General features: G+C 71.3%; 56 protein-coding genes and 2 riboswitches (1 of these 58 only partly in view). Of the genes, 28 read left to right on the top strand and 28 right to left on the bottom strand.

Going from position 1 to position 55,990, the window contains the following annotated elements; genetic code table 11:
- The first annotated feature begins 412 nt into the window (after positions 1-412).
- Together ABD793_RS28740 and ABD793_RS28745 are read left to right on the top strand one after the other, a co-directional pair.
- Positions 413-1,741 (top strand): TfuA-like protein, encoded by a 1,329-nt coding sequence (locus tag ABD793_RS28740; RefSeq protein WP_344865568.1) that lies wholly within the window; start codon positions 413-415, stop codon positions 1,739-1,741.
- Entirely contained in the window at positions 1,738-2,886 is a 1,149-nt protein-coding gene (locus ABD793_RS28745; RefSeq protein ID WP_344865570.1) for a YcaO-like family protein, read from the top strand. The genes ABD793_RS28740 and ABD793_RS28745 overlap by 4 nt, the downstream gene beginning before the upstream one ends.
- A gap of 6 nt (positions 2,887-2,892) precedes the next feature.
- Here the strand turns inward: ABD793_RS28745 and ABD793_RS28750 are convergent, their stop codons facing one another.
- From ABD793_RS28750 to ABD793_RS28760, 3 genes are all read right to left on the bottom strand, one after another.
- Positions 2,893-6,132 carry an AfsR/SARP family transcriptional regulator gene (locus ABD793_RS28750; RefSeq protein WP_344865572.1) on the bottom strand — a complete coding sequence of 1,080 codons (3,240 nt, stop codon included), beginning with the start codon at positions 6,130-6,132 and terminating at the stop codon, positions 2,893-2,895.
- 40 nt (positions 6,133-6,172) lie between these two features.
- A complete protein-coding gene (locus ABD793_RS28755) occupies positions 6,173-7,213 on the bottom strand; it encodes an amidohydrolase family protein (RefSeq protein ID WP_344865574.1) in 1,041 nt (346 codons plus the stop codon).
- 320 nt (positions 7,214-7,533) lie between these two features.
- Positions 7,534-8,136, bottom strand: a complete 603-nt coding sequence (locus tag ABD793_RS28760; RefSeq protein WP_344865576.1) for a TetR/AcrR family transcriptional regulator — start codon at positions 8,134-8,136, stop codon at positions 7,534-7,536.
- Between the two features lie 158 nt (positions 8,137-8,294).
- Here ABD793_RS28760 and ABD793_RS28765 point away from each other — a divergent pair, with 158 nt between their 5' ends.
- On the top strand, positions 8,295-9,008 hold the full coding sequence (locus ABD793_RS28765) for an SDR family NAD(P)-dependent oxidoreductase (protein ID WP_344865578.1): 714 nt from the start codon (positions 8,295-8,297) through the stop codon (positions 9,006-9,008).
- Positions 9,009-9,163: 155 nt separating this feature from the next.
- Positions 9,164-9,757 carry a TetR/AcrR family transcriptional regulator gene (locus ABD793_RS28770; RefSeq protein WP_344865580.1) on the top strand — a complete coding sequence of 198 codons (594 nt, stop codon included), beginning with the start codon at positions 9,164-9,166 and terminating at the stop codon, positions 9,755-9,757.
- Positions 9,758-9,915: 158 nt separating this feature from the next.
- Here ABD793_RS28770 and ABD793_RS28775 read toward each other — a convergent pair whose 3' ends face one another.
- From ABD793_RS28775 to ABD793_RS28785, 3 genes are read right to left on the bottom strand one after another with little or no spacing between them, the layout of a single operon-like run.
- Positions 9,916-10,653 carry an SDR family oxidoreductase gene (locus ABD793_RS28775; protein WP_344865582.1) on the bottom strand — a complete coding sequence of 246 codons (738 nt, stop codon included), beginning with the start codon at positions 10,651-10,653 and terminating at the stop codon, positions 9,916-9,918.
- Entirely contained in the window at positions 10,650-11,093 is a 444-nt protein-coding gene (locus ABD793_RS28780) for a MaoC/PaaZ C-terminal domain-containing protein (RefSeq protein ID WP_344865584.1), read from the bottom strand. The genes ABD793_RS28775 and ABD793_RS28780 overlap by 4 nt, the downstream gene beginning before the upstream one ends.
- Positions 11,090-11,554: an FAS1-like dehydratase domain-containing protein gene (locus tag ABD793_RS28785; RefSeq protein WP_344865586.1), complete on the bottom strand. Its 465-nt coding sequence runs from the start codon at positions 11,552-11,554 to the stop codon at positions 11,090-11,092. Before ABD793_RS28785 ends, ABD793_RS28780 begins: the two co-directional genes overlap by 4 nt.
- A 110-nt stretch (positions 11,555-11,664) precedes the next feature.
- Between ABD793_RS28785 and ABD793_RS28790 the strand changes: the two genes are divergently transcribed.
- Positions 11,665-12,093: an SRPBCC family protein gene (locus ABD793_RS28790; protein WP_344865588.1), complete on the top strand. Its 429-nt coding sequence runs from the start codon at positions 11,665-11,667 to the stop codon at positions 12,091-12,093.
- A gap of 61 nt (positions 12,094-12,154) precedes the next feature.
- On the opposite strand, the gene ABD793_RS28795 is transcribed toward ABD793_RS28790, so the two are convergent.
- A complete protein-coding gene (locus ABD793_RS28795) occupies positions 12,155-12,493 on the bottom strand; it encodes an ArsR/SmtB family transcription factor (protein ID WP_344865590.1) in 339 nt (112 codons plus the stop codon).
- 59 nt (positions 12,494-12,552) lie between these two features.
- On the opposite strand from ABD793_RS28795, the gene ABD793_RS28800 reads away from it, so the two are divergent.
- Both ABD793_RS28800 and ABD793_RS28805 read left to right on the top strand, forming a co-directional pair.
- A complete protein-coding gene (locus tag ABD793_RS28800) occupies positions 12,553-13,749 on the top strand; it encodes an MFS transporter (protein WP_344865592.1) in 1,197 nt (398 codons plus the stop codon).
- 312 nt (positions 13,750-14,061) lie between these two features.
- Positions 14,062-14,748, top strand: coding sequence for a helix-turn-helix transcriptional regulator (locus tag ABD793_RS28805; RefSeq protein WP_344865594.1), 687 nt, complete (start codon positions 14,062-14,064; stop codon positions 14,746-14,748).
- A gap of 249 nt (positions 14,749-14,997) precedes the next feature.
- On the opposite strand, the gene ABD793_RS28810 is transcribed toward ABD793_RS28805, so the two are convergent.
- From ABD793_RS28810 to ABD793_RS28820, 3 genes are read right to left on the bottom strand one after another with little or no spacing between them, the layout of a single operon-like run.
- Positions 14,998-16,200 carry an LLM class flavin-dependent oxidoreductase gene (locus ABD793_RS28810; protein ID WP_344865596.1) on the bottom strand — a complete coding sequence of 401 codons (1,203 nt, stop codon included), beginning with the start codon at positions 16,198-16,200 and terminating at the stop codon, positions 14,998-15,000.
- A gap of 29 nt (positions 16,201-16,229) precedes the next feature.
- Positions 16,230-17,105 carry an arylamine N-acetyltransferase family protein gene (locus tag ABD793_RS28815; RefSeq protein WP_344865598.1) on the bottom strand — a complete coding sequence of 292 codons (876 nt, stop codon included), beginning with the start codon at positions 17,103-17,105 and terminating at the stop codon, positions 16,230-16,232.
- Positions 17,106-17,141: 36 nt separating this feature from the next.
- Positions 17,142-18,347 carry an FAD-dependent oxidoreductase gene (locus ABD793_RS28820; RefSeq protein WP_344865599.1) on the bottom strand — a complete coding sequence of 402 codons (1,206 nt, stop codon included), beginning with the start codon at positions 18,345-18,347 and terminating at the stop codon, positions 17,142-17,144.
- Between the two features lie 310 nt (positions 18,348-18,657).
- Here ABD793_RS28820 and ABD793_RS28825 point away from each other — a divergent pair, with 310 nt between their 5' ends.
- Genes ABD793_RS28825 through fabG form a run of 6 tightly spaced genes read left to right on the top strand, consistent with a single transcriptional unit; the run spans position 18,658 to position 23,452 of the window.
- Positions 18,658-19,683 (top strand): 3-oxoacyl-ACP synthase III family protein, encoded by a 1,026-nt coding sequence (locus ABD793_RS28825; protein WP_344865601.1) that lies wholly within the window; start codon positions 18,658-18,660, stop codon positions 19,681-19,683.
- A gap of 12 nt (positions 19,684-19,695) precedes the next feature.
- Positions 19,696-20,670 (top strand): zinc-binding dehydrogenase, encoded by a 975-nt coding sequence (locus tag ABD793_RS28830; protein ID WP_344865603.1) that lies wholly within the window; start codon positions 19,696-19,698, stop codon positions 20,668-20,670.
- Positions 20,667-21,188 carry a flavin reductase family protein gene (locus tag ABD793_RS28835; protein ID WP_344865605.1) on the top strand — a complete coding sequence of 174 codons (522 nt, stop codon included), beginning with the start codon at positions 20,667-20,669 and terminating at the stop codon, positions 21,186-21,188. Before ABD793_RS28830 ends, ABD793_RS28835 begins: the two co-directional genes overlap by 4 nt.
- On the top strand, positions 21,185-22,219 hold the full coding sequence (locus ABD793_RS28840; RefSeq protein WP_344865607.1) for a 3-oxoacyl-ACP synthase III family protein: 1,035 nt from the start codon (positions 21,185-21,187) through the stop codon (positions 22,217-22,219). The genes ABD793_RS28835 and ABD793_RS28840 overlap by 4 nt, the downstream gene beginning before the upstream one ends.
- A 43-nt stretch (positions 22,220-22,262) precedes the next feature.
- Positions 22,263-22,751, top strand: a complete 489-nt coding sequence (locus tag ABD793_RS28845; RefSeq protein WP_344865609.1) for a TIGR03618 family F420-dependent PPOX class oxidoreductase — start codon at positions 22,263-22,265, stop codon at positions 22,749-22,751.
- Entirely contained in the window at positions 22,748-23,452 is a 705-nt protein-coding gene (gene fabG, locus ABD793_RS28850; RefSeq protein ID WP_344865611.1) for a 3-oxoacyl-ACP reductase FabG, read from the top strand. The genes ABD793_RS28845 and fabG overlap by 4 nt, the downstream gene beginning before the upstream one ends.
- Before the next feature lie 143 nt (positions 23,453-23,595).
- Here the strand turns inward: fabG and ABD793_RS28855 are convergent, their stop codons facing one another.
- On the bottom strand, positions 23,596-23,739 hold the full coding sequence (locus ABD793_RS28855) for a hypothetical protein (RefSeq protein WP_344865613.1): 144 nt from the start codon (positions 23,737-23,739) through the stop codon (positions 23,596-23,598).
- On the opposite strand from ABD793_RS28855, the gene ABD793_RS28860 reads away from it, so the two are divergent.
- Genes ABD793_RS28860 through ABD793_RS28895 form a run of 8 tightly spaced genes read left to right on the top strand, consistent with a single transcriptional unit; the run spans position 23,738 to position 30,078 of the window.
- On the top strand, positions 23,738-24,559 hold the full coding sequence (locus ABD793_RS28860; protein ID WP_344865615.1) for a 2-amino-3,7-dideoxy-D-threo-hept-6-ulosonate synthase: 822 nt from the start codon (positions 23,738-23,740) through the stop codon (positions 24,557-24,559). The two genes, ABD793_RS28855 and ABD793_RS28860, sit on opposite strands and share 2 nt — an antisense overlap.
- Positions 24,556-25,674: a 3-dehydroquinate synthase II family protein gene (locus ABD793_RS28865; RefSeq protein ID WP_344865617.1), complete on the top strand. Its 1,119-nt coding sequence runs from the start codon at positions 24,556-24,558 to the stop codon at positions 25,672-25,674. The genes ABD793_RS28860 and ABD793_RS28865 overlap by 4 nt, the downstream gene beginning before the upstream one ends.
- A 13-nt stretch (positions 25,675-25,687) precedes the next feature.
- Positions 25,688-27,073 (top strand): class I adenylate-forming enzyme family protein, encoded by a 1,386-nt coding sequence (locus tag ABD793_RS28870; RefSeq protein ID WP_344865619.1) that lies wholly within the window; start codon positions 25,688-25,690, stop codon positions 27,071-27,073.
- Positions 27,074-27,096: 23 nt separating this feature from the next.
- Complete coding sequence (locus ABD793_RS28875; protein ID WP_344865621.1) at positions 27,097-27,366, top strand: acyl carrier protein; 270 nt, start codon at positions 27,097-27,099, stop codon at positions 27,364-27,366.
- Positions 27,363-27,626 (top strand): hypothetical protein, encoded by a 264-nt coding sequence (locus tag ABD793_RS28880; protein WP_344865623.1) that lies wholly within the window; start codon positions 27,363-27,365, stop codon positions 27,624-27,626. Before ABD793_RS28875 ends, ABD793_RS28880 begins: the two co-directional genes overlap by 4 nt.
- Positions 27,616-28,812, top strand: coding sequence for a beta-ketoacyl-[acyl-carrier-protein] synthase family protein (locus tag ABD793_RS28885; protein ID WP_344865625.1), 1,197 nt, complete (start codon positions 27,616-27,618; stop codon positions 28,810-28,812). Before ABD793_RS28880 ends, ABD793_RS28885 begins: the two co-directional genes overlap by 11 nt.
- A gap of 25 nt (positions 28,813-28,837) precedes the next feature.
- Positions 28,838-29,629 (top strand): beta-ketoacyl-[acyl-carrier-protein] synthase family protein, encoded by a 792-nt coding sequence (locus ABD793_RS28890; RefSeq protein ID WP_344865627.1) that lies wholly within the window; start codon positions 28,838-28,840, stop codon positions 29,627-29,629.
- Positions 29,626-30,078, top strand: coding sequence for a PaaI family thioesterase (locus ABD793_RS28895; RefSeq protein ID WP_344865629.1), 453 nt, complete (start codon positions 29,626-29,628; stop codon positions 30,076-30,078). The genes ABD793_RS28890 and ABD793_RS28895 overlap by 4 nt, the downstream gene beginning before the upstream one ends.
- A gap of 78 nt (positions 30,079-30,156) precedes the next feature.
- Here ABD793_RS28895 and ABD793_RS28900 read toward each other — a convergent pair whose 3' ends face one another.
- From ABD793_RS28900 to ABD793_RS28955, 12 genes are all read right to left on the bottom strand, one after another.
- Positions 30,157-31,740: a dipeptide ABC transporter ATP-binding protein gene (locus ABD793_RS28900; protein ID WP_344865631.1), complete on the bottom strand. Its 1,584-nt coding sequence runs from the start codon at positions 31,738-31,740 to the stop codon at positions 30,157-30,159.
- A complete protein-coding gene (locus ABD793_RS28905) occupies positions 31,737-32,540 on the bottom strand; it encodes an ABC transporter permease (protein WP_344865633.1) in 804 nt (267 codons plus the stop codon). The genes ABD793_RS28900 and ABD793_RS28905 overlap by 4 nt, the downstream gene beginning before the upstream one ends.
- Positions 32,537-33,475: an ABC transporter permease gene (locus tag ABD793_RS28910; RefSeq protein ID WP_344865635.1), complete on the bottom strand. Its 939-nt coding sequence runs from the start codon at positions 33,473-33,475 to the stop codon at positions 32,537-32,539. The genes ABD793_RS28905 and ABD793_RS28910 overlap by 4 nt, the downstream gene beginning before the upstream one ends.
- Positions 33,472-35,115, bottom strand: a complete 1,644-nt coding sequence (locus tag ABD793_RS28915) for an ABC transporter substrate-binding protein (RefSeq protein WP_344865637.1) — start codon at positions 35,113-35,115, stop codon at positions 33,472-33,474. The genes ABD793_RS28910 and ABD793_RS28915 overlap by 4 nt, the downstream gene beginning before the upstream one ends.
- Positions 35,116-35,473: 358 nt before the next feature.
- Positions 35,474-36,802 carry a hypothetical protein gene (locus ABD793_RS28920; protein ID WP_344865640.1) on the bottom strand — a complete coding sequence of 443 codons (1,329 nt, stop codon included), beginning with the start codon at positions 36,800-36,802 and terminating at the stop codon, positions 35,474-35,476.
- Positions 36,799-37,239 carry a hypothetical protein gene (locus tag ABD793_RS28925; RefSeq protein ID WP_344865642.1) on the bottom strand — a complete coding sequence of 147 codons (441 nt, stop codon included), beginning with the start codon at positions 37,237-37,239 and terminating at the stop codon, positions 36,799-36,801. Before ABD793_RS28925 ends, ABD793_RS28920 begins: the two co-directional genes overlap by 4 nt.
- Before the next feature lie 3 nt (positions 37,240-37,242).
- A complete protein-coding gene (gene eno / locus ABD793_RS28930) occupies positions 37,243-38,535 on the bottom strand; it encodes a phosphopyruvate hydratase (RefSeq protein ID WP_344865644.1) in 1,293 nt (430 codons plus the stop codon).
- Positions 38,532-39,035 (bottom strand): hypothetical protein, encoded by a 504-nt coding sequence (locus ABD793_RS28935; RefSeq protein WP_344865645.1) that lies wholly within the window; start codon positions 39,033-39,035, stop codon positions 38,532-38,534. The genes eno and ABD793_RS28935 overlap by 4 nt, the downstream gene beginning before the upstream one ends.
- Positions 39,032-40,270 carry a DUF58 domain-containing protein gene (locus ABD793_RS28940; protein WP_344865647.1) on the bottom strand — a complete coding sequence of 413 codons (1,239 nt, stop codon included), beginning with the start codon at positions 40,268-40,270 and terminating at the stop codon, positions 39,032-39,034. The genes ABD793_RS28935 and ABD793_RS28940 overlap by 4 nt, the downstream gene beginning before the upstream one ends.
- The gene (locus ABD793_RS28945; RefSeq protein ID WP_344865649.1) at positions 40,267-41,232 is read right to left on the bottom strand and encodes an AAA family ATPase; all 966 of its coding nucleotides are present in this window, start codon (positions 41,230-41,232) and stop codon (positions 40,267-40,269) included. The genes ABD793_RS28940 and ABD793_RS28945 overlap by 4 nt, the downstream gene beginning before the upstream one ends.
- Positions 41,229-41,657: a hypothetical protein gene (locus ABD793_RS28950; RefSeq protein WP_344865651.1), complete on the bottom strand. Its 429-nt coding sequence runs from the start codon at positions 41,655-41,657 to the stop codon at positions 41,229-41,231. Before ABD793_RS28950 ends, ABD793_RS28945 begins: the two co-directional genes overlap by 4 nt.
- Positions 41,654-42,523, bottom strand: coding sequence for a DUF4129 domain-containing protein (locus ABD793_RS28955; protein ID WP_344865653.1), 870 nt, complete (start codon positions 42,521-42,523; stop codon positions 41,654-41,656). The genes ABD793_RS28950 and ABD793_RS28955 overlap by 4 nt, the downstream gene beginning before the upstream one ends.
- Before the next feature lie 136 nt (positions 42,524-42,659).
- A riboswitch (Fluoride riboswitch) is annotated at positions 42,660-42,721 on the top strand.
- A 28-nt stretch (positions 42,722-42,749) separates the two neighbouring features.
- Here ABD793_RS28955 and ABD793_RS28960 point away from each other — a divergent pair.
- The 7 genes from ABD793_RS28960 to wzt all read left to right on the top strand — a co-directional run bounded on the left by ABD793_RS28960 (position 42,750) and on the right by wzt (position 49,512).
- On the top strand, positions 42,750-44,276 hold the full coding sequence (locus ABD793_RS28960) for a MutS-related protein (protein WP_344865655.1): 1,527 nt from the start codon (positions 42,750-42,752) through the stop codon (positions 44,274-44,276).
- Positions 44,273-45,769, top strand: a complete 1,497-nt coding sequence (locus ABD793_RS28965; protein WP_344865657.1) for a MutS-related protein — start codon at positions 44,273-44,275, stop codon at positions 45,767-45,769. Before ABD793_RS28960 ends, ABD793_RS28965 begins: the two co-directional genes overlap by 4 nt.
- A gap of 49 nt (positions 45,770-45,818) precedes the next feature.
- A riboswitch (Fluoride riboswitch) is annotated at positions 45,819-45,882 on the top strand.
- A gap of 58 nt (positions 45,883-45,940) precedes the next feature.
- Positions 45,941-46,411 (top strand): NUDIX hydrolase, encoded by a 471-nt coding sequence (locus tag ABD793_RS28970; RefSeq protein ID WP_344865659.1) that lies wholly within the window; start codon positions 45,941-45,943, stop codon positions 46,409-46,411.
- Positions 46,408-48,096 (top strand): dynamin family protein, encoded by a 1,689-nt coding sequence (locus ABD793_RS28975; RefSeq protein WP_344865661.1) that lies wholly within the window; start codon positions 46,408-46,410, stop codon positions 48,094-48,096. The genes ABD793_RS28970 and ABD793_RS28975 overlap by 4 nt, the downstream gene beginning before the upstream one ends.
- A gap of 6 nt (positions 48,097-48,102) precedes the next feature.
- Complete coding sequence (locus tag ABD793_RS28980; RefSeq protein ID WP_344865663.1) at positions 48,103-48,567, top strand: phosphatase PAP2 family protein; 465 nt, start codon at positions 48,103-48,105, stop codon at positions 48,565-48,567.
- Complete coding sequence (locus tag ABD793_RS42825; protein WP_425548789.1) at positions 48,564-48,683, top strand: phosphatase PAP2 family protein; 120 nt, start codon at positions 48,564-48,566, stop codon at positions 48,681-48,683. The genes ABD793_RS28980 and ABD793_RS42825 overlap by 4 nt, the downstream gene beginning before the upstream one ends.
- Positions 48,670-49,512 carry a galactan export ABC transporter ATP-binding subunit Wzt/RfbE gene (gene wzt / locus ABD793_RS28985; protein ID WP_344865665.1) on the top strand — a complete coding sequence of 281 codons (843 nt, stop codon included), beginning with the start codon at positions 48,670-48,672 and terminating at the stop codon, positions 49,510-49,512. Before ABD793_RS42825 ends, wzt begins: the two co-directional genes overlap by 14 nt.
- 62 nt (positions 49,513-49,574) lie before the next feature.
- Here the strand turns inward: wzt and ABD793_RS28990 are convergent, their stop codons facing one another.
- From ABD793_RS28990 to ABD793_RS29010, 5 genes are all read right to left on the bottom strand, one after another.
- Complete coding sequence (locus ABD793_RS28990) at positions 49,575-49,937, bottom strand: fluoride efflux transporter CrcB (protein WP_344865667.1); 363 nt, start codon at positions 49,935-49,937, stop codon at positions 49,575-49,577.
- 405 nt (positions 49,938-50,342) lie between these two features.
- Positions 50,343-52,382, bottom strand: coding sequence for a proton-conducting transporter transmembrane domain-containing protein (locus ABD793_RS28995; protein ID WP_344865669.1), 2,040 nt, complete (start codon positions 52,380-52,382; stop codon positions 50,343-50,345).
- A complete protein-coding gene (locus ABD793_RS29000) occupies positions 52,379-53,152 on the bottom strand; it encodes an NADH-quinone oxidoreductase subunit B family protein (protein WP_344865671.1) in 774 nt (257 codons plus the stop codon). The genes ABD793_RS28995 and ABD793_RS29000 overlap by 4 nt, the downstream gene beginning before the upstream one ends.
- The gene (locus ABD793_RS29005) at positions 53,153-54,613 is read right to left on the bottom strand and encodes a hydrogenase large subunit (RefSeq protein ID WP_344865673.1); all 1,461 of its coding nucleotides are present in this window, start codon (positions 54,611-54,613) and stop codon (positions 53,153-53,155) included.
- Positions 54,610-55,990, bottom strand: partial view of a proton-conducting transporter transmembrane domain-containing protein gene (locus ABD793_RS29010; protein ID WP_344865675.1) — the 3' portion only. The gene runs 89 nt beyond the window's last position; 1,381 of the gene's 1,470 nt are visible here — the last part of the coding sequence; its start codon lies off the right edge, out of view; the stop codon is at positions 54,610-54,612. Before ABD793_RS29010 ends, ABD793_RS29005 begins: the two co-directional genes overlap by 4 nt.

Below are 55,990 nucleotides of genomic sequence, written 5' to 3' on the forward strand. Positions count from 1 at the left end.
ACGATCGGCAGGCAGGTTACCGGGAACGGCCCACCGGCCGACGCGGTGCCGGCCGGAGGGTGAACATCGCGTGCGGTCCGCCGGGCGCCGGATGCCCGGGTTGTGCCGTGCGAACCGCCGAGGCCAACGGCCGGGCACGGCCGGGGTGACCGGCGAGCCGTGTGCGTGCCTCCGGCAATCCGGCAAGATGCCTCCGGGCGCGCACCGGCTGTAGTACCCTGACGCTCGGTGATCATGATCGCGTGCGCGACGAGGAGGGGTACCGATGGACGAGGTGATCGAGCAGATCAACGCCGCTCGGCACGAGGTGGCGGCAGCCGGGTTGTTCGACCCGTGGTCGGAGGTCGTCGTCATCCTCGGGGGCCGGGACTTCAACTGACCGACGGGGCCTGAGGCCGGAAACGGGTACGCCATGCCGGTACACGTCTTCCTCGGCCCCACCTTGGCGAGTTCGGTGGCGGTGCAGGCGTTGCCGGAGGCGGTGCTGCACCCGCCGGTTGCGCACGGCGATCTGCTGCGCCTGGGATGTGCCGCCGGGGACGTGGTGGTGCTGGTCGACGGCTACTACCACCACAGCGCTTCGGTGCGGCACAAGGAGATCCTCGCATTGCTGCAGGCCGGGGTGCGGGTGGTGGGCTGTGCCAGCATGGGTGCGATCCGTGCCGCCGAGTTGCACCGGTACGGGATGACCGGCCGTGGCGCGGTCTTCGAGATGTACCGGGACGGGGTGCTCGACGCCGACGACGAAGTCGCCGTCATGCACGGCGAGGCGCCGGAGTATCGCAAGCTGACCGTTTCGCTGGTCGCCGTCCGGTACGCGGCCGAAGCGGCTCGGCGGGCCGGGGTGCTGTCCGATGCGGCGGCGCGGGCGGTGGTGGATCTCGCGCGGAGTCACCATTACACGGAACGTACTTGGGAAGCCTTGCACAGCGGTGCGGGCGACGATGTCGCACGGCTGCGGGCTTTCCTGGCCGACGACGAGCGCACCGCGGACGTCAAGGCGGCCGATGCGCTGGACGTGCTCACCGAAATCGCCAGGGGCGAGCTGCCGGGCACCGGTGCTCCCGGCGAGTGGGCGGACAACGACGACTGGCGCAACCGGTTCATCACCGAGTGGCAGACGGAGTTCTCGGTCGAACCGGTCGAGGGTACCGAGGTGTCCCTCGGTGCCACGATCCGTTACCAGCAGATCCACCTCGGCGACTTCCCGTCCCGGTGGCGGCGCTACGTGCTGGGGCACCTCGCCGGGCCCGGTCCGGAAGACGACCTGCCCGGCCGTGCACTGCGCGTGGCCGCACAGCACGGGCTGACCCCGGAATCGCTGACGGCCGAGCAGACCGGGCACTGGCTCACCCCGGCGGAGGCGGCCGGGCTGCCGCGCGCCGAGGCGCTGCTCCGCATCCTGGCCCGGTCCTACCAGCCGCAGTGCCCGCTGAGCGACCTCGCGCGTGCCGAACCCGGCGTCGGCACCGATCCCGCCGCCCGGCGTGCGGTGGCCGAGGCGGAGGTCGTCAACACCGAGGTCGCGTCGTGGGCCAGCGGGCAGGACGTCGGCCAGCTCAAACCCGCCGTGCTGCGCGAGCACCTCGCGTCGGTGTGGCGGACCGGCCCCGGCGACGAACCCGCGCTGCTGGCGGCGGCGCGGGACCGGGGATTCGCTTCACTGGCGGACGCGGTCGAAGCCGCGCGGCCGTTCTTCCTGCGCAGCCGGTTCCTGACGGCCGAGAGCGGGCGGCGATGACCCCGCCGCCGGGAGCCAAGGTCTTCTTCACCGGAACCCACCGGGTCCGCCGTCCGGCGGAGACCTGGGCCGCGATCGAGCCGTTGCTGCCCCGCTACGGCATCACCCGGATCGCCGACGTCACCGGGCTCGACGTGCTGGGGGTGCCGGTGATGATGGCGGTGCGCCCGTTGGCCCGCAGCCTCACCGTCTCGCAGGGCAAGGGCCAGACACCGCTGCTGGCCCGGATTTCCGCGGCGATGGAGTCGCTCGAACTGTGGCATGCGGAGAACGTGCCGAGATCCTTCGTCCACCGGGCGACGCCTGCCCGCGACCTCGGCCTGCCGTACCGGATCGCCGGGATCGTGTCCCACGCCGGCTCGCTGGTCACCGAACAGACTCCGCTGGACTGGGTGGACACACTCGACACCGGCAGCGGGGAGCCGGTCCCGGTGCCGTGGCCGGTGGTGCACCTGCCCGAACCGGTGCGGCCGTGGACGCCGCCCGGATTCCTGTGGAGCAGCAACGGTCTTGCTGCGGGCAACAGCCGGGCGGAAGCCGGGCTGCACGCGATCTACGAGATCATCGAACGCGATGCGCTCAGCCGGATCCCCCGCGGCGCGCGGTGGCACTACATCGATCCCGGCTCGCTCGACGACGACGTGTGCGCACCGCTGATCGACCGGGTGCGGGCGGCGGGTGCGACAGTGCGGATCACCACCGTCGACAGCAGGTTCGGCGTGCCGTGCTTCGCGGCCAGGGTGTGGAGCCAGGACTTCCCGATCGCCTGCGGCGGGTGGGGCACCCATCTCGACCCGCACGTCGCGCTGTCCCGGGCACTGACCGAGGCGGTGCAGAGCAGGCTCACCGGGATCGCGGGCAGCCGCGACGACCTGCCTGCGGTGTACCAGCGGGTGCGATTGTCCACAGAGGACCTCGTACCGGAGGAGGCCGCGACGCTGTCCTGGGCCGAGATCGAGCCGCCGGGGCCGGGTGCCTTCGACGACGTCGACGCGGAGCTGGCCTGGCTGTCCGGCCGGGTCCGGGAGGTCACCGGCACCGGGCCGCTGCTCGCGGATCTCAGCACGGCCGAGGAGTTCGCCGTGGTGAAGGTGACGATCCCGCAGACCCTGTTCGACGCGGAGTACCTGCACACCGGGCAGTGAACGCCGTCAGGCCGGATCGAGCGGGACGCGTGCGACCACTCCGGGCAGCACCGGTTCCGTCTCCGCGGTGACCGCATCGACCACGGCGGCGGCCTGCTGCTCCAGCCGTCCGGCGGCGGCGGAATCGCCCGCGGCGCGATGTGCCGCAGCCGCGGCCCGCTGCGCACGAGCCCGGTCCAGCCGGTAGCCGTATTCCTCCGCGAGCGCCTCCGCGTGACCGGCATGCGTGATCGCTTCCTGCGGATTCCCTTGTGCCAGCAGGGCAACGGACAACGCCGCATGCGCCCGGCCGCGATCCCGGGGCAGGGCTTCGGTCAGCCCCTGCGTCAAGAGCGTGGCGGCCTCGGCCGGTGCCCCGGACCGGAGGTGGCCGGCCGCCTGGCCACGGTCGATCGCCGCGACCCAGTAATCCGCCCCGCCCCGCCGGGCGAGGGTGCGGGCCTGCGCGAAATGCCCTGCGGCCGTGTCGAGGTCGTTCTCGGACAGGGCCGCGTCGCCGAGCACGACGTGGGAGCCGGTGACCAGCCAGGCCGTCTCGGCCGCCTGCGCCCAGGCCAAGGTGCGGGTGCCGAGGTCCCTGGCGACGCCGGGGCGGCCTGCCTCCACGCAGGTTTCCGCGATGTTACGCACGATTTCGGTGATACCAGGGGAGAACCGGAGCTCTGCCCAGCCCTCGAGCGCCTCGCCGAAGGTGCCCAACGCGGAGCCGAGCCGGCCCGCCCACAGGTCGCGGAAGGCGAACGCACCGGCGCACCGGATGCGCAGGTGGTGCAGCTCCTGGCGAAGGGACAGTTCCCTGGCCTGGTCCAGATTCGCGGACGCCTCGGCAACGCGGCCGAGGTGGATCTGCGTCATCCCCAGGTCGAAGAGCGTGGTGCCGCGGCCTGCCAGGTCCCCGCCGAGCCGCAGCGACTGTTCGAAGTGCGCCATCGACTCGTCGAGCCTGCCCAGCTCGCCGTAGATCGAGCCGAGCCCGGTGTGCGCCCTGGCTTCGCCGACCGGGTCGCCGGATTCCCGGAACAGCCGGGCCGCCGCCAGCATGTGCGTTTCGGCTTCGCGGTAATGGGCGTGGTGGAATTGCATACGGCTCATACTGCGGTGGATGGCGGCCTGCCCGGGCCGGTCGCCGCTGCGTTCGGCGGCGGCGAGCGCGGCGGTGAACGCGGATTGCCAGAGCGAGTCCTGCCGTCCCCGCTGCAGGTAGGGGAGCAGGGCGTAGGCCAGTTCCCAGACCGGTATCCCGGCCACCGGTGCGCACACGAGGGCGACCAGGTTCTCCGCCTCGGTCTCCAGCCAGTCCAGCGCGGCGGCGGAATCCGGCCAGTGCGCCTGTTCCGGGGAGCCGAGCAGATGCGCGTCGGGGTAGAGCAGCCGGCAGGCGGTGTAGGTCCGCTGCCGGTACCAGGCGAACAGCCGGGCCAGCGCCGCCTCGTGGTCCCCGGCCGGGTCCAGTTCGCGGGCCCGCTCCGCGGCGAATTCCTTGATGAGGTCGTGGAAGTGGAACCGGCCCGGCGCACCGGTGCCGATCAGGTTCGTGGCGGCCAGCCGGTCGAGCATCCGCCGCGCCTCGGCGGGGTCCTTGTCCGCCACCGCCGCCGCGGTGCGATCGTCGAAGTCCGGCCCCGGGATGCTGCTGAGCGTACGGAAGAACTGGGACAGGGCGGGCTTCACCGTGCTGTAGGACAGGTCGAACGCGAGCCGCACGGCGGCCTGGTCGTCGCCCTCGATCTCCATCGCGTCGAGCTTGGCGCCGGGACGGAGGCGTTCGACGTACTCGGCGATGGACCGGCTCGCCGAGACGGCCAGATTGGTCGACGCGATCCGCAGCCCGAGCGGCAGATAACCGCACGCCGCGGCGAAGGCGCCGGCCGCCGCGGGTTCCGCGGCGACGCGTTCGGCACCGACGATGTTGCCCACCATCGACCGGGCTTCCTGCGCCGATACGACACCGACCGGCAGCCGCCGGGTGCCGTCCAGCGCGACGAGGCCGCGGAGGTCGTCGCGGCTGGTGATCAGCACCGCGCAGGACGGGTCCGAGGGCAGCAGCGGCCGGACGTGCTCCGGGCTGGCCGCGTTGTCCAGCACCATCAGCACCCGGCGGCCGCTGAGCAGCGAACGCAGCAGGGCGCTCTGCTCGTCGATCTCGTGCGGAATGTGCTCCGGGACGACGCCGAGCGCACGCAGGAACCGGGCCAGCGCGTCCGTCGCGGCCAGCGGCGGGCTGGTGGCATAGCCGCGCAGGTTGACGTGCAGCACCCCGTCCGGGAACTCGCCACGCAGCTCGTGCCCGGCGTGCACGGCCAGTGCCGTCTTGCCCACGCCGGGTGCTCCGGCGAGCAGCACGATCGGGACGGCCAGCCGGTTGCCACCCGGGGTGATGACCAGCTCGCGGATCCGGGCCAGCAGGCCGGTCCGGCCGACGAAGTCGACGACGTCGGCGGGCAGCTGGAACGGCGCGGTCCAGGCCGCGGCCGGTGCGGGCACGCCGAGGTCGCCGTCGCTGAGCAGGATCTGCTGGTGCAGCCGGCGCAGCGCCTCGCCGGGGTCGATCCCAAGCTCGTCGCGCAGCAGCGCGGTGACCTTGCGGTACACGCCGAGCGCGTCGGCCTGCCTGCCCGACCGGTGCAGCGCGAGCATCAGCTGGGCCCAGAAGCGTTCGCGGAGCCGGTTCTCCTCGGTGAGCGTGTGGAGCTCACCGATCAGCTCGGCGTGCCGTCCCAGCTCCAGCTCGACGTCCATCAGCCGTTCCCAGGCCTGCAGCCGTTCCTCGGCCAGCCGGGTGGCGTCCTGTGCCTGGATCACCTCGGACTGCACATCGGCAAGCGGCACTCCCCGCCAGATCGCCAGTGCGGCCCGGAGTTCACGGGCCTCGGCCGCGGGGTCGGCGGCCGAACGGGCCCGCTCCGCGGTGGCGATCCGGGCGTGGAACCGGCCGAGGTCGACCATGTCCGGGGTGGCCGCGAGGAGGTAACCGGGCGGCTGCGTGCGGATCAGGCCACCGGCCTCGCCCAGCACGTTGCGCAACCGCATCACGTAGGCCTGTGCGGCGTTGCGGGCGCCCTTCGGCGGCTCGCCGTTCCACAGCCGGTCGATCAGTTCCTCGACCGACACCACCTGGTTCGCCCGCAGCAGCAGGCTCGCGAGCGCGATCCGGGTCTTGGCCGAGCCCAACGGGGCCGGGGTGCCTGCCACCACGGCGGACAGCGGCCCGAGGACGCCGAATTCGGGAGCCTCGACTCCGGTCAAGTACGCACCTCCCACTCTCGAGCCGGTCGCGCCGGTGCGGTCAGCGGACCACCCTGCCACCGAGGATGATCCTCTTCGGATCGGCGAGCACGCCAGGGGAGGAGGTCGGGTCTGCCTCATAGACCACCAGGTCTGCCGGCGCTCCGTCGGCCAGCCCCGGCTCCCCCAGCCACGCACGCGCGGTCCAGGACGCCGCACCGACCGCGCTCTCCGGCGGCAGCCCCGCCTTGCGCAGCCAGTCGATTTCCGTGGTGATGTTGCCGTAGGGCGCGCAATCGGTCCCGGCGAGCACGGTGACTCCCGCATCGTGGGCAGCCCGCACCACGGCGGGCATGCCGTCCCAGCCGTCGAGCAGCCAGTCGCGCAGCGTGCTCGGCTCCCGCTCGAGTGCCCTGGCGGCGATGCTCGCGAACGTGGTGAACGTGGGGACCAGCGCGGTGCCCTGGGCGGCCATCCGCTCGAGCAGCGTCAGGTCGAAGTGCATGCCGTGCTCGATGCTGTCCGCGTCGGCGAGCACCGCGTTGCGGCCGCCCTCGGCGGTCTGGCAGTGCACTGCCACCCGGCCACCGGCGTCGTGCACGGCCGCCACCGCGGCACTGAGCACCCCGAGTGAGCACGAGGCCTCACCGGGTTCCCAGTCACCGATGATCTTGCACCAGCCGGACGACGCCCCGGTCTCCTCGACCGCCGCCTCGATCAGCTCGTGCTCGCCGATTTCCCGCCCGTAGCCGGGGTAGAAGCAGCCGTTCGGGGCGAGCCACCGGCCCGCCGAGCGGATCCGCGGCAGGGTGGGGTCGGCCTCGGCCCACGCCGGGATCCGGACCGTCGAGCCCGGCACCCGCACCAGCAGCACCCCGGCGTCGCGGTGCGCTTCGAGGTGGCGGCGCAGCTTTTCGTCCGCGAACGGGTCGGACGGCCCCTCCGAACCGGGATGGGTGTGCATGTCGACCAGACCCGGCAGGATCCAGCCGCCGTCCGAGATCAGCTCGGTGCAGGTGTCCTCGCGCAGCCGGTCGCCGTCCACCACGAAGGTCCGGACCTCGCCGTCGGGCAGGGTGGTCCCGCGGACCCCGAAAACCACCGCCGACCACCTCGCGACTCTCTGCCGTGCCATGCCCTACCCGATCGGACCCTACCGGAGGATTCTGCTGCTCGGGGGCGGTTGACGGGCCGGGAAACCGGCTGTCATCGAGCTGTCATCGGCCCTCGGTAGACCTGGGGTGTACCGCTCGCGAGGTGTTCGGCCTCCGCCTGAAGCGGGCACGGCGCGTCTTTGGGGGTCACGCCGTATCCGCGGGTCGCCCCGGTCGGCGAAGCTGCGTCAGCGCGGACGCAGCGGCGGGTGAGGATGGGGCCGGCGGCGGTCGTCCTCACCCCGCCGCCGGTGCTCGACGGCCGTGCTCAAGGCCGGGCCGGGGCCGGCTGGGGGAGCGGGGTGGCGCCCTCCGGGCGCAATCCGTCGAAAATGATCGCCAGGTACCGCTTCCACAGCTCCGGCGCGGGATTCGCCAGGTTTTCGACCACGTGGACGGGCGCGCACATCAGCAGGAAGACGTCCGTTGCGGTGACGTCGGACCGGATCGTGCCCGCGGCGTGCGCCCGGTCGACCAGCGCGCCGATTCCCGCGTACAGCTCGTCCCGCACTTCGGTCACCCGTGAATCGCCTTCGCTGACCGACTGCAGGAACGTCAGGTCGTGTTGCCGGCGCTGGTCCGCGGCCACGGTCAGGAACTCGAGCAGTGCGGCCCCCGGATCCCCGGCGTCCGTCAGCCGCCGGGCGACGTCTGCGAGCGTGGCGAGGTGCCCGCAGACGATGGACGCGATCAGCTCCTCCTTGGAGGCGAAGTGCCGGAACACCGTGCCCTTCGCGATCCCTGCCCGGCGGGCGATATCCGCGATCGAGGCGGAAAGACCCCGTTCGGCGAACTCCTCCTCGGCCGCGGCCAGGAGCAGCTCACGGTTGCGGGCCGCGTCCGCGCGCAGCGGGCGAAGTGAGGACGACACCACGACAGGTTACCAAGTTGACCGGGCGGTCACCATATTGCTACCTTCGCAGGAGCAACATGACCGTCCGGTCATGTTGTCTGGACTGCGGTCCCGGCAAGGAAGCCGGGCTCCCGTCGGGTCCGACCCCAACCGGAACACTCCATTGTGGAGGATTCATGAAGCTGCACGGTGCCACCGCTCTCGTCACCGGTACGAACCGGGGAGCCGGCCACCACTTCGCCGTCGAACTGCTGCGACGCGGGGCGAAGGTCTACGCCACCGCACGTCGTCCCGAGCTCGTCGACGTCCCCGGCGCGGAAGTGGTGCGGCTGGACATCACCGACCCGTCGTCGGTCGACGCGGCCGCGAAGCTGGCCGGCGATGTCGACGTCCTGATCAACAACGCCGCGTCCACCGCGGGCGGGAACCTCGTGACCGGCGACCTGGACGCGATCCGGCAGGTGATGGACTCGAACTACTACGGCACCCTTGCGATGATCCGGGCGTTCGCCCCGGTCCTCGCGCGCAACGGCGGCGGAGCCATCCTCAACGTCCTGTCCGCGGCCGCCTGGGCCACTGTCGAGGGCAACACCGCTTACGCCGCGGCGAAATCCGCGGAATGGGGGCTGACCAACGGCGTGCGGGTCGAACTCGCCGGACAGGGCACCCTCGTCGCCGGACTTGTGCCCGGACTGATCGGCACCCGGACGCTGCTCGACTTCGCGGAAAGCGCCGGCATCAAACTCCCCGAAGACGACGTCCTCGATCCGGCCGACCTCGTGAACCTGGCCCTCGACGGGCTCGAAGCCGGCGACATCGAGATCCTGGACCGTCTTGGCGCCGACACGAAAGCAATCCTCGCCGGTCCGCCGCGCGCGCTCGACCTCTAGGACGGTCTGGCGCCACGACCCGCGGCCTCCCGGCCGGCGCAGCCCCGTCGAGTACCACGGAACGGAAACCTCGGACCTGCCGTGGCGGATCGCCGAGGGCCGCCCGGTCTTCCCCGGGCAGCTCGGCTGACAGTGTCAGGTTGTAGGGTGGTCGCATGGTCAGCCGTGCGGAATCTGCCGCTGCGACGCGGCGTGCGCTGCTGGATGCGGCCGCCGAGTTGCTGGACGGCGGTGGTCCGGAAGCGGTGACCTTGCGCGCGGTCGGGGCCCGTGCGGGGGTCAGCCGTGGCGCGCCGTACGGACACTTCCCGGACAAGGACAGCCTGCTGACCACCATCGCAGCCGAGGCACTCGACCGGCTCGCGGACGAGGTGCAGGCCGTGCGGGCCGATCCGCGGGTGCCCCCGGCCGAGACGTTGCAGCGCGGACTGACCGCGTTGCTGACGATCGGCCGCCGTCAGCCGCACCTGTACCGGCTGATGTTCACTTCCCCGTCCGGCGACCCGGCCGCGACCCGTGCGGCGAAAGCGGCTGCCGACCGTGCCATGGACGAATTCCTGGCGATCATCGGCGACCTGGTCGGCGGCAGGCACACCCGGCGGTACGCGGCACTGCTGCTGACCAGCGTGCACGGGATCACGGACATGGAGCTCAGCGGTCACCTGTCCGTGGACAAGTGGCACCTCACGGCCGAGGAACTCGTCTCGACCCTGGTGTCCATGATCGACCGGCAGGCCAAGGCCGGGTAGCCGGCCGGGACCGCGGCATTCGCCTGCACCGGCCGGAAAACGCGGCTCCGGCGGGCGGCCCACCGGATTCGTCCGAAGTGGACAGCTGTGCTCTGGCGATCGGCGGCCGGACTCTCTGCCGGGGCAGCGCCGATGGTGCGTCGGTCCGGCCGGGACCGTCAGCGTCCGGCGAAGTAGTCGGCTCCGCCCACGTAGACGGTGTGGCCGGGTGGAAGCTCGGCGGTGCCGGCGGCTGCCACTTGCTCGGCGAAGCCCGCCACCGTGGGCAAGGTGCCGACCTGGCGACGGCGTTCGGCGAGGAGACCGGGGGAGGCGCGGTCCAGCAGGAGGACGGTCGCGGTGCCCTCGATGATGTCGCCGGAGACCACGACGAAGCCGATCCCCCGGGAAGTCAGCTCGGGGATCCGGGCGCGGAGCGCGTCCTCCCCGGCACGTTTGCTCACCGCGACCGGTTCGTAGGGGCCGATGTGCCGCGCGCGGTCGTGGAAGTGCGCGAGGTGGCTGGTCACGAAGACCACGCGGGAACCCGACGGCATCAAGGGCAGTGCGCGTTCGAGGACGTCCAGCTGGGCGTCCCGGTTGAGCCGCATGGCGTAGCCGGCATCGGCGTCGCGCTCCATGCCGCCGGAGGCGTTGAGCACGAGCAGGTCGAGCCGGCCGAACTCCTCGCCGACGGTGGCCATCATGGCCGCCACCGCCGCCGGACCGGTGAGATCGGCTTGCACCGCGATCGCGGCACCGCCCGCGGTGGTGATCGTCCGGGCGACCTGCTCGGCGCGGCGGGCTTTGTCGCGGTAGTTGAGCACCACCCGGAATCCGGAAGCTCCCAGCAGTTTCGCGGTTGCCGCGCCGATACCGCGCGAGGCACCGGTGACGAGCGCCGTCCGTCTTGTCATGGTGGCTCCACAGGATTGTCGGTGTCCGGGACGGGATCTTCGGTACCGCCGGCCTTACCGGGTGCTTCCTCGGGAAGGATCGTGGCCTCGCCGCGGATCACCGTCCGGCCGTTTTCGATGGTGACGGCGAGCGCGAACCGGGATGATCCGTCCTCCTGCCGGGCCACGAGCCGTGCCGTGCAGCAGGGACTCGCGCCGAGCGGGATCGGCGCGACGAACAGCGCGCGCAGGGACCGCACGCGGGACTGCGGTGCGAGAGTGGTCACCAGCCTGCCGAGGTAGGCCATACCCAGCATCCCGTGGGCGATGACGTCGTCGAAACCGGCCCGGCGGGCTGCCGCACCATCCAAGTGGAGGGCGTTGCGGTCCCCGGACGCGGTGGCGAAGTCCGCCAGCGTGCGACGCGAGACCGCGGGCAGCCGGAGTTCGTGCGCGGTCACCGGGGCCGCACCGCGATGACCTGGTGCAGCGACGCCACGGGTACGCCGCCGCGGCTGACCTCCGAATCCTGCTCCAGGAATTCGAGGTGTCCCGCTCGGTGCCTGCGCACCGAGCTGATCCGCCCGCGGAAGACGAGGTCTTCCCCGGCGTGCGCCGTGGTGTGGAAGACGAACGACTGCTCGGTGTGCAGGACATCGGCCGGCGCGACGCCGATCGTGCTGAACAGCTGGGGGCTCCGCAGCTCCAGCTCGATTCCGAAGAGCAGGGTCGGGGTGAGCAGGAGATCGGGATATCCGGCGGCGCGTGCCGCGGCGATGTCGAGGTGCACGTCGCGCTCCTCGCCGATCGCCCTGGCGAACTCGCGGGCTCTGTCCCGGCTGACGACGGTGCCGACCGCGGGCAGCGCCCGTCCGGCCAGCGCGGGGTCGAGAAGCGTGGCGGGCCGAGGGAGTTGGGTCACCCCGCCGACGGTAGGCGAGCCCGCGCTTCGGCCCGCTGTCCCGATGCCCTGCCAGATGGGCTACTTCATCCGGGTCTTACCGGGCGCGGCACCGGAGGACGACGATCGCCGTGACGACCCGACGATCCGACTGGGGGCCCGCGACCATGCCGCACATCACCGAGACCATCACGATCCCTGCGTCCGCCGACGCGGTTTTCGCGCTGGTCTCAGACATCACCAACCTGCCCGAGTGGGTGGAGGAGTTCACCGCTGTCTCCCCGGACGGCGACGGGTGGCGCGCCGACACCGTGCACGGTGCGGTCCGGCTGACCGTGACGGTGGACAAGCCGAGCCGGGTGGTGGACTTCCGCGTCGATTCGCCCTTCGGCGTGCACGAGGCCTTCACCCGGGTGCTGCCGGCGGGGGACGAGGCGGAGTTCCTCTACACCCGGCTGGTCAAGACGGCCGACGAGGCGCGGGCGGAGACGCTGCGCACGACGGCGGGCACCCGCCTGCAGACCCTGCTCGATCTGGTCGGCGCCGCGGCCGGCGGGTGAGCGGACAAGTCCGGACGAGGGGGCGGGCCATCGCGGTCCGCCCCCTCGTCGTGCGTGCCGGTCAGGGACGCACGGCCATGCTCTTGGCGATCTGCTCCGGGTCGGCCAGCGCGACGACCTTGGCGATCAGCCCCGGGAAGAGCTCTTCCAGTTCACTGCGCAACGAGAGGTAGCAGTGGGTGCCGACCGTACGGGTGAACGTGATTCCCGATGCCCGAAGCACCTTCGCATGGTGGCTGAGCGTGGAACGCACCACCGGGAAGTGCTGGAACTCCCCGACGCCGTGCTCCTGCCCGTCCGACAGTGAGCAGACGATGCTGAGCCGGATGGGGTCGCTGAGTGCAGTCAATACCCCCGTCAGTGTGATCTCGCTGGGCTCTGGGTGACGCTGTGGCCTCATGCCCCTACTATAGCTGACATCCGTCGAAGGTCATCGAAATTCGACCCATTGGGGGGTTCATGAGACGTCTCTTCCCGCTCACGTTCGGCATGTTCGTGATCGGGCTCGACGCGTTCGTGCTGTCGGGTCTGCTTCCGGGGATGGCGCAGTCGCTGGGTACCTCGGTCGCGTCGGTCGGCCAGGTCGCCACGGCGTTCACCTTCGCCTACGCGATCGGATCGCCGTTGATGGCGGTGGCCACCGCCGGGATGGACCGGAGGAAGGTCGCCCTGTTCGCGCTCGCGGTGTTCGGTCTTGCGAACGCGGTGAGCGCGCTGGCACCCGCACTGTGGGTGCTGATCCTGATCCGGATCGTCGCCGGCGTCTTCGGCGGGCTCTTTTCCCCTGCCGCGGTGTCGTCCGCGGTTTCGATCGTGGGCCCGCAGAAGATGGGGCGCGCGATCTCCACTGTCATGGCCGGGCTCGCGCTGTCCACTGTGGCCGGTGTGCCGGTCGGGGTGCTCGTCGGAGCGCATTTCGGGTGGCGGGCCACCATGTGGATGATCGCCGCGCTCACGCTGGTGGCACTGGTGGCGGTCGCGGCAGGCGTGCCGACGGTGAGCGCACCACCGCCACCGGGGCTCAAGGCGCGGGTCGGGGTGCTGTTCGACGCGCGGGTGTCCGGCCGGATCGGGATCATGCTCCTGTTCGGGATCGCGCAGATGGGCCTGGTCTATACCTATCTGGCGGTGATCCTCGCGCACAGCGGGCACGTCAGCACCGGGCTGCTGCCGGTGTACCTGCTCGTCGCGGGGATCGCCTCGTTCGCGGGCAACACGCTCGTGGGCAGGCTGCTCGACCGCGGGATCACGCCGCCGAGGCTGCTGGGGTTCGCGCTGGGCGGGCTGGCGGTCGTACTGGCCGCGATTCCGGTGGCGGCAACGAATCCGGTGGGCATCGTGGTGGTGCTGCTGCTGTGGGGGCTCGCCGTCGGGAACGTCCAGGTCCCGTTGCAGTTCCAGCTCGCCGCCGCGGTTCCGCAGCACGCGTCGATCGTGGTCTCGCTGCTGAACTCGGCGCTCTACCTCGGGACGGCGGTCGGCGCGGCGGTCGGCGGCGTCGTGCTGGCGAGTGCCGGCCCCGGTCCGCTCGGGCCCATCGCGGCGGCAGTGGTCGTGGTGGCATTTGTGCTGAATGTCGTTTTCGCGGTTCGCGCGGCGAAGAAGCCGCAGGCGGCGAAGGGAGAGGAAGGGGCCGCCGAAGCGTCCGTATCGTGAGAAAACGTGGAATGAGCGCGCCGCCGCTCAATACTGTGAATGGGAAATGTGGGGGAATCGCCAGTCACGGCGGATTTCGGCCGTGCGGTCAACTGGCCGCGGCAGCGTCGCCGTTCGGTGGCCGGTCCGGGTGGGTGAATACGGGGATACCGGTTCTCCTGTCCCGCTGGGCGGTTTCCTCGGCGGTATTCCGGTGAGGAAAACGATGCGTCCGACTGGGGAGAGGTAGATCGCCATGGCAGCACGTGGGTTCTGGGAAAGATCGGGCCAGTGCGTTCCCGGCACTGAGACCGGCCGGGCGGGGGAGCGGGCATGAGAGCGCTGGTATCGACGCCGCCCGTGCATCCGGACGGCCTCGGAGCGCGAGAGCTCAACGTGGTGATCGCGGTACGCAGCGAGGTGAAGCGGTACGGGCTGGAGCGCATCGTGCGGTCGGTGTCTTCCGTGCGGTGGCTGGAAATGCACGACTGCCCGCTGGATCTGGCCGGGACGCTCGATCGGCCGTTCGACATTCTGGTGGTGTCCTTCGACGAGGTCGTCGACGCCGATGCGTGGGCGACGGTCGACGCGATGCGCGGGCGAGGCGCCAAGGTCCTGTACCTGCTCGACGAGTTCGGCGACGACGACATCGCGCGCCTGGACGATCTGCGCGATTGCGGCTTCCTGTACGTGAACGATCTCGACGTCGACACGGTGCGGGGTGCGCTCGTCCAGCTGCGCAACGGGCAGACCCCGTTGCCGGCGCGGCTGGCGCAGGGATTGCTGGCCCAGGCACGCGGCAGCGGCCAGGCCGGACCCGATCCGTCGCCCGCGAAGCTGACTCCGCGGGAGCGGGAGGTCCTCGCGCTGCTCGTGGAGGGACTCAGCAACAAGCAGATCGCGCGGCGGCTGGTCATCTCCGAACACGGGGTGAAGCGGCTCGTGAGCAATATCCTGGCCAAGCTCAACGCCCCGAACCGCACCCAGGCGGTCGCACGGGCGCTGCGCGAAGGCCTGTGACGCACCGGGTTCCGGGTGCGTTCTGCAGTAAGTACCAGTGCCACGAAGGAAAACGGTGCCGGCCGGGTGGATCTTCCGCCACCCGGCCGGCACCGTTTTCGTGTCCGGCCGGCAACTGGGACTGTGCTTGGTGTTGCGCTCGGATGTCGAGAAGGACGTTGTGCAGGTTGGCGATCCCGGACACCTGGCCGGGGATCACCAGCCGGTGCTCCCCGGGTGCCTGCCCGGCACCGGATTGCGCGACATCCCTCAGCGAGCCGCCGGGGTGTGCTGTTTCGGCGGTTCCACGGCGGTATCCGGGACGCCCTGTGCTCGCTGTTGTGCGGCAAGGGCTTTGGCGAGGAAATCCGCCCGGTGATCGGCGACCCAGTTCGCGGATGCCTCGGCGCGATCGGCCGAGCCGTCGAAGCGGGGGATCACGAAACGGGCCAGCAGCTCGAAACTGTGCAGCACCGCCGCCCGCGGGGCCCAGTCCTGGACGTTCACGAGCAGCTGCCCGAGTCCGCCGGTCACCTCGTGGATTGCCGCGATCGCGGCCACCGCGTCCTCGACCGAGCCGATGATCGCCGAATGCGACGCGATCGACTCCGCCAGCAGTGCCCGTGCTTCGCCGCGATCCCGCGGCGGGGTCACCGGCAGGCCGAGTGTCCTGCCCCAGTACCCGAGCCGGTATGCGGTCCAGCCGTCCAGTACGTCTTCGATCGCCTGCTCCCGTGAGTCGGCGAGGTGCACCGGCAGGGTGATCCGCCATCGGTCACGGTCGGCTGCGCGGCCGGCCTCGTCCGCCGCGGAAACCAGGTGATCCCACTGCTCGCGGAGGTTGCCGGGGTCGGTGCCGGGACGGGGCGCGCCGAAGGAGACCGGGCTGAGCCCGTGCTTGCCGGCGAGGCGCATGCTGAACGGGGACGACGCGCTGGAGATCGCGAGCTCGATCGGCCTGCCGCCGAACGGGCCGAGTTGCAGGCGCGCGTCGTGGAGTTCGAACCAGCCCGCGGTGGCGGTCAGCGGTTCTTCGGTGCTCAGCAGGTGCCGGATCGTCTCGATCGACTCCGCGGTACGGGTTCTGGTGACCCCGGGGTCGATGCCGAGCATGTGCATGTCCGACGGGAGTGAGCCGGCACCGACCCCGAGGATGAACCGGCCGCGGGTCAGGTGGTGCAGCTGCACCGCGCGGGAGGCCACCATGAACGGGTGGTGGTAGGGGAGGCTGACCACACCGGTCGCCAGCCGCAGGTGCTTCGTGTGCTCGGCCACCGAGGCGAGGAACAGCTCCGGTGAGCTGATCAGTCCCCAGCCCGCGGAGTGGTGCTCGCCCACCCAGAGTTCGTCGTAGCCCAGCGCGTCCAGCCATTCGGCGAGCTCGCGGTCCCGCCAGAGCACGGTGGCCGGATTCTCCCCCGGCGGATGCAGGGGCGAGAGGAAGGCGCCGAAGCGCAACCGCGGGACGGTCATCGGGATTCCTTTCGGTAGACGGGAGGAAGTCACCAGTTCGCGCTCTTCTCGAACTCCGTCGGCGCGGTCTCCACCGCGGGGTCCGGCGTCGTCGGTTCCGCGCGGTCGAATCGTGCACGCCAGATCTCCAGCGCGCGTTGCGCCTGCGCGGGATGCCCGTCGAAGATGCGCTCCAGCACTTCGCGGGCGTGCTCGGCGCCGGTGATCTTGCGGGTGTGCTCCTCACCGGGCCGCGCGGTGACGAGGATCTTGTTGATCAGGGTGAGCTTGCCCGCCGGCAGCGTGCGTGCGCAGATCAACGTGCTCATCACCTGGGAACGGCTGCCGGGACTAGCGAGGTAGTCGAGCGCGGACTGGAACTCCTCCACCGGCCGGGCACGCGGGTGGAACCGGTACAGCGGCACCGCCACGCCGTCGTTGCCCCGCCTGCTCATGACCCAGTCGACACCCCGGCGGGTGGCCTGGAAGACCCAGCCGCGCTGTTCGTGCGGCTGTTCGTCGAAGGGCAGCGGTTCGATGAAGGTGTCGTGCGAGAAACTCACGTCGACGAGCCAGTCCTGCCCGTCCAGCCGGACGACGAGGAGCATGTGCGCCAGCACCGACGAGTATTCGCGGTGCTGGGGGCGCCACATGTAGGCACCCGCGACCGTCGTGGTGAACCCGATTTCCCGGAGCACGCGGGCGAAGAGAGTGTGGTTTTCGAAGCAGGCACCGCCCTTCCGGTGCGTCACCAGCTTGTCGATCAGCAGGTCTTCGTCGAGCCGGATCCGGCCGTCGATGGCGCCGAGCGAGTCGAACGGGACGGCGAGCGCATGCGCGCGGCACAGTGCGCGCAGGCTTTCGAGCGTCGGTTCGACCGGTCCGGTGAAGCCGATGCGGCCGAGGTAGTCGTGGAGCAGGGACAAGGCGATCTTCCTTCCTGCGGAAGCGGCGTCGGCTGATCAGACGGTCGTAAACGCGGCAGCCGCCGTCGCGAGCAACGGCCGGATCTCGGGCTGGCCGAGTGCCAGCACCTCGAACTCCGGCCGGGGTGCGCCGCCGTCCGCACCCGCCCGCGGCGACCGGTTCACCGCACCGAGCTGAAGGTCCTGGAACGCCTCGATGAACGGACGGCGGATCTGTTCGAACCTGTCGAACGCGGGGTGGTCCGCGGCGGACCAGTCGGCGCGGAGAGCTTCGGCCACCGCGAAGGCGTCCTGGAACGCGGTGTTCAGTCCCTGGCCGCCGAACGCGTGGAGCCCGTGCGCGCTGTCGCCGAGGAGCAGGACGTTGCCTGCCCGCCAGCGCGCCGAGCGCACGATGTGGTGCTGGACGCGGCGGACCTGGTCCCACGAGGTGATCGCGGAGCGTGCCAGCGGTGCCAGCCGCGGCACCACCGTGGAGAACTGCCGCACGAGCCCGTCGATCGGACCGTCGGCGACGGCGCCGAGCACCGCCGGATCGGTGATCCAGACGAGGACGAGCGTGTCCGGGCCACGACGGGTTTCCAGCAGGTACCCGTGCGGGCCGAAATGGGCGCGTGCCCGGCCGTCCCAGTCCGCCGGGATCGGCACCGGCACGTCGAGGTAGCCACCGCTGACCGGCACCACCTCGGCCTCGATCCCGGCGAGTTCCCGGGTCGTGGAGAACTTGCCGTCGGCGGCGATCACGTAGCGGGCGGTCAGGACGGCGTCGCCCTCGGGCACCCGCACCTCGACGGCCCGTTCGCGGTCGCCGCGGCCGGCCAGACCGGTCACCTCGGCGTGGTACACGATCTCCACAGTGGACAGTTCGGCGAGTGCGGCCAGCAGCGTCGCCCGGACGGCTTCACCCGGGATGGACAGCGCGAACGGCAGCGGGCTCCCGGCGAGCTCCGAGTAGTCCTGCGCCGAGACCAGGGTCGCGTCCACCCGGACCTCGGCTCCGCTGATCCGCCCGCCCGCGTCCTCCAGCGGGCCCAGCAGATCCAAGCGGGACAACAGGTCCAGCGTCACCGGTTGCACGATGGTGGCGCCGGGGCGGGGCGCGCCCTCCGGTGGTTGCGCGGCCCGCCGTTCGAGCACCACGACCCGCTTGCCCTGCCTGCCCAGCAGCAGCGCCAGCAGCAGGCCGACCGGGCCCGCGCCGATCACGGCGGCGTCCGGCGACTTCGACTTCGGCAAGGGCATGGCGTGCTCCGTTCCACGGGCGAAGGGTGTGCCGCGCCAGCCTGTCCGGGAAACGCCGATCCGGTAAGGCCCGTGCGGGCTGGCTGAGCGGCCCTGATCCGCGGGCGAGCCGGTGATACCCGATCGGGCAGGGCGAACGGGCGGGCCGGTTCAGGCCCGCTCCGCACGGGTTTCCACGCCGCGCTCGGTCAGGTTGACCGCGTGTCGCGAGCGTGTTTGCCTTGCCCCGAGCGGAAAAGCGCCGGCACGGGACACCGCCCGGCGAGTTTCCCCGGACAACCGGGAGTCAACTGTGTCGCAGAACCGAAGTATGCCCGCAGCACTGATCCTCGACCGCGCCGTGGGCAGTGGGCTGCGCGTGCCGGTCGGTATCCTCGGCACCGGCCTCGCCGTCCCGTCGACCGTCGTGACCAACGACGACCTCGCGCAGACGCTGGACACCGATGACGAGTGGATCGTCGCGCGCACCGGAATCCGGCAGCGGCGTTTCCTGGAGGACGGCCGGGCGGTCTCGGATCTCTGCGTGGAGGCCGCGGTGCAGGCCCTCGCGGACAGCGGGACCAGACCGGAGGAACTCGACGCGATCGTGCTCGCGACGATCACGCCGGACCAGCCGCTGCCCTCCACCGCGTTGATCGTCAAGGAGGCCCTCGGCGCGCACCAGGCCATCCCGCTCGATCTCAACCAGGCGGCGTGTGCCGGTGGGGTGCTCGGATTCCTGCTCGGGGCACATCTGCTGCAGAACCGCTTGCTCGGCCGGGTGCTGGTCATCGGTGCCGAGGCGTTGTCTCGGCTGACCGATCCGGCCGACCGGACCACCCGCGTGTTCTTCGGGGATGCCGCGGGCGCGGCCGTGCTCGGCCCGACCGAGGCCGGCTACGGCCTGCTTTCGTGGGACACCGGCTCGCTGCTCTCGCACAGCGTCGAGGTCCGGGCAGGCGGCTCGGCGACGCCGACGACCGCGGAGACCGCGGAAGCGGGCGGGCACTTCCTCCGGATGGACGGCCGGGTCGTATGGCAGCAGGCCACCGAGAAACTGCCGGGCAGCATCCTGGCCGCGGTGCGCAGGGCGGGCCTTGCGGTCGCCGACGTCCGGCACTTCGTGCTGCACCAGGCCAATCGCAACATCATCAACTACGTGATGGACCAGCTCGACGTCGGTCTCGAGCGGGCGGGCGTGACCATCGACACCCTCGGCAACACGGGTGCCGCCACGGTTTTCACCGTGCTGCACGGCGCACGTGAGCGCGGCGAAGTGGCGCGTGGGGAGCACCTCGTGATCGCGGGTATCGGCGCGGGCTTCCTGTGGGGCTCGCTGTGCCTGCGGCAGCAGTGAAGGGAGACCATCGTGCTCGCAGTGCTCGCGGCTCACGTGGATGAGCAGAACCCGTTGGCCGGGCTGAAGATCGGTGAGTGGCCGGAGCCCGTCCCGCCGCCGGGCTGGACGAGCGTGGAGCTGCGTGCGGCCGGGCTGAACCACCACGACCTGTGGACGCTGCGGGGCGTCGGCGTCGCCGCCGAGGGCCTGCCGGTGGTGCTCGGCGCCGAGGGCGCGGGGGTGGACGAAGAGGGCAACGAGGTGATCGTGCACGCGGTGGTCGGCGACCCGGCAGCAGGCGGGGGAGACGAGACACTCGATCCGGCGATGGGCCTGCTGTCCTCGGAGTACGACGGCACCTTTGCCGAACGGGTGGTGGTTCCCCGCCGCAACCTGGTGCCCAAACCGGCCGCGTTGTCCTTCGAGGAGGCGGCGTGCCTGCCGGGTGCGTGGCTGACCGCGTACCGGATGCTGTTCGAACGTTCGGGTGCGGAGCCGGGGTCGACCGTTCTCGTGCAAGGGGCAGGCGGCGGGGTCTCCACCGCGCTGATCACGCTGGGCGCCGCCGCCGGGCACCGCGTCTGGGTGACCGGGCGGACCGAACAGCGCCGGGCACGGGCCCGCGAACTGGGTGCGGAGCGCACCTTCGCACCGGGAACGCGCCTGCCCGAGCGGGTCGACGTCGTGCTGGAGACCGTCGGTGCCGCCACCTGGGAGCACTCCGCCCGATCCGTGCGGCCGGGTGGCCGGATCGTGGTGTGCGGGGCGACGACCGGGGCCAGGGTGCCGCTCGACCTGAGCCGGCTGTTCTACCGCCAGGTGTCCGTGGTGGGCTCGACACTGGGCACCCGGGACCAGCTCGCCCGCCTCGCCGGGCTGGTTGCCGGAACGGGCCTCCGGCCGCTCGTCGACCGGGTGCTCCCGCTGACCCGGGCGCGAGAAGGGTTCGCCGCGATGGCAGCGGGCCGCCTGTTCGGCAAGATCGTGCTGGGGATCCGGCCGTGACCGCGCCGGACAGCGCGCTTTTCCGGCGCGCGATGGGGCTGTTCCCGACCGGGGTGGCCGTGCTGAGCCACGGTGCCGGGGCGGCGGCGCGGGTGATCACGGCGAACTCGCTGACGTCGGTTTCCCTGCACCCGTTGCTGGTGCTGATCAGCGTCCGTTCCGACGGCCGGTTCCGGACCGGGGTCGAGGACGCCGCCGGCTTCGCCGTGCACCTGCTCGCCGACGACCAGGAGGAGCTCGCCGCGCTGTTCGCGGCCCGCGACCGCCCGGTGGGACTGGCCGCGCAGCGGCGGCTCGGCGCACACCCCGGCCGGGACGGCGGAATGGTCGTCCCGGCGGCACTGGCCGGGCTCGACTGCACGCTGGAGCGGCAGTACCCGGGTGGCGACCACACGATCTTCGTCGGCCGGGTACAGGCCCTCCGGATCGGCGACGAGGACCGCTCGCCCTTGCTCTTCCACCGCGGCCGGTTCGCCGCACTCACACTTTCGGCCGACGACAGGGGAAACGGCTCATGACACGGACATCGGCGCGCTTCGGCGCGGGGATCCGGGCGATCGGACGGCAGCTGCCGGACCGGGTGATCACCAACGCCGAGCTGGAGACCCGGTTCGACACCTCCGACGCGTGGATCCGCGAGCACATCGGCATCGAGACCTGGCGGGTCTCGGCACCCGGCGAGTGGACCTCGGACCTGGGCGCCGCGGCGCTGCGCGATGCGTGCTCGGTCGCCGGCGTCGATCTATCCACTGTGGACCTGGTGATCTGCGGTACTTACACGCCGGACCACATGATCCCGCCGGCCGCGGTCGCGATCATGCGCAAGGCCGGGCTGGCGGACGTACCCGGGTTCGACGTCAACAGCGGTGGCTGTCCCGGCTCGGTGTTCGCGCTCGACGTAGGGGCCAAATTCGTCGAATCGGGCGCCTACCGCCGGGTCGCGGTGGTCCTCGCCGACGTGTCGACCAAGGCCTTCGACCCGGCCGACCGCACCGTCGGCGTGATCTTCGGCGACGGTGCGGCCTGCTATCTCCTCGAGCCCACCACGGTGGGCACCGGGATCGGCGACACGCGGCTGCGTACGGACCACTCCGGCTACTACTCGGGATACGTGTCGCGGGAACCGCGCTCGGCTCCCGACGGCACCCCTGTGCGTTCGAGCTTCGGGGACAACTTCACCGTGATGGTCGGCAAGGACATCCGGGCGTTCACCCTCGAGGTGATTCCCGGATTCCTCCGGGAGCTCGTGGAGAAGGACGGCGGCGCCGTGGACGATCTCGACCTGGTCGTGCTACACCAGGCGAATCTGCACATCGTGCACGGCATCCTCGAGCGGCTCGGCGTGCCGGAGACCAGGACACTGACCAACGTGCAGCGCATCGGCAACACCTCGGGCGCGAGCGTGCCGCTCGTGCTGCGCGAAGCGGTGGACGCCGGGCGGGTGGCGGCAGGCGACCGGGTGCTGATCTCGGCCTTCGGTGCCGGGCTGAACTTCGGCGCGGCGCTCATCCGCTGGTGCGGACCGGAGGATTTCGTTGCTACGCTGTGAAAAACTCGCGGAAAAGTTGTCACGGACAGAAGGAAATCCCTTGGTGCGCTCAGATCCCTCGCTCCGCGTTGCACTCGACGGACGGAGCAGGGCCATTATGGTCACCCGTCGCGCCTCGGACGGGTTGCAGCTTTCACCGGTTTCGGTCATCGCCGGTGACGAGGGGGAAATCCTGACCAGCTCCAGCCGGGTGACCGCGAAGGTGCGCAACCTGCGCCGTGATCCGCGGGTGGCCCTGTGCGTGGTCGACGACTCGTTCTTCGGCCCGTGGCTCGCGGTCGAAGGACAGGCCACGGTCGTCGAACTGCCCGAGGCGTGGGAGCTGCTGAAACAGTTCCATCTGCGCCGGGACGGCGGGATCCCGGGCTACGACGGCAGTCCCGCCGCGGGACAGCGGCTGCTCGCGACCTGGGAGTGGGAGCAGAAGGTGCTGGTGCGGATCAAGCCCGAACGCGTCACGACCGCACCCAGCTGGGAGGACATGCTTGCCGCGGTGGAGGCCGCGAGCGACCGGGAGGCGGACCGGCCATGAGCAGATCGGTGCTGGTGACCGGGGGGAACCGGGGCATCGGGCTCGCCGTCGCGCAGGCGTTTCTCGCCGCGGGTGACCGGGTCGCAGTGACCGGCCGTGCCGCCGGTGGTCCCGAAGGCGCACTCGCGGTGAAGTGCGACGTCACCGACGCCGCCCAGGTCGACACGGCTTTCGAGGAGGTCGAAGCGGCCAACGGGCCGGTCGAGGTGCTGGTCTCGAACGCCGGTATCGCCGAGGACTCCCTGCTGCTGCGCATGGCCGAGGACAGTTTCCGGCGGGTGCTGGACACCAATCTCGGCGGCGCTTTCCGGGTGGCCCGGCGGGCGTGTCCCGGCATGCTCCGGAGCCGGTGGGGACGACTGATCTTCGTCTCCTCGGTCGCCGGCCTTTCCGGTACCGCCGGACAGGCCAACTACGCCGCGAGCAAGGCCGGAATGGTCGGGCTCGCGCGGTCGCTGGCCAGGGAATTCGGATCGCGCAACATCACCAGCAATGTGGTCGCACCCGGATTCGTCACCACCGACATGACCGCGGCACTGCCGCAGCGGCGCCGTGCCGAAATGGTGCGCGAGGTTCCGTTGGCGCGCGCAGGCAGACCGGAGGACGTCGCGGGAGCGGTCGCGTGGCTCGCCTCGGATTCGGCGGCTTACGTGACGGGTTCGGTGATCCCGGTCGACGGAGGACTCGGCATGGGGCACTGAGAGACGGCTGCCGAATGATCGCCGCGCCCGCGCCGGAAAGGCCCCGTTCCGCTTCGGAACGGGGCCTTTCCGCTGTCCGGGCGGAAGCGGGCGCGTTCGCCCTGCCCGTCCGGCCACCCCCTTCGGGGTGAGTGGCCGTGGGCTTACGTGCAGACCCAACGGGCCTTGCCGGAAAGGCGCCCGGAAACGAGTATTTCCCTGGACGCGAACGGCAACGGTGCCGAGTCACGGGCGAATGTGTGGAAGGTGCGGGAAACCGTGCCGGCGACGGTGAGGAATGGTGCCATGTCCGAATCATCGAATGGGAAGTCGCTGCGATTGGCGCGCCTTTCCCGGTACGTGGGCAACCGCTTTCTCTTCATCCCGCTCGACCATTCGGTTTCGGACGGTCCGGTGGTGCCAGGGCATGCGTTCAACGACCTCGTGCGGTCGCTGGTGGCCGGCGGGGCGGACGGCATCATCGTGCACAAAGGACGGGCCCGGACCATCGATCCCGGGTTGCTCGGCGCCTGCTCGCTGATCGTGCATCTGTCGGCGAGCACCGGTCACGCACCGGACATCGACGCCAAGGTCCTGGTCGGCGGGGTCGAGGACGCGATCCGTCTCGGCGCCGACGCGGTCAGCGTGCACGTCAACATCGGCTCGGCGACCGAGGCGGCGCAACTCGCCGACCTCGGCGCCGTGGCCGGCGCCTGCGAGCGCTGGGGACTGCCGCTGCTGGCGATGATCTACCCGCGCGGCCCGCGGATCGCCGATCCGCACGAGCCGCGGCTGCTCTCGCACGTCGTCAACATCGCGGCCGATCTCGGGGCGGACCTGGTCAAAACCACCTGGCCGGAGCCCTTCGACCGGATCGACGAGGTGGTCGCGAGCTCTCCGGTACCGGTGCTGCTGGCGGGTGGTCCCGCCGACGGCGGGCAGCTCGAACGGTACGCCAGGGTGGCGATGAACGGCGGTTGCCACGGACTCGCGGTGGGGCGGCGGGTCTTCGGGCACGCGCGACCTCGCGAAGCGGTCGCGGCACTGGCGGCGATCGTCCACGACGCACCGGCTTTCACCGTGCTCGGTGCGGACACTCCTACTCGAGAATTGGCAGGACTGCTGTGAAATACGCATGGATCGACCTCCGCTCCGCGTCGGCCGAGCAGCGCGACGGTCTCGTCGGCGCAGCGGTGCACGCGCGGCTGGCCGGTATCGTCGACGACCGGCTCGAGGTGCTGGGCACGCTGCCGCCGACGGTCAAGCGGATCTACTTCCCCGCGGACGGCGCGGCGGTGCCTCCCGAGGCGGCCGAGGTGAGCGACCTCGTGCTCACCAGGGTCACCCGGCCCGAGCAGGTGGACAAGCTGCAGGCGGCCGCCGACGGCGGTGACCCCGCGGTCGCCGCGTACGTCGAGGTGGTGGACGAGACCACCCTCGCGCTCGCGACCTCGTCCGCGATCGCCCTGCCCTACACCGTGGTCGACTTCCGCGATCCCACCAAGATCCCGCTGGAAATCGTGATCGCGGCCGCCGACAAGAGCAACGGCCAGCTCATCTGCGTCGCCGGTGATCTCGAAGAGGCGGGGATCATCATCGACGTGCTCGAGAAGGGTTCCGAAGGAGTCCAGCTCGCACCGCGGGCGCTGGGCGACGTGTTCGGCCTGGCGGCTCGGCTGGAGGCCAGGACGCCGGAGCTGCCCCTCGTCGAGCTGACGGTGCAAGGGGTGGAGCACAACGGGCTCGGCGACCGGGTCTGCGTGGACACCTGCACCCATTTCGAGAAGGACGAAGGCATCCTCGTGGGCTCCTACGCCCACGGTTTCATCCTGGCGGCCAGTGAAACCCATTACCTGCCCTACATGCCGACCCGTCCGTTCCGGGTCAACGCCGGCGCGCTGCACTCCTACGTGGTCGGCAGGGACAACCGCACGAGCTACCTCAGCGAGCTCAAGGCCGGATCCGAGATCCTCGCGGTCAACGCGCACGGCCGCACCCGTCGCGTCGTGGTCGGGCGGGTCAAGCTGGAGTCGCGACCGCTGCTGACCGTCCGCGCCGTGTCGGACGACGGTGCGGAAATCAGCCTGACGGTGCAGGACGACTGGCACGTGCGGGTCCTCGGCCCGGAGGCGGTGGTGCGGAACGTGACCGAGCTGAAGGCAGGCGACAAGGTGCTCGGCTACACCGCGACGGACAAGCGGCACGTCGGCTGGCCGGTCGGCGAATTCTGCATCGAGAAGTGAAGCCGGGATGGTCATGACATCGAGGCACTGGTGGGGAGCGGAACTGCTCGGGCGCGGTCCCGCCGACGAGATCTGGGCTGTGGGCGGCCGTGCGGTGACCCACGCCGAACTGCGCACCCGGGTGGCCGAACAGGAACGGATCTTCGCCGCGCACGGGGTGGGTCCCGGCACCACGGTCGCGCTGCACACCCTGCCCAGTTTCACCACTCTGTGGACGCTTTTCGGGCTGTGGGCGCGGGGTGCGCAGGTGGCGTTGTTCGACTCGCGGCTCAAACGGGCGGAGATCGACACCCTGCTCGCGCTGACCGAGCCCGAGGTCTTCGTCTCCTTCGACGGTCCCGGCCGGGTGCTGAGCCCGTTCCGGGACGAGTGCGAGGTGGTGGTCCGCCGCCGGCGCGGAGGACGGCCGGCGGCGACCCCGCACGTGCTGGTGCAGTTCAGTTCCGGCTCCACCGGCGCGCCCAAGGTGATCGGCCGTACCGCCGGCGCCCTGCTCGCCGAGATCGACCGGTTCGCCGCGATCGACGACATGCCGGGACGGGGCGACACGGTGCTGCTGCTGAACTCGATCATCCACTCACTGGGCCTGGTCGGCGGGGTGTTGCACGGGCTCAACGCCGGTGTCCGCATCGTGTTCTCCCGCAGCGCCCAGCCGAGGGGAGTGCTCGACGTCGTCCACGGCGAGCAGGCGGACGCGCTGTTCGGGGTGCCCGCCCACTTCGCCCTGCTCGCGGCGACCACGGACGCGGCTGTGCCGCCGCGGCTGCGGCTGGCGGTCTCGGGTGGCGAGCTGCTTGCAGCGGAGGTCTTCACGCGGTTCCGGGACCGGTTCGGGGTCCGCATCGGCCAGGCGTACGGGATGACCGAGGTCGGCATCATCGCCGCCGATCCGGCCGGGCGGCACGACCCGCCCGCGGTCGGCCCGGCCGTGGCCGGGCTGCGGGTCCGGGCGGAAGCGGGTGAGCTGCACGTCCACACGGGAGAGTCGCCCTACCTGCTCGACGACGGGGTGGCCCGGTTCCGGGACGGCTGGCTGCGCACCTACGACGCGGGTGCGGTGGACCCGGTCTCCGGGGTGCTCACGGTCGGGGGCAGAGCCGATTCGGTCGTCGTGGTCGGCGGGCTCAAGGTCGACCTCGGCGAGATCGAAAGCGTGCTGCGCTCGCACGAGGAGATCACCGATGCGGTGGTGGTCCGGTCGGACGTGATCGAAGCGCACGTCGCCACCGCGGCAGCGCTGAGCGCCGACGAACTGACGTCGTGGTGCCGGGACCGGCTCGCGCACTACAAGATCCCGCGCCGCTTCCGGGTCGTCGCCGACCTGCCGCGGACCGCGAACGGGAAGCTCATCCGCAACCACGAACTACTGCGCGGCGCCTACTCGGCGGCGCACGCGTGACCGGCTCCGAGGTGGAGGAAACCATGCGTGAGAAGATCAAGACCTTCGTGCTCGAAGTGCTGAGCGAGACGATGCTCGTGCCGGTGGACGACGTGACCGAGGAAACGTCGCTCGGCGACGGCGGGCTGGAGCTCGACTCGTTGTCCACAGTGGAGCTCATCGTCCAGGTCGAGAACCACTTCGCCTTCAAGATCCCGGAGGAGGCGGTCGATCCGTCGGTGGTCAAGACGCTCGGCGGGTTCGTGGACACGGTCTCGGCGCACTACGAGACCGTCGAGGCGGTCCAGTGGTGACCAAAGAGGACATCCGGGTCCTGCTCCGGGAGAGCCTGCACCGGGAGCCGGACGACGAGCTGCGCGACGATGCCCGGCTCGCACTGGATTCGCTGACGCTGGTGTGGATCGTGCACCTGCTCGACGAACGGCACGGGCTGGCCGTGGACCTCGATGAGGAGGACCAAGGCGACTTCGACTCGGTCGACGGCATCCACGGCTACCTCCGGCAGCGGTTTCCCGCCCGGGTCGCCGCCGCGGAGGTGCCCCATGGGGCATGACGTGGTGATCACCGGGTACGGCGTGTTCACCGCGTTCGGATTCGGCGAGCAGGCTCTGCGTGACGGGGTCTTCGCAGGCAGGCCGGGGTTCGCACCGGTGACCCGGTTCGACGCCACGCCGTTTCGGGCCGGACACGCCGCCGCGTTCGGCGGCGACGGTCCGGCGGTGCCCGGGGTGCCGGTCGGGCCCGGTTCGACGCCGACGCAGGCGGAGATCCTCGAGGCGTGCGGGCGCGCGGCACTGGCGCAGGCCGGGCTGACCGCACGGGAGCGGGCTTCGGCGGCGGTATTGCTCGGCACGAACGGCGACCACAACCGCAATCGCGCGTTCTGGGAGGCGGTGGACGGGGCCGGGCAGTCCGGCGCACCTGATGTCACCGACAGCCTGCCGGCGCAGCTGCCGCACGTCCTCGCCGAGTCACTGGGGCTGGGGCGGCCGCGGATCGCCTATGTGAACGCCTGTGTCGCCTCCACGAATGCGGTCGTGCACGGAGCCCAGCTCATCCGCTCCGGACGGGTGGACCGGGTCCTCGCGGGCGGTGCCTACGTGGTCGGCGAGGACGTGTTCTCCCGCTTCGATTCCGGGCGGGCGCTGACCCGCGCGGACCGCGTGCGGCCGTTCACCAAGGGCCGGTCCGGGCTGCTGCTCGGCGACGGGGTCGCGACGCTGGTGCTGGAATCCGCCGAGTCCGCGCGTGCCCGCGGGGCCGAACCGCTCGTCCGGATCGCGGGCTGGGGGATGGCGGCCGACGCGTTCCACGTCATCCAGCCGCATCCGGAAGGCAAGGGGCTGGCGAAGGCGGCGACGGCCGCACTCGCCGTGGCCGGGGTCGCGCCGGCGCAGGTCGGGTACGTCAATGCGCACGGCACCGGCACACCGCTCAACGACGTGGCCGAGACCGCCGCACTGCACCGGCTGTTCGGCGCAGACCCGCCGCCGGTCAGCTCGACCAAGAGCACCACCGGGCACATGCTCGAAGCCACCGGTGCGGTCGAGGCGGTGATCACCGCGGTGGCACTGCGCGCGGGTGTGCTGCCGCCGACCGCGGGTTACGACGTCGCCGATCCGGAGTGCGACCTCGACTGCGTGCCGAACGAGCCGCGCCGGGCGGATCCGCGCTACGCGTTGTCGCTGAACGCGGCCTTCGGCGGGGTGAATGCCGCGCTGTTGCTGGAAAAACTGTAGGACCACTGTGAAGGAGCTGGTCACTGTGACCGCGCTGTTCGACGTGCCGAGGGTGATCGCGGCCACCGCGTGCGTGACTCCATGGCCGCAGCGGGACCCGGATCGGCCCGGTGCGGCGGATCCGGAGCTGCCGCCGATCAAGGGCTTCGTGCTCTCCCGCTTCAGCCCGATCGTGCGGCGCGCGGTGGTCGGCTGCCTCGGCGAGCCCGGTGCGGACCTGATCGGCGCGGACGGGCCCGCCACCGCGATCGTGCTGGGCACGCTGTCGGGTGATCCCACCACGCTCGACACTTCGACCCGCCGGCTGATCGCCGGCCAGGTGCACAGCCCGCTGCTGTTCTTCCAGTCGGTGACGACTTCGATCCTCGGCCATCTCGGTCAGGAGTACGGCATCTCCGGGCCGGTCACCTGCCTTTCGGTCCGCGACGACGAGGGCGAGGAGACCCTGCGCGCGGCGGATCTGCTGCTCACCGACGAATCCGTGCGTCAGGTGCTCGTGATCGGTGTGGAGATGGCGGTCAACGAACGGCTCGCGGCGGGGTACGCGCGTGCGGGTGGGCGGGATTCCCCGTCGCGGCCTGCCGACGGCGACACGGCGGTGGCGTTCCTGCTCCGTCGTGCGGGCGCGGGGGTCCGGGTGGTGGCCGAAGGAGAACGCACGGGGCCGCGGGACCCCGTCGACCGTTCCTTCGGCTGGCTCGAGGGACTGGTGGGCCTGCACGTCGCGGCCGAGCGGGCGCGGAGCGCGCCGGTGTCCTACGGACCGCCGTTTCCCGGCGGGGCACGGCTTTCCCTCGGACGGACGGCCGGAGCATGATTCCGGAACTGCCGTTCGACCCGGCGATGCTGACCGATTCGAACCTGCTCCCGGCGAAGCTCGGGATCACCGTCACGGACTGGGACCCGGACCGTCTCGTCGGCACCATGCCCGTCGCGGGCAACGGCCAGTACTACGGGTTCCTGCACGGCGGGGCGAGTGCGGCACTCGCCGAAACCCTCGGCTCGCTCGCCGCGGTGCTCCACGCCGGTCCGAGAGGGATCGTGCTGGGCCAAGAACTGTCCTGTACCCACCACTGGCCCGCGCGCAGCGGGGTGGTCACCGGCGTCTGCACCCCCGCTTACCTCGGCAAGGGCGTTGCCACGTACAACGTCGTCCTGACCGACGAGCGGGATCGCCTGCTGTGCACCGCGCGGCTCACCTGCCAGATCCGGCGGCGCCCGGCTCCCTCGGCACAGCCGAACGGCACGAACCTGGTGCGCGGATGACCACGGCCCGATCGTGACGACGCAGGCCGGGTGGGCGGGCTGCCGCGGCAGCACGCCCACCCTCGCGTCGTGCAGCGCTCAGCCGGTCGAGGGCGCGGGCAATTGCGGTACTGCGGCGAGGAGTTCGCGCGTGTACTCGTGCCGGGGCTCGGTGAACAGCTCTGCGGCCGGCCCCGATTCCACCACCCGGCCGTCCTTCATGACCAGCACCCGGTCACTGATTTCGCCGACCACGCCGAGGTCGTGCGAGATGAACAGCATCGCCAGGCCGAGTTCGCGGCGGAGCTTCGCCAGCAGTTCGAGCACCTGCGCCTGGATCGACACGTCCAGCGCGGAAACCGGCTCGTCGCACACCAGCACGTCGGGCCGGGTGGCGAGCGCGCGGGCGATGGCCACCCGCTGACGTTGTCCGCCGGACAGCGTGCTCGGCCGTCTGCGCAGCAGCGTCGCCGGCAGCCCGACGAGTTCGAGCAGTTCGGTCGCGCGCTCGCGCCGGTTCTCTCGCCGGGCCGAAGCCCGGATGGCTTCGTCCAGGATGGCGCCCACCGGGTGGCGGGGATCGAACGAGCCGGCCGGATCCTGGTGGACGGCCTGGATGCGGCTGCGCAGCGGGCGTCGTTCGCGTTCCGGGACGAGCGACCACGGATGCCCCGCGAGCGTCACCTGCCCGCGGTCGGGATCGGCCAGGCCCTGCGCGATCCTCGCCAGCGTGGTCTTGCCCGAGCCCGATTCCCCGACCAACCCCACGACCTCGGCCTCGTGCAGCCGGAACGAGACGTCGTCCACCGCGAGCCGGGACCCGAAACGAAGCGCGACGTGGTCCACGGACAGCACGACCGGCGCGGCGGGAGGTGCGGTAGCCGGGGCAGGCCGCGCCGGCAGCCGAGGCACGGCGGCGAGCAGCGCCCGGGTGCAGGGATGGGCGGGGGTGCGCAGCACCCGGTCGGCCGGGCCGTGTTCGACGAGCCTGCCCTCCCGCAGCACCGCGATCTCGTCGGCGATGCCGGCGACCACCGCGAGGTCGTGGCTGATCAGCAGGATCGCGGTGCCGGCTGCCTTTCGCCTGCGGAGCAGGTCCAGTACCCGGTGCTGCACGGTGACGTCCAGCGCGGTGGTCGGTTCGTCGGCGACGAGCAGTTCCGGTTCGGCGCCGAGGGCGGCGGCGAGCAGCGCCCGCTGGCGCAGCCCGCCGGACAGCTGGTGGGGGTACTGGGTGATCCGGCTGCCGGGGTCCGGTATCCCGGCGTCCCGCAGCGCGGTGTGCACGCGGTCGGCCAGCCGGGCCCGCGGTACCAGCCCGTGGACCCGGACCGTCTCGCCAACCTCGGCCCCCACGGTGCGAAGCGGGTCGAGTGCGGTCAGTGCGTCCTGCGCCACGAGTGCTATCCGCCGGCCACGGACTTTCCGCCATCCGCGTTCATCCAAATCAGACAGTTCGGTTCCGGCGAGAGCGAGGGACCCGGCGCGCACCGCACCGCCGGACAGCCCGAGCAGGCTGCGCGCGGTGACGCTCTTGCCCGAACCGGATTCCCCCACGAGCGCAAGGCAGCGACCGGCCGCCAGCGTGAAGGACACGTCCCGGACCGCTTCGATCGTCTCCCGGCGGGAACGGAACGTCACCTCGAGGCCGGACACGGACAGCAGCGGTTCGGCGGCTTTCATCGGTTCTCCCTGCCGGTCAGGTGCACGCGGAACTGCCTGCCCAGCACCGTCACGGCCAGTACCGAGACGGTGATGGCGAGGCCGGGGAACACACCGACCCACCAGGCGGACGCCAGGAAGCTGCGCCCTTCGGAGAGCATCGCCCCCCATTCCGGTGCCGGCGGACGGGCACCGAGACCGAGGAAGCTCAGCCCGGAGCCGTAGAGGATGGCCGAGCCGAACCCGATGGTGCCGAGCACGCTGAGCGGGCCGAGGGTGTTCGGCACGACGTGCCGCAGCGCGAGTACGACTCGCGGCACACCCAGTCCGACGGCCGCCTCGACGTAACCCGAGCGGCGTACCGCCAGTACCTCGCTGCGCACCATCCGCGCGTAGACCGGGATGAAGGCAATCGCGACCGCGAGCATGACGTTGGTACGACCGGTGCCGAGCACCGTCACCGCGAGCAGGGCGAGCAGCAGCGGCGGCAGCGACAGCAGCAAATCGGTCGCCCGGAGCAGGAGGTGGTCGGCGACCCGTCCGGCAAGGGCGGCCAGCAAGCCCAGCAGGATGCCGCCGGCCAGCGCGAATACCGTCGCCCCCAAGCCCAGCGACCAGGACGGCGCCGCGCCGTGCAGTACCCGGGCGAGCACATCGCGTCCGAGCTGGTCGGTGCCGAACCAATGCGCGCCCGAAGGAGGACGCAGTGCGTCGGCCAGGTCGACCGCGGTGGGTGAGCGGTGGTAGAGAAGATCCGGGACCGCGACGATCAGCGTGGCAGGCAGGAGCAGGGCCGCGGCCAGGACGTACCGGCGGATCATGCGGACACCCGTTGCCGCAGCCGCGGGTCCACGCGGGGCTGCAGCAGCGCAACCACGCCCGAGACCAGTACGAAAGCCGTCGCGGACACGAGCACGAGCCCGGTCACCACCGGCATGTCCTTGTTCGTCACCGCGGACACCGTCAGCGAGCCGAGCCCCGGCCTGCCGAACACGTTCTCCACCAGTACGGCTCCGCCGACGATCGAGCCGAACAGCAAACCGGTCAGGGTCAGCAGGGACGACGCGCCGTGCCGCAGTGCGTGGCGCAACCGCAGTGCCATGCCGCCGAGCCCGCGAGCCCGTGCGGTGGTCATGAACGGCTGGTGCAGGGTCGTTTCCAGGCTTTCGCGCACGACCTGCGCGATCGTGCCGGCCAACGGCAGCCCGAGGGTGCCGGCGGGGAGCACGAGCGCGGTGATCCCGTTCCGGCCCGCCACGGGAAACCAGTGGAGCCGGAAGGAAAAGACGGTGAGCAGCAGGATGCCCAGCCAGAACGAGGGCGTCGAGACCGCGGTCAGCTCCCAGGCCGACGCAGCGGCCCGCCAGGCGGGGCGGCGCCCGGCCGTGGCGATCGCACTCGCGGTTCCCACGACGAGGGCGAGCACGAGCGCGGCCAGGCCGAGTGACACGGTCGGCCATGCGTTCTGGCCGAGCAGCGTCCACACCGGCTGCCGGAGCTGGTACGAACGACCGAGATCACCGTGCATCAGATGGCCGAGGAACCGCAGGTACTGGCTCCACAGCGGTTCGTCGAGCCCGAGCTCGGCGGTGATCCGGCGGTGGACCTGGGGCGAGGTCAGTGCCTGGGTGCCCATCAGGATGTCGGCGGTGTCGCCGGGGACCAGATGCAGCGCGAAGAAGGCGAGCGTCGCCGCGCCCCATACGACACCGATCCCGCCGGCGACTGCCTTCGCCGCCCGCGCGACGGCGTTCACCCGGCGACCCAGGCATCGAAGAAGGCGGGCTGGGCCGCCGCGTCGAAGCCGATTCCCTGCACCCTGCTGCCGGTCCCGACCACAGTGGACGGTGTGTAGAGCGGTACCACGAGCCCGAGTTCGAGTACCCGGGCCTGGACCTTGCGGTAGAGGTCGCTGCGGCGGGCGGGGTCGAGGGTCGCGGCCGCCGCCGAGGTCCACGCGTCGAGCTCCGGATCGTCGAAGCGGGTGACGTTCTGCCCGCCGTGCGCCGGATCGTCGGCCGAGTTGAAGAACAGCCTGAGCAGATCCGGGTCGGTCGCCGACCAGCCGGCGTCGGCGGCGGCGAGCTGTCCGGCGTGGATCTTGCGCAGGTAGGTGCCGATGTCGTAGGGGGTGCGGGTCAGTTCGATGCCGACCTGCTTCAGATCGGCCTGCACCGCCTGGGCGAGGGTCGCGTTGCCGTTCGTCGTGTAGTCGGCGGGCAGCGCAGGCCAGTCGATCGTGAGCCGGACGCCGTTGCGGGTCCGGTATCCCGCGCCGTCGCGGCCGGTCCAGCCCGCGGAGTCCAGCAGGTGGTCGGCCATGCCCGGATCGAAGGGCCAGCTGTGCTCGGCTGCTTTGTCGTAGCCGACGGTCGAGGGCGACAGCGGGCTCCAGGCCCGGTTGTACTGTCCGAAGAAGACAGTGCGGACGTCGGCGTCGAGATCGGTCGCCCGCTGCACCGCATTGCGCACCCGCTGGTCGTCCAACGGTGCGATCGCGGTGTTGAGGTAGAGGTTGTAGCCGGAGCCCGGCACATCACGCTGGAGGATCCGGACGGACGGGGTGTCCCGGAGTGTCGCGATGTTCGACGGCGGCACCGCGAGCGCCACGTCGACCTGTCCGCTGGTGAGTGTGCCCACCCGGACCGATTCCTCGGGTAGGAAGCGGAAATCGATCTCGTCGAGGTAGGCCGGGCCGGGGTGCGCGGCGGTTGCCGGAGCCCAGCGGTACGCGGGATTTCTGGTCAGTACCGCGCCCTGTCCCTTGCCGAACGAGGTGAAGGTGAACGGACCGGTGCCCACCGCGGCGGGTCCGCCACCGCAGAGTTCGCCGCCGCGCTCCGCCAGCGCCTTGGGGGAGTAGAACCCGAGGTTCGGGGTCGCCGCGGCGGCGAGGAACGGCGCGAACGGCTTGGTGAACCGGACGGCGACGGTGTACCGGTCCACCACGTCGGTTCCCGCGTACGGACCGAGCAGTCCCGCGGCGAACTGAGACCTCGTCGCCGGGGCAACAATGCGCGCGAAGTTGGTCTTCACCGCCTCGGCGTCGAACGCGGTGCCATCGGTGAAGGTGACGTCGTGGCGGAGGTGGAAGGTGTAGCGGGTGAGGTCGGGGCTGATGTCCCACGACGCCGCGAGCCACGGGTGGTATCCGCCCGACCCGTCCTGCGAGACCAGCGAGTCGAGCACGTTGCGGTTGATCGTGTTCGTGACGCCCTGCTGGCTCACCTGGCTGTCCATGCATCCCGGCTGGGTCGCGAGTGCGACGGTCAGCGTGCCGCCGGAAACCGGCGTTGCCTCCTCGCCGGTCGGCGAAGCGGTGGCGGAGCACGCCGTGGCCAGGATCCCCAGTGCCAGCGACAGTCCGGCGAGGCGACGGGCGTTCCTGTAGCGCATGGGGGCTCCTCCGGGTACCGCCGCGATCGCGACGCGTGCTGCACTGTGCCAGCGGAGCCGGTGCCCGGATAAGACCCTTCCGCCCTGGCCGATCGGTTATCCCGGCCCACCTGCTGGACGCTCTTGCCAACCGGCCAAGTACCAGCGCCGTGACCGAGTCCCCGCGCCGCCCCGGAAACGACCCGGTTGCCGACGATGGAATGGGCACCGTCGGCAACAACGGTGCCCAACCGTCGCGCCGACCCCGGTCGTCCGGGATCGCACCGCGCCGTGTCCGTCCCTTCTGGACTGTCCGGCCGTGGGTAGCCAGAACGTCGGGCCGCGGCCGGCTGAGCCGGGATCGGGGGATGCGGAGCGCTCATCGGTTGTCCTGGTCGTGGAATTCGGTGGCGGTGAGGCCTAGATAGGCGTCGCCGCAGAGGAACGGGATGGCGCGGGGCCAGGAGGTTTCGGCTGGGGTGGCCGGTTCGTGCCGGGTGCGCCAGGCACGTTTGCGGCGGGTTTCGTCGAGTTCCCATCCAAGCAGTGCCAACCGGCTGCGCAGCACCTGCGTCGCGACCTCCGGTGCGGCGCGTGGAGCGTGGTCGCGGCACAGACCGTGGCCGTGTGTCCAGCGTTCGCGGACGGTGCTGTGGTGAGCTGCCGCTTCGAGCAGTGCGAGTTCTCGGCGTTCGGCGAGTTCGCTTGCCGCACAGGTGGCACACGAGGGCTCGTTGTGGCGGAAGTTCCGGAGCGCCTCGGCGACGAAGCGCTCCGGTCGCCGGAGGGCGGCCGCAGCTTCGGTTCGGTTCCCTCGGGTGAGGGGCGGCCAAGCGGCGCGGAGACGGGCGGACATCCGGGCCTGCGGGGTGGCGGCAAGGCGATCGGCGAGTTGGGCCAGCCGGGCTTGCTCGCTTCGGTGCAGCACCTCGGCGATCCGGCCGGCGCCGCGGGGATCGAGGGCGGTGGCGTCGCCCAGATGCGCGGGGCAGAGCGCGGACTCGCCGGGATCGAGACGGTCCAGGTCCTGGTCGAGAAGCCAGCTGGTGTAGCGCAGTCCGCCCTGGGCACGGGCCCGGCACACCGGGCAGCAGGATCGGTCCAGCCCGGCGCGCACACGTTCCACTGTGGACTCGTCGTTGAGCTGCTTGTCCTGCTGGACAAGCAGATCAACGGCAGTGGCGAGATGTGCGGCACGGATCGGCAGATCGGGGTCGGACGGCGGGGTATCCGGCTGCCCCGAGGCCAGTGCGGTCAACGTGCTCGCGAGCTGCCACGGTGCGGTTTCCAGGACGTCGAGCAAGTGCTGGGTGCACAGTCGTCCGGCGCCGGCCAGGACCTCGGGGTCGTCGAGCCACCGGACGACGGTGCCCAGGCGCCGCCCGACTGCGGCGGTCATTTTGGCGCACGCGTCACAGCGGTAGTACGTGACGCCGGCGAGCGCGGAGGAGACCAGGTCCCCGAAGAGAGCGGGCAGGACGTGGACGCCGTCGGAACTGGTCATCAGCAGCCGGGTGTGGGGTGCGCAGAAACCGCCGTTTCGCGCGACCCGGCGGCGGTAGTCGGGTTCCCGGTGGGTTTCCATGACGTACCAGGTGCACCAGTGGTGCTGCGCGGCATCCTTGTCTCGGCACAGCAGACAGCCACCCTCGTTGAGTGCACGGACGAGTTTGCGGCGTTCCTCGTCGTGCCACCCGTCCGTTTTCACGGCATGCTCCGGAGTTGCGCTGCTACTCGAGCGCGAGTGGCCCGCAGGCGGGCCGCGGGCGGACCGACGCCGTCGAGACGACGCCGCATCGCCTCCCTTCGTGGGTCCGGGTCGAGCGAGAAAGCCAGTTGCACGGCGCTGTGCAGGAGCCACTGGTGGTACTGCAGCAGCCGCTCGATTTCCGCGGCGAGCGGCGCGCGTTCGTCGTCCACCGGGATCTCGTGCAGCTCCTCTCGCAGCCGGTGATAGGTGCCGGCCAGTTCGCCGCCGGCCCGGCCGACGTGGCCGGGCACCTCGCCGGCGGCGCCGCAGGCGCGCACGGCGGTCTCGGTCTCCGGTGCGACCGCGATGGCACGGTCGAGCAGCGACAACAGCCGGGTCAACTGCTGCTCGGGGGAGACTGCCGGATGGCGGAAGCGGCGGAGGAAGTCGGGCATCGTTCATCCGGTGTGGACAGTGAAGGCGGTTTCCGCGATGCCGTAGGGGAGTTCCGGCGCATCGGCGGCGATCTGCAGCAGCCGGTTGTACTTCGCGACCCGTTCGCCGCGGGCGGGAGCACCGGCTTTGAGCTGCCCGCAGCCGACCCCGACGGCGAGGTCGGCGATGAAGTCGTCGGTCGTTTCCCCGGACCGGTGGGAGATCATCTGGCCGTACCCGTGTTCGCGGCAGATCTCGATGGCTTCGAGTGTTTCGGTGACGGTGCCGATCTGGTTGAGCTTGATCAGCGCGGCGTTGGCGACGGCCAGTTTGGCACCGCGGGCGATACGGGCCGCGGTGGTGACGAAGTTGTCGTCGCCGACCAGCTGGATGCGGTCGCCGAGTTCGGCGGTGAGTTCGCGCCAGCCGGCCAGATCGTCCTCGGCCATGCCGTCCTCGATGCTCCAGATCGGGAAGTCGCGCACCATCTGGACGTAGCGCTGCACGAGGTCCGAGGAGCTGTGCCGGTGCTCGTTGACCAGGTAGGTACCGTCGGGCCCGCGGAATTGGGACGCGGCCGGGTCCAGTGCGATGGCGATGCCGTCGAGCCCGGCGGGGTAGCCGGCGTCTTCGATCGCGCGCAACAGCAACTGCAGTGCGTCTTCGGGCCGGGTGAGCTCCGGGGCGAATCCACCCTCGTCGCCGAGACCGACCGAATGGCCGCGGTCGGCCAGCAACGTCCGCAGTGCCGCGTAGACTTCGGCACCGGCGCGGATCGCCTCCGCCACGGTGGCCGCCGCGAGCGGCGCGATCAGGAACTCCTGGAAGTCCAGGCCGGTGTGCGCGTGCGCGCCGCCGTTGAGCACGTTGAAATGCGGAACGGGGAGCCGGGGCCGTCCGCCCTGGACGTGCAGCCAGGACCACAGCGGGACTTCGCCGGCGTCGGCGAGCATGCGCGCCACCGCCATGGACACGCCGACGATCGCGTTCGCCCCGATGCGGCTGCGGTCCTCGGTGCCGTCCAGCTCGATCATCGCGGCGTCGATGTCGGCCAGGCCGGTCCAGGAACGGGCGCAGAGCAGCTGACGGAGTTCGCTGTTGACCGTGTCGACGGCTCCGAGCACCCCCGCGCCGCCGTAGCGGGCCGGGTCTGCATCTCGGCGTTCGTGGGCTTCGCTGCGTCCGGTCGAGGCACCGGAGGGCACCGTCGCAGTGGCGCTGCGGGACCCGTGGGACACGGTGACCGACAGCGTGGGGCGGCCACGGGAGTCCAGGATCTCGCAGGCGCGCAGGCCGGTGAACTGCACAGTGGTCACGGTGTCCTCCTCGGGTTGGGTGGTGCGGTTTCGCCGGGCCGGGTGAGCGGGTGCACGGCGAGCAGGTAGGCCGCGCCGAGCGCGAGCACCCCGGCCGTCGAGAGCCAGGCCGAGCCGATGTCCCAGAGCCCGCCGACGAGCACGGCGACGACCCCGCCAAGGCCGCCGAACAGCAGCCGGCTGCGGTTGCGCAGCCAAGTCAGCGGGCCGGTGTGGCGGTGGAGAGTGCGGCGCGCCTCGGCGGTGCCGAGGAACACCAGCGTGAGGAGCCCGCTCGCGCAGCCCTGCGCGAGCGACGGTCCGCCCACTGCCGTGGCAACGGCGGCAGCCAGGGCCGCGAGCACGACGATCCAGGAGCCGGGCCGGCGAGCAGCGGCCAGGACGAGCAGCAGTGCGACGGCCGCGGCGAGCAGGACGACGGGCGATGCCTGCACAGTGGAGGCAACCATGAGCATGCCGGTGCCGACCATCGGGACCGGCCCGTGTGCCGGCTCGTTCATCCGGTCCTCCCGGGCAATGGACGGCGGGCGAGCGGCCCGAGCACCTCGTCGAGCAGGTGGCCGACGGGCCAGCGGACGACCGGGATCCCGAGATCGGTCAGGTTCGCTTCGACACGCCGTCGTTCGAGGCGCCAGAGCCGGAGGGCGATCCGGTCGATCCGGCTGTCCCGTCCGGTCGGCGGCGCGGTACGCAAAGTGTCGACCACGACGAGTGCGCATCCGCGCTGCCGAAGATCGCGGACCGAAGCCAGTGCCCGTCGGTCGAGCAAGGGCGAGAACATCACCACGGCCGCGCGAGGAGGCAGCGCGGGCCGCGGGATCCGGCCGAGGTCCGGTTCGACCACGGCATCGTCGAGCCTGACCTCCAGAAGGGTGTCGGCCACCCGGTAGAACTGCCGCTCGCCCACGTCGGGGCCGACCCAGCGGAGGATGCCGCCCAGTGCGACCACGCCGGCCCGGTCACCCCGGTCCAGCGCGGTCTGCACGACCGAGGTCGCCCCGTGCACGCCGAGGTCCAGTGTGGATCCGCCCGGCTGCGGAACGTCGGAGAAGCTGTCGACGACCGCGACGATCTCGGCGGCCTGCTCGGCGAGCCGGTCGGTGACGTGCAGTTGTCCGCGGCGGGCACTGGCCGTCCAGTTGATCCGGCGGAGCAGGTCCCCCGGCTGGTACGGCCGCACCGCGGCGAATTCGATGCCGCTGCCGCGCCTTCGTCCGATGTGGACGCCGGCGCGGTCGGGCAGATCGGCCGGGCGCGGCATCGCGGCGAGTGTTCCGGCCGCCGGATAGACCCGAAGCTCCGTCCGCTCTGCCGTCAGCGTGGTTTCGGCCAATCCGGAGTGGGCGTACGCGGCCACGCGCGGCTGCAACGACCACCGCCCCCAGCGTCCGGGCCGGAGCATGAAGGTGCGTCCGTCCCGAGTGGAGGTTTCCACGTGCGGAGAAGGCAGCGAGACGGAGATTTCGTCGACCGGGCCGTTCGCCCCGGCGTCGACGGTCAGTGGTACTTCGTCGTATTCGAGGCAGCGCGGGTGCTGCAGCCTCGTCTCGACGGTGAGGGATCCGGCCGGTCGTTGCCGTTGCCGGCCGCCGGCGAGGGCACCCAGCAGGGGCGCGGCGAAGCCGAGCAGTTCGATCTTCCCGAGGATTGCCCCGGCCAGCACCGTGATGCCGGCGCAGGTGGCGAGGGCGAGGGCAAGCCGGGTCGGCTGCCAGCGCACCGCAACGGTGCTCATCCCGGCCTCCCTGCCCGGGGGACCGGGACCTCGTTCAGGATCCGGGCGAGCACATCCTCGCCGCGCACCTGCCGAACCCACAATTCGGGCCGGAGGCTGAGCCGGTGTCCCCAGGCGGCGGGCACGAGCGCCTTCACGTCCTCGGGCATCGTGTAGTCCCGGCCGGCCAGCAGAGCTTTCGCCCGTGCCAGCTGGACCAGTTCGAGACAGGCCCGCGGGCTGGCACCGACGACCACCTGGGCATGCCCGCGGGTCGCGTCGGCCAGCTGGACGACGTAGGTCAGGATGTCCCGGTCCACGTCGACCTGCTCGACCGACTCCTGCAGGACCGGCAGCTCGCCGGCGATCAGGATCCGGCGCAGCGAGGGCGGGGCGGAGCCGCGTTCGAGGCGCCGCCGCAACATGTCCTGTTCGCCGTCGGCGGGCAGGTAGCCGATGCGCACGCGCAGGGTGAACCGGTCGAGCTGGGCTTCCGGCAGGGGATAGGTGCCCTCGTATTCGATCGGGTTGTCGGTGGCGAGCACGACGAACGGTTCGGGCAGCCGGTGTGTCCGCCCGTCGACGCTGACCTGTCCCTCGGCCATCGCTTCCAGCAGCGCGGCCTGCGTCTTCGGCGGGGTGCGATTGATCTCGTCGGCCAGCAGCAGGTTGGTGAACACCGGCCCGGGACGGAACACCAGCCGGTGCTCGGCCTGGTCGTAGACGACCGCACCGGTGACGTCGGAAGGCAGGAGATCCGGGGTGAACTGGATGCGGGAGAACTCGAGGCCGAGCACCGTCGCGAAGGAGCGCGCGATGAGCGTCTTGCCCAGCCCCGGCAGGTCTTCGATGAGCACGTGCCCGCGCGCGAGGATGCCCAGCAGGATCAGCTCCAGGACCTCCCGTTTGCCGACCACTGCGTGCTCGGCCTCGTCGAGTGCGGCGATCGAGCGGGCTGCGGTGCCCGCGTCGGCGAGTGTCATCGTGCCTCCAGGCGGTCGAGGATCCGTTCGAGGGTTTCCCGCGACGGTCCGGGCGCATCCCGGTCGCCGGACCGCGAACGGCGTGGGTCGGCCAACGGCCAGAGGTCCTCGCCGAGCACCTGCCTGCCGTCCGCCGGGCCCACCAGCCGGACCAGGATCGGCCGCAGATCGCAATCCCACGCATGCCGGGAGGTGTCCGACCAGGCGACGGCCGCGGCGAGCTTGGCGTAACCGGGAAAGTCCGGCCGCCGGGCGGCGCGTTCGGGAATCCCCGGCCGGGCGGACCCGTGCAGGGACGCGCGGACGGCGAGCACCACCAGCACCGTGATCAGTACGGCGCTCACGAACAGGCCGGTGGTTGCGGCGACGGCGTAGCCCGCGGCGAGCAACGCCACCGCGACGACCGGCACAACGATCGGAATCATGTCCGCCTGCCCAGATCGTCGAGGAGCTCGTCGAGTGCCCGGCGTGCGGTGTCCTGGTGGGCACCGGTCATCGGATGGTGGCTGAACCTGGCTTCGGCGAAGACGTCGACCAGCCTGCCTGCCGGGCCGGATCGCACGAGTCCGGCGTCCGCGGCGCGGGCGAGCACCGCGGACGGAGTATCGGAGGGCCGCGGCGCCGCTTCGGCCGAACCGGCCAGCGCGCGTTCCATCGCGGCGAACGAGCGCAGGATCGCGCCGCGCGGCCCGCCTGCGGTCGGCAGCGCGAGCTCGGTTCGGCCGGCCTCGGTGGCCGCGGCCAGCGCACCGGTATTCGCCGTCCGCGGCCGGCGGCGCCGGACGAGCGCTACCGCCAGCGCCGCGACCACGAGGAGCACGACCAGCAGGAGCCAGGACTGTCCGCCGCCATCCGGTGCGCCCGCCGGTCCTGGCAAAGGTGCGGGCGGCGCCGGCGGTGCGAGCCGGATCGGGGCAACACCGGGCCGAGCGGCCCGCGACGCCATGAAGGCCAGGCCGACGAGCGGCGCAGCGGTCACCGCGAGGATCGCCGGCACCGCCCACCGTCGGCCCCACTTCGTGCCCGGTGCTTCGACGACGTGCTGGAAGTCGTCGTCTTCCGGCCTGCGGCGGCGCCGCAGTGCCGCGAACAGGAAGAGCACCAGCAGCAGGCCGGCCACGATCAGGACCGAGGCGAAGACGGCCATCGTCGTGCCGCCGGCGTGGGCGAACGGGCCCGGGAACGACCAGTGGGAGTCCGCTCGGGCACGCAGCCCCGCCGCGCCGGCGGCCAGCAGGACTCCGACCATCGGCACCGATGCCGGAAGCGTGGCTTCATCCCGGTGTCGCATCAGCACACCTCTCCCTGACCTGTTCGTCAGGGACCGTTAGCGGCGTGCCGCGGTTCGGGTGAGCCCCATCACCTCCTGCTGATTGTGCCACGACCCGGCGCCGGATGCGATCAGCCGATCGCCCGGTTCGGGTATGCTGGGGCGAGGCGATGAAGCTCGCCGCAACCGCCGCACCCGGCTGATGGCTTCTACCAGTACCGAGCTGGTTGGAAGCGGGTGGTGCGGCATGCCGCGTTTTCCGAGCGTCCTGTTCCCCGACGGCGAATCCGCCGACGGGCTTGCCGAGCCCGCGTTCTTCGGCGACCTGAATTTCGGTCAAGTGGTGTCCGCGATCACCGCCGGGCACGGCGACTACGAGCTGGACCCGTTCTTCTTCGCGCCGCTCCACGAGGAATCGGCCGTCGAATACCGGCACGAGGTGTTCGGTGACCTCGAGCGCGACGAGGTGCACGAGGTGCTCGGGGAGTTCGCCGAGCGGATGCAGCGCATGCGCAAGCGCCGCACGCTGGCCGGCAAGATCCACTATCCGAGGCAGCAGCAGCGGTGGTTCCTGGACTCGGTGGACTCCTACTGTGCTGCGGTCGCCTTCTTGCAGGAAGGTCTGGACCGGGTCGAGCTCCGTTCCCGTGGCCTGCAGGCGATGCGCGAGCACGTGACCGGCTACCTCTCGGGCGAGTCCTTTCGCGCTCTGCTCGCCGACACCCGCGACCTGCAGGAACGGCTGGCCCGGATCAAGTACCGCGTGCACGTGCAGGGAGCACGGGTCAAGGTCAGCGCGTTCGCCGAGGACGCCGACTACAGCAGCGAGGTCGAAAAGACGTTCGCGAAGTTCAAACAGGGTGCCGTGCAGGACTACCTCGTCGACTTCCGCGATCCGCCGGAGATGAACCACATCGAGGCCCAGGTGCTCGACTGTGTCGCCCGGCTCCATCCGGAAACCTTCCGCGCGCTGGCCGGCTACTGCGAGCGGCACCGGGACCCGGTGGAGGCCACGATCGGCCGGTTCGACCGCGAGGTGCAGTTCTACCTGGCCTACCTGGCCCACGTCCGGCGGCTTTCCCAGGCAGGACTGACGTTCTGCTATCCGGAAGTGTCGGCCAGCTCGCGGGAAGTGTTCGCCGAGGACGCCTTCGATCTCGCCTTGGCCACCAAGCTGGTCCCGGACACACCGGTGGTGTGCAACGACTTCCGGACGAGCAGCACCGAACGCGTGCTCGTGGTGACCGGGCCGAATCAGGGTGGCAAGACCACGTTCGCGCGGATGTTCGGGCAGCTGACCCATCTGGCCGCGCTGGGCTGCCCGGTGCCCGCGGCGCGGGCCCGGCTGTTCCTGCCGGACCGGGTCTTCACCCACTTCGAACGGGAGGAGGACCCGGTCAGCCTGCGTGGCAAGCTCGAGGACGAACTGGTGCGGATCCGCGACATCCTCCGCGACGCGACGGGTCGCAGCGTCATCGTGCTGAACGAGAGCTTCGCGTCCACCACGTTGCAGGACGCTCGCTACATCGGTACCGAAGTGCTGCGCCGCATTATCGATCTGGGTGCGCTCGCCGTCTACGTGACCTTTGTGGACGATCTCGCCGCGCTGGGCGAGGAGACGGTCAGCATGGTGGGTGCGGTCGTGCCGGACGATCCGGCGGAACGGACCTACAAGATCGAGCGCAGACCGGCGGACGGGCTCGCCTACGCCGCGGCGCTCGCGACCAAGTACGGACTCACCTACCAGGAGCTGAGGAGGCGGATCGGGCGATGAAGGTCTTCCTGCTGCACGGCGACCGGGACGGCGCACCGGACGCCTCGCCGCCGCCGAACCGGCACGACCTCACCCAGGACCTCGAACTGGACACGCTGTTCGACGCGATGGCCGCGGAAGACGAGTTCCTGCGTGACATCGTGCCCCGCGTGGTGTTCGCGAGCCTCTCCGAGCCGGAGGAGATCCGTTACCGCCAGCAGGTTCTCGCCGACTGCGTGGCCAATCCGGCGGTCGTGCGCGACCTCTACGCCATCGCCGTCGACGCACGCCGGGTGGAGCGCAAGGTCTGGTTCGGCATCCTGTCCCGCGAGTCACCCGAGCACATCCTGCACCGGTCGGTGAAGATACTGGAGTACCTCGTCGAGAACCTCCGGCAGCTGCGGCAGATCGCAGCCGAGCACGCCGGTGCGTTCGATTCGCCGGGATTCCGGCGGTTTTTCGCGATGCTGCAGGAGGAACTGGACGACGACTACTTCGCGCTGGTGGGCAATCACCTGAAGGAGCTCGAATTCCCGCACGGAGTGCTGATGAGCGCGGAACTCGGTGCGGGCAACCGCGGGGTCCGCTACGGTTTGCACCGCGTACCGCACCGTGGCTGGCTGGAACGCATCGCCGGCAGTTCCCCGCCCAGCTACGGGTTCACCGTGCCGGCCCGGGACGAGGCCGGTGCCCGTGCGCTGGGCGACCTGCAGGACCAGGGGCTGAACGTGGTCGCCAACGCACTGGCCCAGTCCGCCGACCACGTGAAGAGCTTCTTCCACGTGCTGCGTGCCGAGCTGGCGTTCTACCTCGGCTGCCTGAACCTCCACGAGCGCCTGTCCGCGAAGGGTGCGCCGTGCTGTTTCCCCGAGCCTCGCCCCGGCACAGACGTGGCGCTGACCGCACGCGGGTTGTACGACGTCTGCCTGGCGCTGCGGAGCCGGGAACCGGTGGCCGGTAACGATGTCGATGCGGACGGGGCGTCGCTCGTGCTGATCACCGGCGCCAATCAGGGTGGCAAGTCGACCTTCCTGCGCAGCTGCGGTACCGCGCAGCTGATGCTGCAGGCCGGCATGTTCGCACCGGCCGGATCGTTGCGCGCCGATGTCTGCACGGGTCTGTTCACCCACTTCAAACGGGAGGAGGACGACACGATGACGAAAGGCAAACTGGACGAGGAACTGGCCAGGATGAGCGAAATCGCCGACCGGATCCGGCCCGGCGGGCAGTTGCTGTGCAACGAATCCTTCGCCTCCACCAACGAGGCCGAAGGCTCCGAACTCGCCCGCCGGGTGATCCGCGCTCTCACCGAGTCGGGGGTCAAGGTCCTGTTCGTCACCCACCTGTACGACCTGGGCCGCAGTCTCCACGAGCAGCACCGTGACGACATGCTGTTCCTGCGCGCGGAACGCGGGCAGACCTACCGGCTGGCCGAGGGCGAGCCGTTGCCGACCAGTTACGGGGCGGACTCCTACCGCCGGGTCTTCGCCCCTGCCACCGGCAGTGACGGGTAGGCGCGGATCCGGTGCGGCTGTTACCGTGAAAGTGTCCGTGGCCCGCGGGGTCACGACCGGCGATGGAGCTCGCCGTGATCGCGCCGGCCGGCGCTGATGGCTTCTACCTGTGACCGCGTCCGCACAGCTTTCGTGAGTGGCTGCGCCGGACGACCGGACGAGGAGGAAGCCATGGGGCTGGACGCCAAACCGGTGAACCTGCGGTGCACCGGCCTGATCCTGCGGCGCGCGCACGTGCTGCTGTGCCGGCGGACCGAGGACTGGGTGCTGCCCGGTGGCACGCCGAAGGACGGGGAATCCGTCGCATCCTGCGTGCGCCGCGAGGTACGCGAGGAGACCGGTCTCGCGGTCCTCCCGGGTGGCGTGGCGTTCGTGCTGGAGACCACCAATCCCGAGTACGGGCAGCACCTGATCGAGATCGTGCTGCATGCCGTGGACGACGATCCCGAATCCGAGCCGCACGGGGCCGAAGCCGGTCTCGTGCCGTCGTTCGTGCACCTGGAACACGTGCCGTCGCTGGGATTGCGGCCGCCGATCGGCGGGCACCTTCGCTCGTTCCACGCCGGTGGCGCACAGCGGACTGCCGCTTACCTGGGCAACGTGTGGCGACCGGCGCCGGCCGAAGCGAGGCGAACGTGGTGACCACCGCGGCACAGCTGGCTCACCTCGCCGAGCGGGCCCGGCCCTGCCTTCCGGCCGGCCGGGCCCGGCTGCTGGACGACACGATCTCCCGCGCGCTTGCCGGGCGGGTCCGGGTGCTCGTGCTCGGCGAAGCCAAACGTGGCAAGAGCACGCTGGTGAACTCGTTGTTCGCCCGAGACCTGCTGCCGACCGGCGCGCTGCCGGTGACCTCCGTCGCCACCACGGTGACGGTCGCGTCCACAGTGGACGCCGAAGTTCGCCACCGGGACGGGCACGCCCAGCCGATCGGGCTGGCCGAAGTGGCCGATCTGGTCAGTGAGCGAGGTAATCCGGGCAACGCCCGCCGGATCGACTCGGTGCGGATCACGGCGCCCTCGCGGTACCTGCCGGAGGGCACCGAGGTGGTCGATTCACCGGGTACCGGCTCGGTGCACCGGGCCAACACCGAGGAAGCCGCGCGGGCCCGCGACAGCGTGGATCTCGCCGTGCTGGTGGTGGCGGCCGATCCGCCGGTGTCGCAGGCCGAACTGTCGCTGGCCACCGAGGTGCTGCGCACCGCGGCGTCCGCGGCGGTGGTGGTCAACAAGATCGACCTGGTGCGGGCGGAGGATCTGGCGGAGATCGTCGCCTTCACCAGAGCAGCGGTCACGCAGCCGCTGGGCGCGGGAGTGCCCGTGCTTCCGCTGTCGCTGCGCACGTCCGAGCCGGCGGAATTGGCCGCGTGGCTCGGCGAACGGATCACCCGCCACGGCGAGGCGGACGTCGTCGCAGCCACCGCACGGACGATGCGCCGAGAGGTCGCCGCGGCGCTCGAGGCCCTCCGGATCGAGCATGAACTGCTCCGCAGGTCCGCCGAGGACAGTGCGGATGTGGTGCGCGCATTGCGGGAGATCCTGGAAAACGCTCGCACCGCCGAATCGGCCGCGGTCGACCACGTGCACGGTGTGGCACGCCGCGCCCGCGCTCGCCTGGACACTTCCCACGAAGACGCGGTCGACGCGGCGGTGGCGTCCGCGCGGCGGCTGCTCGGAGCGGCGCTACCGGAACAGCCGGCGCGTCCCGAGGCGGCGGCGGACCTGATGCGGAAGGAACTCGGTGATCGTGCGGCCGAGTCCGGTACCACGTGGTTCCACCAGATCGGTGCCGAGCTGGAAGCCACTGCACAGGCCGGTGCGCGGCAGGCGCTGGCCGGTCTCACCGCAGATCTCACGCGGGCGCGGGCGGCCGCCGCCGGTGTGCTCGAAATCCGGTTGGCCGACGCGCAGGTGCCCGAACCCGAGGCAGCGCCGCGGTTGCCGGCACTCGAAATCGGTCCGGAGGTCGCGTGGCGGGAGCTGGTCACCACGGCGCTGGCGGGTCGGATGCCGGCCCCGATCCGCCGGAAGCGGTTGCACCGCCACCTGGCCGGGTGGGCGGAGGCTGCGGTGCCGCGCCCGTTCGGACGAGCCCGGTCTGCCCTCCAGACATGGCTGCAGGACACCGCACGGGGCACCGAGCACGCGCTCGCGGACATCTGGCGCGCACAGGTCGCCGCACTCGAAGACGGTCTCCTGGAAGCAACCCGGGGCCGGGGCACTGCCCAGGAAGGACGTCTCGGCGAGCTGGGCGATCGAATCGGCACCCTGGATCAGCTGGTGCGCGAACTCGACGCCGCCGTCTCCGCCGCCACCGCAACGGCGCGGTGAAGCGACGTGAACTCTTTCGTGCAGCACGAATGCCGGGATCAAGCGCCCGGTCGGCTCGCCGGTTCGCAGCGGTGGATGCAGACGGAACTGCTGATCCTGGAGTGGGTCCACGAGCGAGTCCCGCGGTCTGCGGTGCCGTTCGCCCGGGTGGTCACCGCACTGGGCGAGACGCCGGTGGTGTGGGCGCTGGTCGGCACTTCCTGCCTGGTCCGGGCAGTGCGCTCCGGCGGCCGGGCGCACTGGGCCGGTCCGCTGTCGACCCTTGCCGCGGCAACTGCCCTCCGGCGCGGCACCGCCGAGCTGATCGCCCGGCCACGTCCACCCGAACGGCTCTGGCGCGCTCCGTGGTCCGGTCCGAGTTTCCCGTCCCGGCACACCGCACTCGGGACGCTCGGCGTCGCTCTCGCCGCGGCGGATCTCCTGTCCCGGCCAGCGGGTGTCACGTGCCGGTGGCAGCGGCGATCGGGATGAGCCGGGTCGTGCTCGGTGTGCACTGGCCCAGCGACGTGGTGGGCGGGTGGGGGTTCGCCGTGGCGACTCTGGCGGTGGCGCACCGGGTGGGGAGGCGCCGCCGTGATCGGTGTTGAGCTGTGCCACGCGTTCGTCGAGTTCCCGGTTTTCGACGCGAAATCGCGTTCGCTGAAGAAGCGGGTGCTCCGCTCGGCGGGAGGTGCGATCCGGGACGGGGCGAAGGTGCCGGTCGTGACCGCGTTGCAGGACCTCACCGTGTCCATTGCGGAGGGTGACCGGGTCGGGCTGGTCGGGCACAACGGCGCCGGCAAATCGACCCTGTTGCGGCTGTTGGCGGGGATCTACGAGCCCACCCGCGGGTCCGCGTGGCGGAGCGGGCGAGTGGCGCCGGTGTTCGATCTCGGCCTCGGCCTGGACCCGGAAACCTCCGGGCTGGAGAACATCCTGGTGCGCGGGATGTTCCTCGGCATGACTCGCAAGCAGATGCGTGCCCGAGCCGGCGAGATCGCCGAGTTCACCGAGCTGGGTGACTACCTGCGGATGCCGTTGCGTACCTATTCCACCGGCATGCGGGTCCGGCTGGCGCTCGGCGTGGTGACCTCCATCGACCCCGAGATCCTGGTGCTGGACGAGGGCATCGGCGCGGTCGACGCGGACTTTCTCGAACGGGCCCGGTCCCGGCTGCACGAGCTGATCGCGCGGTGCGGACTGCTGGTGTTCGCCTCGCACACCGAGGATTTTCTGCTCGACCTGTGCGATTCGGCGCTGTGGCTGGAATCCGGGCGGATCGTGCAGGCCGGTGCGGTGGCCGAGGTCGTCGGCGCCTACCGCCGTCGCGCCGTGCGCACGCTTGAAAGCGATCCACGTTTCGAGCACGTCCGGGGTGAACATGCCGCGCGGCGGTCGATCACGGCTTCGAGCGAACCGGGGACGGGGCGCCGGTAGGGGAGGGTCGATCCGCGCGGCGGCCGGCGCGGTGAACTACCGCATGACGCGCCGATCAGTGGTCAGGACACGAGCGCGATGCCGAGCACGACGCCACCGGTCGCAGCGGCGAATCCCGACACGACGTGGCCGAGCGCGGACAGGACGGTGCGGCGGGCCGGCCCCTGGTGCACGAGCGCGCGGGTGGCGGGTCCGAAGACGCAGAAGGTGGTCACCGCGGCGGAGAGGCCGATCCCGGCCGCGGCGAGCGGACTGTCGCGCGGCAGGCCGAGCAGCGCGGCACCGGTGAGTGCGCCGAGGGCGAATCCGCCGGCGACGCTGACCACGAGCGGATACCACCGGGAACCGGTGCGTCCCCTCGCGTCGATCGTGGTGCGCAGCGCGAACCCGAGCAGTCCGCCGAGGAGCATGACCAGGGTCGCCACGCGCGACCTCCCTACCTGTCTGATCGCAGCGATCATCGGACGAGGTAGGGACTGTTGGCGGCGAGCTGCCGCGGTTCGGGTCCGGCGAGCCCCACCGCCGGGCGCTGACGCGCTCCGCGGCAGCTTACTGCATTTCGACGGCCGAGCCGGCCGGCGGCGCGAATCCGTACTCGCGGGAATGCCGGACGGACAACGCGGTGGCGCACGAGGGACAGGCCAGCTGCCGCGTTTCGGTGACCGAGCGGTCCGCCGAGCTGAATCCGGTGACATGCGTGATCGGATGTCGCCCGATGCGGACGCAATCGCGGCATACCGCGGCACCGCAGCTGGTGCAGACTCCGACCGCGGGCCGGTCGTCTCCGACAAGGAAACAGTCCAGGCAATGCACGGGTTTTCCTTTCCTGATCAGGTGAGCACGAGCACGAGTGCGAGTACCGCGACGAAAGCGATCAGGAGGTACCCGACGTAGGCGTCGAGCCGTCCGTTCTGCAGCCGTTTCGCGGTGCGGACGGCGATGCGCAACGGCCGGCGCATCGGCCGGTAGAGAAAGCGTTCGACGGCCTCGACGACGTCGGAGGTGTAGCCGAGGTGGGCGCCGCCGGCGTCGGCGCGGGGATCGTCGTCACGGCCGCCGCTGCGCCGTTCGACCGTGCGCAGCTCGGCACGGGTGAGCAGCACGTTCGCGAGGACTTTGCGGGTCGGGTTGGTGAACGCGAACGGGGTGTACTGGTTTTCGCCTGCCACCCCGCCGGTTGCCGAGCGCCAGGCGGGCACGCGGCGGACCGCGAACATGCGGCCCCGCGCGAAGAGCAGGCAGAGCAGGCCGGCCCCGGCCAGCAGCGCGGGAAGCACGACTGCGAGCCAGGACGGCGAGAGGCTGGAGAAGTCGGCGAACACCGGTTGCACCACCCAGGGTGCTTTCAGCGCGGACGAGGTCACCCCGCCCGGCACGACCGAATCCAGTCCGGCCGCGATGATCCGCACCTGCAGGGGCGCGACGGCGGCGACGGCCAGGCAGCCGGCGCCGAGCAGCCCGATCCCGAATTTCCCGAGCGGACCGGTGTCGCGGGTGAGTTCCGCGTCGTGCGGGCCACGAGGACCGAGCACGGTGAGCCCGACGATCCGCACGAACGCGACGGCGGCGAAGCCCGCGGTGAGCGCGACCAGCGCGCCGGTGACGGCCAGCGGCAGGGTGTAGCCGAGCGCGCCGAGCCGGAACTGCTGCATCAGCGCCTCCAGCAGGAACCACTCGGACACGAACCCGGCGGTCAGCGGCAACCCGGCGAGGGTGAGCGCGCCGATCGCCAGCCCGGTGCCGGAGCACCGCAACCGGTGCCCGATGCCGCGCAGGTGGTCGAGTTCGGTGGTGCCGGTGGCATCCTCGATCCCGGCGGTGGCGGTGAACAGCAGGGATTTCGCCAGTGCGTGCGCGATCGTCTGCAGGGTCGCGGCCAGCAAGCCGATCGCGACCAGCGGGGCGATCGAGGTGGCCGCCCCGATCATCGCGACCGCGTAGCCGACCGTGATGAGCCCGGCGTTCTCCACGCTGGAGTAGGCGACGACTTCGGCGAGATCGGTCTGCACGGTGGCGTGCGCGATTCCCAGCAGCGCGGTCGCCCCGCCCAGGAGCAGGACCACGACGGCAAGCCAGGCCGGCGGCTGGTGCAACAGCGCGAGGGTCCGCCACAGTCCGTAGAAGCCGACGTTCACCGCGACGCCGGCCATCACCGCCCGCAACGGCCCCGGCGCCGCGCGATAGCCGCGGGGCATCCACACGTGCACCGGCAGCAGCCCGACCTTGACGGCGAAACCGAGCACCAGCAACGCGTATGCCGTGTCGCGCACTCCGGTGTGCGGCAGCGTGGCGAAGCTGGGGAGGGAGAAGCTTCCGCTCTGGGCGGCGAGCAGTAACAGGCCGACCAGCAGTGCCGCGCCGCTGACCTTGCCGAGGGCGATGGTGACGATCGCCGGCGTTGCCGTGTAGCCGCGCCGGTGCGCAGTGATGAGGTAGAAGGCCAGCGTCAGCGTCTCCCAGGCGAAGAGGAACACGAAGACGTGGTCGGCGGTGATGACAATGGCCACCGACGCGCAGGTGAGCGCGTAGGCGCAGCCGAGTCCTCTGGCCCGGACGCGGTCCGGCCGGGCGGCCCAGGCGGCGCACGCCAGCGAGACCGGGACGGCGACCCCGAAGCTGATCACCAGGAACAGCGCGGAAAGCCGATCGACGGCCAGATCGGCCGCGCCGAAGCCGAGGAACGCGTCCAGGTTCAGCCGGATCGGTTGCCCGGCCAGCCCGGCGGCTCCGGTCACGGTCAGTGCCACCGCGGCCGCGGCGCCGAGCAGATAGGGCAGCGGGCGGGCCCAGCCGTGCCGGACACCGAGCACCAGATCGCCGAGCAGGGCGAGGCCGAACAGGCTCAGCCCGCCGATCAGGGCGCCGGTCACCGCTCTCGCCCCGCTGCGGTCAGCCTGCCGGTGGCCAGCAAGATCGCGGACAGCAGGCGGAACGGGCTCGGCGGTGATCCCGGCACCCACACGTCGACCGGGAGCAGGTCGCCGATGCCGTCGGCGGTGGCGTAGGACGGCGAGACCAGTCCGCCGCTGACGGCGTCGGTCCCCGCGGCGATCACCACCACCGGCCGGGGCATCGCCTCCAGCGTGCGGGCCAGCGGTGCGGCCATCCCGTGGGATCCGGCGCCGGTGACGAGCAGCAGGTCGGCGTGGCGGGGGCTGGCGGTGAAGAAGATGCCCAGCCGGTGCACGTCGTAGACCGGGTTGGTCAGCGCGAGGATCTCCCACTCCTCGGCACCGTCGGAGCCGGCGTCGACGTGCCTGATGTGGACGGACCGGCGCAACGCCTTGGTGCGCCGGGACAACGCGCGCCGCAGCTGCCGCAGGTCCGCATCGGTCTCGGCGAGTTCCGGGACGACCAGTGCGGCACGCGAGAGCTGTGCGACGTCGTTGCCCTCCTGCCAGGAGAACGTGCCCGGCCGGGCGGTGACACAGGCGCCGCAGCCGATGCACCGGCCCTGGTCCAGCCGTACCCGGCCGTGCTCTTCCCGGATCGCACCGGTCGGGCACAGCTCGTCCAGGCCGGGCTCCCACGTCGCCCGCTCGGCCGGGCGGGCGATCGAACGGACGTCGTCGGTGTCCGGCCGGCGGGGATATCCGGTGGTGAGCACCCCGTTGCGGAGGCCGCGGAAGATCCAGGGCACCTACATCACCACCCCGGCGATCGAGAGGCCGAAACTGGCCTCGACGAACGGAAAGTCGGTCAGGATGTCGCCACGGAAGGCACTGGAGAACACCGCGAGGTTGTGGAACGACGCGGACCGCGGCGCGCATCGCCGCAGCCGTCCGTCGGTCCCGGCCTCGAGCAAGTACAACACCTCGCCCTGCGGTGCTTCGGCCCAGCCGACTGCCCGCCCGGTCACCGGTTCGACCCGGGTGCTCAGCACTTCGTCCGGATGGTCGCCGAACAGCTCGACGATCTGGGCGAGCAGATCGAAGGACTCGGTGACCTCGTCCCAGCGCACCCGCAGCCGCGCCATGGCATCGCCGTCACTGCGGTGGGTCACGGGCCGCCGGCTGAGCTTGGGGTAGGCGTCGTAGGGCCGGTGCCACCGCGCGTCGTCCTCGTGTCCGCCTGCCCGCCCGACCGGGCCGAGCAGACCGTGCTGCAAGGTGAAGTCCTCGTCCAGGGGCCCGGTGCCGCGAAGCCGGTCGAGGAACGACGCGGTCTGCATGAGTGCCGCGGCGTCCCCGCTGATGTCCCGGCGGAGCGTGTCCACCCGGGCCTTGAGCTCGTCGCGGCCGAGCAACGGCAGCGCGCGGACCCCGCCGGGGACCACGACACCGCGGCCGAACCGGTTGCCGCACAGCGCGGAGACCAGCCGCAGCACCCGCTCCTTGTGCCAGCCGAAGCGGGCGAGGGCAACCGCGAGGCCGGCGGCTTCGGCGAGTTTCATCGCGACATCGAGGTGGTTGGCAATGCGTTCGAGCTCCGCGTGCAGGGACCGCAGCAGCTGGGCGGCGAGCGGTACCTGCGCGCCGGCCAGTTCCTCGACGGCGTGGCAGAAGGCCAGTGCGTGCGCGACCGACGCGATGCCCTCGACCCGTTCGGCCAGCAGGACGCCACGGCCGGGAGTCATCCCCTCGAACCGCACTTCGAGACCACGGTGCTTGAAGTGCGGGCGCACGTTCACGTGCGGGATGTCCTCGCCCGGGGTCTCGACGACGTACTCGACCGCTTCGAACACGCCGGAGCGGACCGGACCGTGCGGGAGGCTGAACAGGCCGGTCCCCATCACGTGGCTGCGCAGCGCGCGTTCGTCCGGTTCGACGTGGGTGGGGTGGAACGCCGCGCCGGGGCTGGGCAGCGGCTCGTTGCCGTCCGGATGCGGGAGAACCAGCGGGTCGAGCCGGGGATGGCCCTGCGCGACCACGCCGAACAGATCGTGCAGCTTCCGCTCGTACCAGAACGCCGCCGGAATCCGCGGGGTCAGCGCCGGGTAGCGGTCGACGCCGGGCGGCAGCTGCAGATCGACGACGTCGATGCCGTCCGGACGGGCCAGCACCACGTGCATCCGCACGCCCTCGGTGACGTCGCCGTCACCGGCCAGCGCGGCGAACCGCGCGCCGGCCGCCATCCGGCCGAGGATCTCCTCCCGGCTCATGTCCCGCCTCCCAGCTCGGCCACGCCGCGGGCGAGCAGATCGCTGAAGTCCGCAGGCGGGTGCACGCCCAGCACGATCAGCACCAGCAGCCCGGCCACCATCGGCGCGACCATCCAGGCGCTCGGCTCCCCGCGTACCGGCAGGTCGGCTCCGCCCCGGACGAACAGCATCCGCGTCGTCGCCACCGAAAGGCCGAGGAAGGCCAGCGTGACGAGGACGACCAGGACCACGGTGACCGTGTCGTGGGCGCCGGCCAGCCCACCGGCGACGATCTGGAACTCGCTGCGGAACAGCCCGAACGGCGGCATTGCCGACAGCGCCAGTATCGCGAACAGCAACAGCGGGGCCGTCCACGGCAGAGTGTCCAGACACGACCGGATGGTGCCGGTGTCCTTGGTGCCGTACTTGCGGACCAGTACCCCGGCGCCGAAGAACGCGTTGCCCTTCGCCGCGGCGTGCGCGATCACGTGCAGCAACACCCCGGCGAACGCGAGTGGCGCGCCGAGCCCGATCCCGATGGTCAGGATGCCCATGTGCTCGACGCTGGAGTAGGCCAGCAGCCGCTTGAGGTCGCGTTGCTCCAGCAGGTACAGCGCGGCCAGCAGCAGCGTGAGCACCCCGAACACGAGTAGCACGGTGCGGGGGAACCCGGGGCCGAGAGTCCCGCTGGCGACTTGGTAATAGCGCAGCACCGCGTAGAAGCTCACCGCCAGCAGCGAACCGGACAGCATCGCCGACACCGGGGTCGGGGCCTCCGAGTGCGCGTCCGGCAGCCAGGTGTGCACCGGGAAGAGGCCGACCTTGGTGCCGAACCCGACCACCGCGAGCACGAACGCCAGCTGGACCGCGGTGTGCGGCAGCGTGCTCCCTGCGGTGAGCAGGGGAGCGAACGCGACGTCGTAGGACGAGCCGAGGACGGTGGATCCGGCGTAGTACATCACGATCGTCGCCAGCAGGCCGATGCCGAGCCCGGCGGAGGCGAGCAGCACGTACTTCCAGGCCGCTTCGGCGGCGTTGTCGGTGTCGTCCAGTGCCACCAGCAGAGCCGACACCACGGTGGTGATCTCCACCGCGATCCACAGCAGGGCGAGACCGTCCATGAGCGGTGCACACATCATGGACCAGGCGAACAGGTTCAGTCCGATGTGGAATCGCCGCGCGTAGCGGGCGAACCCGGGGTGTTCGCGTTCGGCGTTGAGGTACCCGATCGAATACACCGCCGTCGCGGCGTAGAGGAACGTGGTCCCGAGGAGGAACACCACCGACAGCGCGTCGGCCCGGAGGATCCCGAACCGGACCGGTTCGCGCACCACCGCGGGCACCAGCACGATGGCGAGCCCGAGACCGGCCAGCGCGGTGCAGAGCGTGACGGTTTCG

It is taken from the genome of Amycolatopsis ultiminotia (assembly GCF_039536925.1).
Classification (GTDB): Bacteria; Actinomycetota; Actinomycetes; order Mycobacteriales; family Pseudonocardiaceae; genus Amycolatopsis; species Amycolatopsis ultiminotia.

Coding starts and splice junctions, on each gene's coding strand:
- ABD793_RS28740 (WP_344865568.1), top strand. CDS start 413: ATGCCGGTACACGTCTTCCTCGGCCCCACCTTGGCGAGTTCGGTGGCG.
- ABD793_RS28745 (WP_344865570.1), top strand. CDS start 1,738: ATGACCCCGCCGCCGGGAGCCAAGGTCTTCTTCACCGGAACCCACCGG.
- ABD793_RS28765 (WP_344865578.1), top strand. CDS start 8,295: ATGAAGCTGCACGGTGCCACCGCTCTCGTCACCGGTACGAACCGGGGA.
- ABD793_RS28770 (WP_344865580.1), top strand. CDS start 9,164: ATGGTCAGCCGTGCGGAATCTGCCGCTGCGACGCGGCGTGCGCTGCTG.
- ABD793_RS28775 (WP_344865582.1), bottom strand. CDS start 10,653: ATGACAAGACGGACGGCGCTCGTCACCGGTGCCTCGCGCGGTATCGGC.
- ABD793_RS28795 (WP_344865590.1), bottom strand. CDS start 12,493: ATGAGGCCACAGCGTCACCCAGAGCCCAGCGAGATCACACTGACGGGG.
- ABD793_RS28800 (WP_344865592.1), top strand. CDS start 12,553: ATGAGACGTCTCTTCCCGCTCACGTTCGGCATGTTCGTGATCGGGCTC.
- ABD793_RS28805 (WP_344865594.1), top strand. CDS start 14,062: ATGAGAGCGCTGGTATCGACGCCGCCCGTGCATCCGGACGGCCTCGGA.
- ABD793_RS28810 (WP_344865596.1), bottom strand. CDS start 16,200: ATGACCGTCCCGCGGTTGCGCTTCGGCGCCTTCCTCTCGCCCCTGCAT.
- ABD793_RS28820 (WP_344865599.1), bottom strand. CDS start 18,347: ATGCCCTTGCCGAAGTCGAAGTCGCCGGACGCCGCCGTGATCGGCGCG.
- ABD793_RS28825 (WP_344865601.1), top strand. CDS start 18,658: ATGCCCGCAGCACTGATCCTCGACCGCGCCGTGGGCAGTGGGCTGCGC.
- ABD793_RS28840 (WP_344865607.1), top strand. CDS start 21,185: ATGACACGGACATCGGCGCGCTTCGGCGCGGGGATCCGGGCGATCGGA.
- fabG (WP_344865611.1), top strand. CDS start 22,748: ATGAGCAGATCGGTGCTGGTGACCGGGGGGAACCGGGGCATCGGGCTC.
- ABD793_RS28860 (WP_344865615.1), top strand. CDS start 23,738: ATGTCCGAATCATCGAATGGGAAGTCGCTGCGATTGGCGCGCCTTTCC.
- ABD793_RS28855 (WP_344865613.1), bottom strand. CDS start 23,739: ATGGCACCATTCCTCACCGTCGCCGGCACGGTTTCCCGCACCTTCCAC.
- ABD793_RS28870 (WP_344865619.1), top strand. CDS start 25,688: ATGACATCGAGGCACTGGTGGGGAGCGGAACTGCTCGGGCGCGGTCCC.
- ABD793_RS28875 (WP_344865621.1), top strand. CDS start 27,097: ATGCGTGAGAAGATCAAGACCTTCGTGCTCGAAGTGCTGAGCGAGACG.
- ABD793_RS28885 (WP_344865625.1), top strand. CDS start 27,616: ATGGGGCATGACGTGGTGATCACCGGGTACGGCGTGTTCACCGCGTTC.
- ABD793_RS28895 (WP_344865629.1), top strand. CDS start 29,626: ATGATTCCGGAACTGCCGTTCGACCCGGCGATGCTGACCGATTCGAAC.
- ABD793_RS28900 (WP_344865631.1), bottom strand. CDS start 31,740: ATGAAAGCCGCCGAACCGCTGCTGTCCGTGTCCGGCCTCGAGGTGACG.
- ABD793_RS28905 (WP_344865633.1), bottom strand. CDS start 32,540: ATGATCCGCCGGTACGTCCTGGCCGCGGCCCTGCTCCTGCCTGCCACG.
- ABD793_RS28915 (WP_344865637.1), bottom strand. CDS start 35,115: ATGCGCTACAGGAACGCCCGTCGCCTCGCCGGACTGTCGCTGGCACTG.
- ABD793_RS28925 (WP_344865642.1), bottom strand. CDS start 37,239: ATGCCCGACTTCCTCCGCCGCTTCCGCCATCCGGCAGTCTCCCCCGAG.
- ABD793_RS28935 (WP_344865645.1), bottom strand. CDS start 39,035: ATGAACGAGCCGGCACACGGGCCGGTCCCGATGGTCGGCACCGGCATG.
- ABD793_RS28940 (WP_344865647.1), bottom strand. CDS start 40,270: ATGAGCACCGTTGCGGTGCGCTGGCAGCCGACCCGGCTTGCCCTCGCC.
- ABD793_RS28945 (WP_344865649.1), bottom strand. CDS start 41,232: ATGACACTCGCCGACGCGGGCACCGCAGCCCGCTCGATCGCCGCACTC.
- ABD793_RS28950 (WP_344865651.1), bottom strand. CDS start 41,657: ATGATTCCGATCGTTGTGCCGGTCGTCGCGGTGGCGTTGCTCGCCGCG.
- ABD793_RS28955 (WP_344865653.1), bottom strand. CDS start 42,523: ATGCGACACCGGGATGAAGCCACGCTTCCGGCATCGGTGCCGATGGTC.
- ABD793_RS28960 (WP_344865655.1), top strand. CDS start 42,750: ATGCCGCGTTTTCCGAGCGTCCTGTTCCCCGACGGCGAATCCGCCGAC.
- ABD793_RS28965 (WP_344865657.1), top strand. CDS start 44,273: ATGAAGGTCTTCCTGCTGCACGGCGACCGGGACGGCGCACCGGACGCC.
- ABD793_RS28970 (WP_344865659.1), top strand. CDS start 45,941: ATGGGGCTGGACGCCAAACCGGTGAACCTGCGGTGCACCGGCCTGATC.
- ABD793_RS42825 (WP_425548789.1), top strand. CDS start 48,564: ATGAGCCGGGTCGTGCTCGGTGTGCACTGGCCCAGCGACGTGGTGGGC.
- ABD793_RS29005 (WP_344865673.1), bottom strand. CDS start 54,613: ATGAGCCGGGAGGAGATCCTCGGCCGGATGGCGGCCGGCGCGCGGTTC.